The 57,671-nt window shown below is 31.9% G+C and carries 54 protein-coding genes (2 of these 54 cut by a window edge); 37 read left to right on the top strand and 17 right to left on the bottom strand.

From position 1 onward, the window contains the following. Positions 1–414: the 3' portion of a fumarylacetoacetase gene (fahA, locus tag VK164_RS03715; protein WP_324208062.1), read on the top strand. 873 nt of this gene lie to the left of the window's left edge; the window shows 414 of its 1,287 coding nt (coding positions 874–1,287); its start codon lies off the left edge, out of view; it ends in the stop codon at positions 412–414. Positions 415–576: 162 nt separating this feature from the next. Further along, entirely contained in the window at positions 577–1,800 is a 1,224-nt protein-coding gene (locus VK164_RS03710; protein WP_324208061.1) for an NADP-dependent isocitrate dehydrogenase, read from the top strand. Positions 1,801–1,855: 55 nt separating this feature from the next. Here the strand turns inward: VK164_RS03710 and VK164_RS03705 are convergent, their stop codons facing one another. Then, entirely contained in the window at positions 1,856–2,518 is a 663-nt protein-coding gene (locus VK164_RS03705; protein WP_324208060.1) for a hypothetical protein, read from the bottom strand. 127 nt (positions 2,519–2,645) lie between these two features. Here VK164_RS03705 and VK164_RS03700 point away from each other — a divergent pair, with 127 nt between their 5' ends. The 4 genes from VK164_RS03700 to rlmF all read left to right on the top strand — a co-directional run bounded on the left by VK164_RS03700 (position 2,646) and on the right by rlmF (position 7,546). Then, positions 2,646–5,015, top strand: a complete 2,370-nt coding sequence (locus VK164_RS03700; protein WP_324208059.1) for a TonB-dependent receptor — start codon at positions 2,646–2,648, stop codon at positions 5,013–5,015. Positions 5,016–5,019: 4 nt separating this feature from the next. After that, the gene (locus VK164_RS03695) at positions 5,020–5,841 is read left to right on the top strand and encodes a DUF4249 domain-containing protein (RefSeq protein ID WP_324208058.1); all 822 of its coding nucleotides are present in this window, start codon (positions 5,020–5,022) and stop codon (positions 5,839–5,841) included. Between the two features lie 30 nt (positions 5,842–5,871). Next, complete coding sequence (locus VK164_RS03690; RefSeq protein WP_324208057.1) at positions 5,872–6,534, top strand: thiamine diphosphokinase; 663 nt, start codon at positions 5,872–5,874, stop codon at positions 6,532–6,534. Between the two features lie 61 nt (positions 6,535–6,595). Further along, complete coding sequence (rlmF, locus tag VK164_RS03685; protein ID WP_324208056.1) at positions 6,596–7,546, top strand: 23S rRNA (adenine(1618)-N(6))-methyltransferase RlmF; 951 nt, start codon at positions 6,596–6,598, stop codon at positions 7,544–7,546. Between the two features lie 39 nt (positions 7,547–7,585). Here the strand turns inward: rlmF and VK164_RS03680 are convergent, their stop codons facing one another. Then, positions 7,586–8,764: a M28 family peptidase gene (locus VK164_RS03680; RefSeq protein WP_324208055.1), complete on the bottom strand. Its 1,179-nt coding sequence runs from the start codon at positions 8,762–8,764 to the stop codon at positions 7,586–7,588. Between the two features lie 119 nt (positions 8,765–8,883). Here VK164_RS03680 and uvrB point away from each other — a divergent pair, with 119 nt between their 5' ends. Genes uvrB through VK164_RS03660 form a run of 4 tightly spaced genes read left to right on the top strand, consistent with a single transcriptional unit; the run spans position 8,884 to position 12,679 of the window. Beyond that, positions 8,884–10,872, top strand: a complete 1,989-nt coding sequence (uvrB, locus tag VK164_RS03675; protein WP_324208054.1) for an excinuclease ABC subunit UvrB — start codon at positions 8,884–8,886, stop codon at positions 10,870–10,872. 3 nt (positions 10,873–10,875) lie between these two features. Then, a complete protein-coding gene (locus VK164_RS03670) occupies positions 10,876–11,346 on the top strand; it encodes a DMP19 family protein (protein WP_324208053.1) in 471 nt (156 codons plus the stop codon). A 46-nt stretch (positions 11,347–11,392) separates the two neighbouring features. Continuing rightward, positions 11,393–12,241, top strand: a complete 849-nt coding sequence (locus VK164_RS03665; RefSeq protein WP_324208052.1) for an SRPBCC domain-containing protein — start codon at positions 11,393–11,395, stop codon at positions 12,239–12,241. Between the two features lie 3 nt (positions 12,242–12,244). After that, on the top strand, positions 12,245–12,679 hold the full coding sequence (locus VK164_RS03660; RefSeq protein ID WP_324208051.1) for a VOC family protein: 435 nt from the start codon (positions 12,245–12,247) through the stop codon (positions 12,677–12,679). A 38-nt stretch (positions 12,680–12,717) separates the two neighbouring features. On the opposite strand, the gene glmM is transcribed toward VK164_RS03660, so the two are convergent. Then, positions 12,718–14,115: a phosphoglucosamine mutase gene (glmM, locus tag VK164_RS03655; RefSeq protein WP_324208050.1), complete on the bottom strand. Its 1,398-nt coding sequence runs from the start codon at positions 14,113–14,115 to the stop codon at positions 12,718–12,720. A 185-nt stretch (positions 14,116–14,300) separates the two neighbouring features. Between glmM and VK164_RS03650 the strand changes: the two genes are divergently transcribed. The 5 genes from VK164_RS03650 to VK164_RS03630 all read left to right on the top strand — a co-directional run bounded on the left by VK164_RS03650 (position 14,301) and on the right by VK164_RS03630 (position 21,101). After that, positions 14,301–14,897, top strand: a complete 597-nt coding sequence (locus VK164_RS03650) for an acyl carrier protein phosphodiesterase (RefSeq protein ID WP_324208049.1) — start codon at positions 14,301–14,303, stop codon at positions 14,895–14,897. After that, the gene (locus VK164_RS03645) at positions 14,884–15,549 is read left to right on the top strand and encodes a DNA alkylation repair protein (RefSeq protein ID WP_324208048.1); all 666 of its coding nucleotides are present in this window, start codon (positions 14,884–14,886) and stop codon (positions 15,547–15,549) included. The genes VK164_RS03650 and VK164_RS03645 overlap by 14 nt, the downstream gene beginning before the upstream one ends. Positions 15,550–15,605: 56 nt before the next feature. Further along, positions 15,606–17,423 carry a chloride channel protein gene (locus VK164_RS03640; RefSeq protein WP_324208047.1) on the top strand — a complete coding sequence of 606 codons (1,818 nt, stop codon included), beginning with the start codon at positions 15,606–15,608 and terminating at the stop codon, positions 17,421–17,423. Positions 17,424–17,508: 85 nt separating this feature from the next. Continuing rightward, on the top strand, positions 17,509–20,343 hold the full coding sequence (uvrA, locus tag VK164_RS03635; RefSeq protein ID WP_324208046.1) for an excinuclease ABC subunit UvrA: 2,835 nt from the start codon (positions 17,509–17,511) through the stop codon (positions 20,341–20,343). A 32-nt stretch (positions 20,344–20,375) separates the two neighbouring features. Continuing rightward, on the top strand, positions 20,376–21,101 hold the full coding sequence (locus VK164_RS03630; protein WP_324208045.1) for a TIGR00730 family Rossman fold protein: 726 nt from the start codon (positions 20,376–20,378) through the stop codon (positions 21,099–21,101). Positions 21,102–21,136: 35 nt separating this feature from the next. Here VK164_RS03630 and VK164_RS03625 read toward each other — a convergent pair whose 3' ends face one another. After that, a complete protein-coding gene (locus tag VK164_RS03625; RefSeq protein WP_324208044.1) occupies positions 21,137–23,122 on the bottom strand; it encodes an endonuclease in 1,986 nt (661 codons plus the stop codon). 255 nt (positions 23,123–23,377) lie between these two features. On the opposite strand from VK164_RS03625, the gene VK164_RS03620 reads away from it, so the two are divergent. The 3 genes from VK164_RS03620 (at position 23,378) to VK164_RS03610 (ending at position 29,274) form a co-directional block, all read left to right on the top strand. After that, entirely contained in the window at positions 23,378–26,125 is a 2,748-nt protein-coding gene (locus VK164_RS03620) for an aminopeptidase (RefSeq protein ID WP_324208043.1), read from the top strand. Between the two features lie 183 nt (positions 26,126–26,308). Next, positions 26,309–28,711 (top strand): alpha-ketoacid dehydrogenase subunit alpha/beta, encoded by a 2,403-nt coding sequence (locus VK164_RS03615; protein WP_324208042.1) that lies wholly within the window; start codon positions 26,309–26,311, stop codon positions 28,709–28,711. After that, the gene (locus VK164_RS03610) at positions 28,711–29,274 is read left to right on the top strand and encodes an aminodeoxychorismate/anthranilate synthase component II (RefSeq protein WP_324208041.1); all 564 of its coding nucleotides are present in this window, start codon (positions 28,711–28,713) and stop codon (positions 29,272–29,274) included. Before VK164_RS03615 ends, VK164_RS03610 begins: the two co-directional genes overlap by 1 nt. Here the strand turns inward: VK164_RS03610 and yaaA are convergent, their stop codons facing one another. Next, positions 29,275–30,033 (bottom strand): peroxide stress protein YaaA, encoded by a 759-nt coding sequence (gene yaaA, locus VK164_RS03605; RefSeq protein ID WP_324208040.1) that lies wholly within the window; start codon positions 30,031–30,033, stop codon positions 29,275–29,277. Positions 30,034–30,178: 145 nt separating this feature from the next. Beyond that, entirely contained in the window at positions 30,179–31,954 is a 1,776-nt protein-coding gene (rho, locus tag VK164_RS03600; RefSeq protein WP_324208039.1) for a transcription termination factor Rho, read from the bottom strand. Positions 31,955–32,140: 186 nt separating this feature from the next. On the opposite strand from rho, the gene VK164_RS03595 reads away from it, so the two are divergent. Further along, complete coding sequence (locus VK164_RS03595; protein WP_324208038.1) at positions 32,141–32,560, top strand: DUF4293 domain-containing protein; 420 nt, start codon at positions 32,141–32,143, stop codon at positions 32,558–32,560. Between the two features lie 73 nt (positions 32,561–32,633). Here VK164_RS03595 and VK164_RS03590 read toward each other — a convergent pair whose 3' ends face one another. Continuing rightward, entirely contained in the window at positions 32,634–33,128 is a 495-nt protein-coding gene (locus tag VK164_RS03590) for a metallophosphoesterase family protein (protein WP_324208037.1), read from the bottom strand. Positions 33,129–33,238: 110 nt separating this feature from the next. On the opposite strand from VK164_RS03590, the gene truA reads away from it, so the two are divergent. From truA to VK164_RS03540, 10 genes are all read left to right on the top strand, one after another. Then, on the top strand, positions 33,239–33,985 hold the full coding sequence (gene truA, locus VK164_RS03585; protein ID WP_324208036.1) for a tRNA pseudouridine(38-40) synthase TruA: 747 nt from the start codon (positions 33,239–33,241) through the stop codon (positions 33,983–33,985). An 18-nt stretch (positions 33,986–34,003) separates the two neighbouring features. Continuing rightward, positions 34,004–35,755 (top strand): ABC transporter ATP-binding protein, encoded by a 1,752-nt coding sequence (locus VK164_RS03580; RefSeq protein ID WP_324208035.1) that lies wholly within the window; start codon positions 34,004–34,006, stop codon positions 35,753–35,755. Between the two features lie 238 nt (positions 35,756–35,993). Continuing rightward, positions 35,994–37,382 (top strand): dihydrolipoyl dehydrogenase, encoded by a 1,389-nt coding sequence (gene lpdA, locus VK164_RS03575; protein WP_324208034.1) that lies wholly within the window; start codon positions 35,994–35,996, stop codon positions 37,380–37,382. Between the two features lie 256 nt (positions 37,383–37,638). After that, positions 37,639–37,935: a hypothetical protein gene (locus tag VK164_RS03570; protein WP_324208033.1), complete on the top strand. Its 297-nt coding sequence runs from the start codon at positions 37,639–37,641 to the stop codon at positions 37,933–37,935. A gap of 170 nt (positions 37,936–38,105) precedes the next feature. Beyond that, positions 38,106–39,155: a DUF4062 domain-containing protein gene (locus VK164_RS03565; RefSeq protein WP_324208032.1), complete on the top strand. Its 1,050-nt coding sequence runs from the start codon at positions 38,106–38,108 to the stop codon at positions 39,153–39,155. A gap of 84 nt (positions 39,156–39,239) precedes the next feature. Further along, positions 39,240–39,680: a 2-dehydro-3-deoxyphosphooctonate aldolase gene (locus tag VK164_RS03560; protein ID WP_324208031.1), complete on the top strand. Its 441-nt coding sequence runs from the start codon at positions 39,240–39,242 to the stop codon at positions 39,678–39,680. A gap of 318 nt (positions 39,681–39,998) precedes the next feature. Then, positions 39,999–40,733 (top strand): heavy metal-associated domain-containing protein, encoded by a 735-nt coding sequence (locus VK164_RS03555; protein ID WP_324208030.1) that lies wholly within the window; start codon positions 39,999–40,001, stop codon positions 40,731–40,733. 540 nt (positions 40,734–41,273) lie between these two features. Next, a complete protein-coding gene (locus tag VK164_RS03550; protein ID WP_324208029.1) occupies positions 41,274–42,059 on the top strand; it encodes an ABC transporter permease in 786 nt (261 codons plus the stop codon). A gap of 3 nt (positions 42,060–42,062) precedes the next feature. Then, entirely contained in the window at positions 42,063–42,812 is a 750-nt protein-coding gene (locus VK164_RS03545; RefSeq protein WP_324208028.1) for an ABC transporter ATP-binding protein, read from the top strand. 6 nt (positions 42,813–42,818) lie between these two features. After that, the gene (locus tag VK164_RS03540; protein WP_324208027.1) at positions 42,819–43,787 is read left to right on the top strand and encodes an MlaD family protein; all 969 of its coding nucleotides are present in this window, start codon (positions 42,819–42,821) and stop codon (positions 43,785–43,787) included. Positions 43,788–43,802: 15 nt separating this feature from the next. Here VK164_RS03540 and VK164_RS03535 read toward each other — a convergent pair whose 3' ends face one another. Both VK164_RS03535 and VK164_RS03530 read right to left on the bottom strand, forming a co-directional pair. Further along, entirely contained in the window at positions 43,803–44,843 is a 1,041-nt protein-coding gene (locus tag VK164_RS03535) for an RluA family pseudouridine synthase (protein WP_324208026.1), read from the bottom strand. Further along, a complete protein-coding gene (locus VK164_RS03530; RefSeq protein WP_324208025.1) occupies positions 44,830–45,498 on the bottom strand; it encodes a PASTA domain-containing protein in 669 nt (222 codons plus the stop codon). Before VK164_RS03530 ends, VK164_RS03535 begins: the two co-directional genes overlap by 14 nt. Before the next feature lie 182 nt (positions 45,499–45,680). Between VK164_RS03530 and VK164_RS03525 the strand changes: the two genes are divergently transcribed. After that, positions 45,681–46,655: a D-alanine--D-alanine ligase gene (locus VK164_RS03525; protein WP_324208024.1), complete on the top strand. Its 975-nt coding sequence runs from the start codon at positions 45,681–45,683 to the stop codon at positions 46,653–46,655. A 3-nt stretch (positions 46,656–46,658) separates the two neighbouring features. Beyond that, the gene (gene coaD / locus VK164_RS03520) at positions 46,659–47,117 is read left to right on the top strand and encodes a pantetheine-phosphate adenylyltransferase (protein WP_324208023.1); all 459 of its coding nucleotides are present in this window, start codon (positions 46,659–46,661) and stop codon (positions 47,115–47,117) included. Between the two features lies 1 nt (position 47,118). Here the strand turns inward: coaD and VK164_RS03515 are convergent, their stop codons facing one another. The 4 genes from VK164_RS03515 to VK164_RS03500 form a co-directional block, all read right to left on the bottom strand. Continuing rightward, entirely contained in the window at positions 47,119–47,754 is a 636-nt protein-coding gene (locus VK164_RS03515) for a class I SAM-dependent methyltransferase (protein ID WP_324208022.1), read from the bottom strand. 1 nt (position 47,755) lies between these two features. Beyond that, positions 47,756–48,055 (bottom strand): type II toxin-antitoxin system RelE/ParE family toxin, encoded by a 300-nt coding sequence (locus tag VK164_RS03510; protein WP_324208021.1) that lies wholly within the window; start codon positions 48,053–48,055, stop codon positions 47,756–47,758. Next, positions 48,055–48,300: a type II toxin-antitoxin system ParD family antitoxin gene (locus VK164_RS03505; RefSeq protein ID WP_324208020.1), complete on the bottom strand. Its 246-nt coding sequence runs from the start codon at positions 48,298–48,300 to the stop codon at positions 48,055–48,057. Before VK164_RS03505 ends, VK164_RS03510 begins: the two co-directional genes overlap by 1 nt. A gap of 68 nt (positions 48,301–48,368) precedes the next feature. Then, positions 48,369–49,715, bottom strand: coding sequence for a DEAD/DEAH box helicase (locus VK164_RS03500; protein ID WP_324208019.1), 1,347 nt, complete (start codon positions 49,713–49,715; stop codon positions 48,369–48,371). A 95-nt stretch (positions 49,716–49,810) separates the two neighbouring features. On the opposite strand from VK164_RS03500, the gene VK164_RS03495 reads away from it, so the two are divergent. Together VK164_RS03495 and VK164_RS03490 are read left to right on the top strand one after the other, a co-directional pair. Further along, positions 49,811–51,535, top strand: coding sequence for a M14 family zinc carboxypeptidase (locus VK164_RS03495; protein WP_324208018.1), 1,725 nt, complete (start codon positions 49,811–49,813; stop codon positions 51,533–51,535). A 16-nt stretch (positions 51,536–51,551) separates the two neighbouring features. Further along, positions 51,552–52,439, top strand: a complete 888-nt coding sequence (locus VK164_RS03490) for a hypothetical protein (protein ID WP_324208017.1) — start codon at positions 51,552–51,554, stop codon at positions 52,437–52,439. Position 52,440: 1 nt separating this feature from the next. Here the strand turns inward: VK164_RS03490 and VK164_RS03485 are convergent, their stop codons facing one another. Beyond that, on the bottom strand, positions 52,441–53,040 hold the full coding sequence (locus tag VK164_RS03485) for an NUDIX hydrolase (RefSeq protein WP_324208016.1): 600 nt from the start codon (positions 53,038–53,040) through the stop codon (positions 52,441–52,443). Between the two features lie 7 nt (positions 53,041–53,047). Here VK164_RS03485 and pyrE point away from each other — a divergent pair, with 7 nt between their 5' ends. The 3 genes from pyrE to VK164_RS03470 all read left to right on the top strand — a co-directional run bounded on the left by pyrE (position 53,048) and on the right by VK164_RS03470 (position 55,045). After that, positions 53,048–53,695: an orotate phosphoribosyltransferase gene (gene pyrE, locus VK164_RS03480; RefSeq protein WP_324208015.1), complete on the top strand. Its 648-nt coding sequence runs from the start codon at positions 53,048–53,050 to the stop codon at positions 53,693–53,695. Positions 53,696–53,744: 49 nt separating this feature from the next. After that, positions 53,745–54,134: an SRPBCC family protein gene (locus VK164_RS03475; protein WP_324208014.1), complete on the top strand. Its 390-nt coding sequence runs from the start codon at positions 53,745–53,747 to the stop codon at positions 54,132–54,134. 179 nt (positions 54,135–54,313) lie between these two features. Then, a complete protein-coding gene (locus VK164_RS03470) occupies positions 54,314–55,045 on the top strand; it encodes a sulfite exporter TauE/SafE family protein (protein ID WP_324208013.1) in 732 nt (243 codons plus the stop codon). Between the two features lie 2 nt (positions 55,046–55,047). Here VK164_RS03470 and VK164_RS03465 read toward each other — a convergent pair whose 3' ends face one another. Beyond that, a complete protein-coding gene (locus tag VK164_RS03465) occupies positions 55,048–56,169 on the bottom strand; it encodes a cysteine desulfurase family protein (protein WP_324208012.1) in 1,122 nt (373 codons plus the stop codon). Positions 56,170–56,377: 208 nt separating this feature from the next. Here VK164_RS03465 and VK164_RS03460 point away from each other — a divergent pair, with 208 nt between their 5' ends. Beyond that, positions 56,378–56,881, top strand: coding sequence for a hypothetical protein (locus VK164_RS03460; protein ID WP_324208011.1), 504 nt, complete (start codon positions 56,378–56,380; stop codon positions 56,879–56,881). Between the two features lie 98 nt (positions 56,882–56,979). Here the strand turns inward: VK164_RS03460 and VK164_RS03455 are convergent, their stop codons facing one another. Next, complete coding sequence (locus VK164_RS03455) at positions 56,980–57,540, bottom strand: Smr/MutS family protein (protein ID WP_324208010.1); 561 nt, start codon at positions 57,538–57,540, stop codon at positions 56,980–56,982. Next, on the bottom strand, positions 57,524–57,671 hold the 3' portion of the coding sequence (locus tag VK164_RS03450) for a hypothetical protein (RefSeq protein ID WP_324208009.1). 38 nt of this gene lie beyond the right edge of the window; the window shows 148 of its 186 coding nt (coding positions 39–186); its start codon lies beyond the right edge, outside the window; it ends in the stop codon at positions 57,524–57,526. The genes VK164_RS03455 and VK164_RS03450 overlap by 17 nt, the downstream gene beginning before the upstream one ends.

Raw genomic sequence — 57,671 nt, 5'->3', positions numbered from 1 at the left:
CCATTACCATATTTACAACAAAAAGGCGAAAAAGCTTTTGATATCAATTTAGAAGTAGCTATCCAGCCTGAAAATGCGGAAGAAACTATTGTTTCGCGTTCAAATTTCAAATATATGTATTGGTCAATGGCGCAACAATTGGCACATCATACCATAAATGGTTGCAGAGTAAATTCAGGAGATATGATGGGAAGTGGTACAATTTCTGGAGCAACAGAAGATTCTTTCGGTTCTATGTTAGAATTAACTTGGGGCGGGCAAAAACCAATTCAAATGAAAGATGGAAGTGAGCGTAAATTTATTAATGACAATGACACTGTAATTATTAGAGGATTTTGTCAAAAAGACAATATTAGAGTTGGATTTGGTGAAGTATCAAGTAAGTTACTACCAGCCATAAATTTGAAGTTCTAACATTTTAGAACGCTAAAAATTACGTTTTTAGTATTTTTTTGGTTTAAAAATATGAAATTAATAATTCAATCGATTTCGTTTGCAATTACTTAACATTTGATGTGAATTTCTTATCTTTGTGACCGCATTTTTTTAAACAAACAAAACAACAAACCTAGCAATATGGCAAAAATTAAAGTAGCTAATCCTGTAGTAGAATTGGATGGCGATGAAATGACACGAATTATATGGAGCTTTATTAAAGAACAATTAATTCTTCCTTATTTAGATTTAGATATCAAATATTACGATTTAGGAATTGAAAGTAGAGAAGCAACTAAAGACCAAATCACAATTGATTCCGCTGAAGCAATCAAAAAATACAATGTAGGCATCAAGTGTGCTACCATTACTCCAGATGAAGAAAGAGTAAAAGAATTTAACCTTTCTGAAATGTGGAAATCACCAAACGGAACTATTCGTAATATAGTTGGCGGAACAGTTTTTCGTGAGCCAATTATCATGAGCAATGTACCTCGTTATGTACAAGGATGGACTAAGCCAATTGTTATTGGTCGTCACGCTTTTGGTGATCAATATAAAGCTACTGATAAAGTAATCAAAGGAAAAGGAACCTTAACAATGTCATTTACAAACGAAGCTGGTGAAACTACTTCTTGGAATGTTTATGATTTTAAAGGTGATGGTGTAGCAATGTCTATGTATAACACTGATGAAAGTATTTATGGATTTGCGCATTCTTCTTTTCAAATGGCATTAACTAAAAAGTGGCCTTTGTATCTTTCTACAAAAAATACAATTTTAAAAGCATATGATGGAAGATTCAAAGATATTTTTGAAGAAGTATATCAACAATATTACAAAGCTGACTTTGAAGCTAATGGAATGATTTACGAACACAGACTTATTGATGATATGGTTGCTTCTGCAATGAAATGGAACGGAGGATTTGTTTGGGCTTGTAAAAACTATGATGGTGATGTACAATCTGATACAGTTGCACAAGGTTTTGGTTCATTAGGATTAATGACTTCTGTATTAGTAACTCCAGATGGAAAAACTGTTGAGGCTGAAGCTGCTCACGGAACTGTAACACGTCACTATCGTCAACACCAACAAGGAAAGAAAACATCAACAAATCCAATTGCATCTATTTTCGCTTGGACTAGAGGGTTAGAACACAGAGGAAAATTAGACGGAAATCAAGAATTAATTGATTTTTGTAATAAATTAGAACAAGTTTGTATTGAAACTGTTGAAAGTGGAAAAATGACTAAAGATTTAGCAATGTTAGTAAAACCAGAGGGTTTAACAGATGCTGATTATTTAACAACCGAAGATTTCCTTCAAACATTAAAAGTAAATTTAGATAAAAAATTAGCTTAATTTATATAACATAAAAAAAGCGTTCCAAATTGGAACGCTTTTTTATTTACTCTACTTATTTATCCTCTTCTCGAACCACTACTATAGTCGCTTTTATGCCTGTGGTTAAATTCCATTCATTAGAAGTAATTAGATTTCCAGCATCATCATACACACTAAAAGCTGCCGTATTAGGTCCAGAAGTTCCTTGATTTAAAGCTTCAAAATCTAATTTATTAAAACCATTAGTAATATCTACATAATATTCTTTAACACTTGCTTCTAATAAAATTTCTGGAATAATGGTTTTATCATTCAACATTAATTTTACTCGATCACCATCAGGATATTCATGATCTCTACAAACAATTTTTACATATTTCGATTTACTTTTAAACTCTCCTAAAAACTGATTACTTCTATATTCTGGTTTGATGGCTTTGTCTTGATTATTTAACTTGTTTTTTAATTCTTCTCCTGGGTTTTTAAAATCAGTTTTTTCAGCCAAAACACTTTCCTGACCTTTTTCTTTTTTAAGAATCGAATATCTTTTCAAATAAGAGTCGTCTTTATCCAAAATACTTTTATATGGTAAAGTAATTGTATTGGATTTGGTTTCAGCCTTTACTGGTTCATCCCAATTTAATTTTAACTTAGGTGATTTAAAAGGCGTATCATTCTGTGCAGAGACAAACAACGTAGAAAATAGCGTTATGGTTAAAAATATTTTGAAATGCATATTCAAGAATTACTTAAAAATGTAAAATTATAATATAAATTGAGTTTTAAATATAAATTAACATAAGTTTTAAAACATTTGCCAACAATAATCGTCAAATTTGTAATTCAATTTTCATGCCTAAATTATGTACAAATACATACAACTCTTACTTATAATAGCAATAACAACAATTAGTTATTCTCAAGAAAAAGTAACCCTAAGTGGTAATGTTTCTGACGCTAAAAATAACGAAACATTAATTGGTGTTTCTGTAGTGATTCCAATATTAAAAATAGGCACATTCACTAACGAATATGGCTTTTATTCTCTAACAATTCCAAAAGGAACATATGAAATAGAAATTAGTTCAATTGGTTATGAAACGCAAACCATTACTATAAATTTAGAAGAAAATACCAAACAAAATATATCGCTCTCGGAATCTACACAACAATTAGATGAAATTGTTATTAAAGATAACCCCTATAAAACAAACATCCGAAAGCCTGAAATGAGTGTAAACAAAATCGCTATTAGTACAATTAAACAAATGCCAGTTGTTTTAGGTGAAGTTGATATTTTAAAATCAATCACAACCCTTCCTGGAGTTACTAATGCTGGTGAAGGACAGTCTGGTTTTAATGTTAGAGGTGGTGCAGCAGACCAAAATCTAATTCTTTTAGACGAGGCTACTGTTTATAACTCATCTCACTTATTTGGTTTTTTTTCCGTTTTTAATGCAGATGCTATTAAAGATTTAAAATTATACAAAGGTGGTATTCCAGCTCGTTTTGGTGGCCGTGTTGCTTCAGTATTAGATATTTACCAAAAAGAAGGAAATAGTAATAATTTTAATTTATCGGGTGGTATTGGATTAATTTCTAGTAGAATCATGGCTGAAGGCCCTATAATAAAAGAAAAAGGGTCGTTTTTAGTGGCTGGAAGAAGCTCTTATGCTCATTTATTTTTAAAATTATCAAACAATGATAATTCAGCATATTTTTATGATTTGAATACCAAATTAAGTTATAAATTAAGCGAAAACAACAATTTATACCTTTCAGGATATTTTGGAAGAGATGTTTTTAGCTTGAATAATAGTTTTGTAAACACTTATGGTAATACAGTTTTAAATTTACGCTGGAACCACTTATTCAATGATAAGTTATTTTCAAACTTATCATTGATTTATAGCGACTATTATTATGGATTGACATTAGATTTTGTTGGATTTAATTGGGATAGTGGTATCAAAAATTATAATCTGAAATATGATTTTAAACATTATGTAAACAACAAAACAAAGCTATTTTATGGGATTAATGCCATTTACTATGATTTTAATCCGGGTAAAATTGAACCTACTAATAGTTCTTCAGGAATCAATCCTGACCAATTGGATAAAAAATATGCTTTTGAACCAGCCGTCTATTTAGATGTTGAACAACAACTCTCAGATAAATTATCAATTAATTATGGTGTTCGCTACAGCTTATTTTATCGTTTAGGAAATCAAGAAATCAATACTTATGCAAATAACCAAGCTGTTGTTTTCAATGCCGAGCAACAAATCTATGAAAAAGCCACCCCAACAGGAACAATAAATTATGGCAAAAATGAAACTATCGCTAACTTCAATAATTTAGAACCTAGATTTTCGGTAGCTTATCTTTTAGATGATAATCAATCCATAAAAATGAGTTACAATAGAATGACTCAGTATTTACATTTAATTTCAAATACACAATCTCCTACTCCATTAGATGTGTGGGCGCCAAGTGATAACTTTTTGAAACCACAAATATTAGATCAATTAGCAATTGGATACTTTAAAGAATTGAACAATGGGAGATATACTTTAGAAATTGAATCTTTTTACAAAAAAATTAAAAATAGATTAGATTATATTGACGGAGCAGATTTAATTGCAAATAATGCTATTGAACAAGTAGTTTTAAATGGAAAAGCAAGAGCTTATGGATTAGAAGTATTATTCCGCAAAAACGAAGGCCGATTAAATGGTTGGGTTTCCTATACTTTATCACGTTCAGAACAACAAACACCTGGTAGAAATAGTTCCGAATCTGGAATAAATAATGGTGAATGGTACAAAACTGGATGGGATAAACTTCATAATTTATCAGTAACAGGAATGTATAAATTAAATGAAAAATGGAGTTTTAGTAGTATTTTTTCATTACAATCAGGACAACCTGTAACTTATCCAAACGGGCAATATGAATATCAAGGTATCACAATTCCTAGTTATGGATTACGAAACGAAAATAGACTACCAACATACCACCGTTTAGATGTTTCTGCAACGCTAAATCCAACTAAAAACAAAAGTAGAAATTGGCAAGGTGAATGGGTATTTGGTATTTATAATTTGTATAGCAGAAAAAATGCCGCTTCAATAAGTTTTAGACAAAATCAAGATTCTGGAAATAATGAAGCAATTCGTTTATCGATTTTCGGAATTGTACCAAGTGTGACGTATAACTTTAAATTCTAAATACATGAAAACTATATATAAAATACTTGTTTTACTACTTACTCTATCCTTTTTTTCTTGTGAAGATGTGGTGGATATTAATTTAGATACTGCGCCACCAAAATTAGTAATTGACGCTTCAATTAAATGGGAAAAGGGAACTGCTGGAAACGAACAAATTATTAAACTTACCACAACAACAGATTACTATTCAAGTACAATCCCAGTAGTATCTGGAGCAACTGTTTTTGTTACTGATGGAAATGGAATTCAGTATGATTTTACAGAAACTCTTGGAACTGGCAATTATGTTTGTACAAATTTTAATCCAGAAATCAATCAAACTTATGTCTTAACAGTTGTCAATAATGGAGAAATTTATACCGCAACTGAGCAATTAATTGGTGTTCCTACTGTTGATTCTGTAACACAAAATAACAATGGAGGTTTTACTGGTGATGAAATTGAAGTGAAATTTTATTTTCAAGATAATGGATTAATTGATAATTTTTATTTGATTCAATTCAATTCTTCTTTTACTACATTGCCTGAATATGATGTGATTGATGATGAGTTTTTTCAGGGCAATCAAATGTTTGGTTTATACACAAATGAAGACATGAAAGCTGCTGATGAATTACAATTTACCTTACATGGTGTCTCTGAACGTTATTATAATTATATGAATGTAATACTGGGAATTGCAGGTGGCAATGGTGGCAGTCCTTTTCAAACGCCTCCAGCAACTGTAAGAGGAAACATTATTAATCAAACAAATTTTGATAACTTTGCTTTAGGCTACTTCAGATTGTCTGAAACTGATAGCGAAACATACATTGTTCAATAATAAAATTAACTACTAACCTATTCCAATTACATGTCATCACATCACATTGTACGCGACGATCAAGAACCCGCTTTAATTATTGCTAATGGAGCTTCGTGTAGTGAAGAATTAATGGGACAATTATTAGAATGGTCACCTTTAGTGATTGTTTTAGATTCTGCCATTGAGCGAGTTTTTGAATTAGGTATTAAAGTTGATGTTTTATTGGGAGATTTTGATAGAGGTTTTAATCCAGAATATTATTTAGAACAACAATATCCATTAACAATTGTTAGAACTCCAAATCAAGATAAAACCGATTTAGAAAAAGCTTTTGATTACCTCATTGAAAAAGGGCATAAAGCAGTAAATGTCATTTGGGCAACAGGAAAAAGAGCCGATCATACCATAACCAATATAACCAATATCGTTAGCTATCGCGACCAGCTAAAAATTGTCATTTTAGACGATCATTCAAAAGTATTTTTATTACCAAATAAGTATGATAAATGGTACATAGCAAACACAGCTTTATCATTAATTCCAATTGGAAAAGTTAGTGGAATAACCACAAAAAATCTTTTCTATCCCTTAAATAATGAAGAATTAACTATTGGATATAGAACGGGAAGCAGTAATCATGTTATAGAAGATGGAATTGTAAGTATTTCACACGTAACAGGAGATTTATTATTAATGGAATGCTGGGACTAATAGTGAAATAGTTTGCTGAAATAAAGTAAATTCCTTACATTTGATATAGAGCATAGAACAAATGAAGAGCAAACCTATCGAACCTGAAAAAACAAATTTACATCCCAGAAATCCACATCGATTTAGATATAATTTTGAAAAACTTATTATTGAATTTCCAGAATTAAAGTTATTTCTTGTTTCCAATAAAAACAATTCGGAACCAACTATTGATTTTAGTAATTCTGAAGCTGTAAAAGCTTTAAATAAAGCACTCTTAATTTCGGAATATAGCATTCAAAATTGGGATATTCCTAAAAATTATTTATGTCCACCGATTCCTGGCAGAGCAGATTATATTCACTATTTAGCAGATTTATTGGCAGATTCTAATGATGGAATTATTCCTAAAGGAGAACATATTCTAGGATTAGATATAGGCATTGGAGCAAATTGTATTTATCCAATTCTTGGAAATTCAAGTTACGATTGGAGTTTTGTAGGAGCAGATATTGACGAAAATGCAATTCAGAATTGTAAAAAAATCATTGGTCAAAATCCGAAATTAATTGAAACAATTAGCCTACAATTACAAACTGATCCACGTTATATTTTTAAAAATATCATTCTCCCAGAAGATAAATTCACTTTCACGATTTGTAATCCTCCTTTTCATTCTTCAGAAGAAGCCGCTTCAAAAGCTAATACAAGGAAAGTAAACAATCTTGCAACAAAGGAGAAAAAGTTAAACTTTGGCGGGCAAAATGCCGAATTATGGTGTATGGGAGGAGAAATCGGATTCATTACACAAATGATTTATGAAAGCGTAAAATATCCTCTGCAATGTTTTTGGTTTACCACATTGGTTTCAAAAAAAGACAACTTGAAAACAATATATAAAACACTAAATAAAGTAGGTGCAGTTACCATAAAAACGGTTGAAATGGCACAAGGTCAAAAACGAAGTAGATTTGTTGCTTGGACCTTTTTAAGCCAAAAACAGCAAAACGAATGGAACTTAAATAATGATTAAATATTAAAGCCAGAAAAAATGATTTCTGGCTTTAATATTTTATTGAATAACAATTTTCTTTCGGATTATTTTTGTTTTTGTCTCTAAATTTGCTAGATATATGCCTTTAGGTAAAGTATTTACACTTACTTTTTCAATTTGGCTAATTGATGAAATACTTTTTTCTAAGACAACTTTTCCATTAATATCTATTAAATAAAATCTGTAACTTTCGTCTGTCAATGTACCTATATTAATATTTAAAAAATCTTTTGCAGGGTTCGGAAAAAAACTAACTTGAGAATCTTCATTATAACTATTTTCACTCAAGGTTGTTGAAGCTACAGCAAAATGCAGCATGGCTCCTGTAGCTGCTTTAGCAACATTAAACACATAAACTGGGTCCATATTAACTAACAAATCTGTAGCAGAATGACCATGTGTTGTTTCATTCGTTTCATAAAACCCTGTAATTACTTCATTATTATCTTCAAAAGGCATATAATCAGAAGCATATGCATAAGATAAAAGTGTATTTAAAGGAGAATATAATCCAACACAAGTAATCAATTCATTTGTTTTTGTAGTTGAAGCTGCATTATTAGTACTCGGATTTCCTGTATCTCGTTCACAAGTAATTGTATTATTTGTCATTCCTGCCACACCTCCAACTTGATCAATATTAAAAACTAATTTAATATTCAATTTTGGAGTAGTTGAATTTACTACAGAAGTCACATAATGTTGGCTACCTATTAGACCGTCTTCTTCACCACTAAAATTAATAAATTTTACTGAATACTCAGTTGGTACACTTTGCAATAATCTAGCCACTTCTAGAATAGTCGAAACTCCACTTCCATTATCATTAGTACCACTACCATTCAACGAATCATAATGACCACAAATAATTACATAAGTATTTGGATAAACTGTTCCTACTTTAGTAACTATCAAATTTTCACATGTATAAGCTCCATTTGTGAATGGATCTTCAACCATTTGACTTGCTGTGTAACCGTAACTTAAATATTTGTTTTTCAACCAATTTAAGGTGTTATCAAGCGCTACCGTTCCTCTACGCTTAACTCCCAAAGCTTCAAACTCTGTCAAATTAGTAGTAATATTTGTTTGTGATGTTTGTGCAACAATGTTTGCATACGATTGAATAAAAGTTTGTGAATAAGAATAATTCACAAACACAAGAAGTACTAAGACAAAGCCTTTTATTAATTTCATATGTTAAATTTTAATAGTTTTGGGACAACTAGATGGACAAATATATAAATTCTTCGTTTAAAAAGGAACTTCTTATTAACTTTGTAACTTTACAGTTTTCAACTTTGCTCTCTTAATAAATGAAATTCCAAGTCGTATCCGATTATAAACCAACTGGTGACCAACCACAAGCTATTGAAAAACTTTCAAAAGGCATTTTAAATGGTGAAAAATACCAAACCTTATTAGGTGTTACTGGTTCTGGAAAAACATTTACTGTAGCAAATGTGGTACAAGAAGTACAAAAACCAACTTTAGTTTTAGCTCATAACAAAACACTTGCTGCTCAGTTATATTCTGAATTCAAACAGTTTTTTCCAAATAATTCAGTACAATATTTTGTATCTTACTACGATTATTATCAGCCAGAAGCCTTTATTCCTGTTACTGGAACATATATTGAAAAGGATTTATCGATTAATGAAGAACTAGAAAAACTACGGTTAAGTACTACTTCTGCCCTACTTTCGGGCCGCCGTGATATCATAGTAATTTCTTCTGTTTCTTGTTTATACGGAATTGGAAATCCCGTTGAATTCCAAAAAAACGTAATCAATTTAGAAACTGGTCAGGAAATTTCTCGAACCAAATTATTACATCAATTAGTACAAAGTTTATATTCAAGGACTGAAGCCGATTTTAATCCTGGTAATTTCAGAATCAAAGGTGATATTGTCGAGATTTTTCCAAGTTATGGAGATGAACCTTTCCGAATTCACTTTTTTGGCGATGAAATTGAAGAAATTGAAGCCTTTGATGCACGAACTGCTCAGGTTTTAGAACGCTATGAAAAACTAACAATTTATCCTGCAAATATGTTTGTGACTTCGCCTGATGTGTTGCAAAATGCTATATGGGCAATCCAACAAGATTTGGTCAAACAAGTAGATTATTTCAAAGAAATTGGCAAACATTTAGAAGCAAAAAGATTAGAAGAACGAACCAATTTTGATCTAGAAATGATTCGCGAATTAGGCTATTGCTCTGGTATTGAAAACTATTCTCGCTATTTAGATGGAAGAGAACCTGGTACTCGCCCATTCTGCTTATTAGATTATTTTCCAGATGATTTTTTAATGGTTGTTGATGAAAGTCACGTTACAATTTCGCAAGTACATGCTATGTATGGTGGCGATAGAAGTCGTAAAGAAAATTTAGTCGAATATGGTTTTAGATTACCAGCTGCAATGGACAATCGTCCGTTGAAGTTTGAAGAATTTGAAGCGTTGCAAAATCAAGTGGTTTATGTTTCGGCAACTCCTGCTGATTATGAATTACAGAAAACAGAAGGTGTTTATGTAGAACAAGTTATTCGTCCAACAGGTTTATTGGATCCAATTATTGAAGTGCGACCAAGTGCTAATCAAATTGACGATTTAATAGAAGAAATTCAGTTGCGATGCGAAGCCGATGAACGTGTTTTAGTAACCACTTTAACCAAAAGAATGGCAGAAGAATTAGCAAAATATTTAACTAAAGTTTCGATTAGATGCCGATATATTCATTCCGATGTAGATACTTTAGAGCGCGTAGAAATCATGCAAGATTTACGAAAAGGAATTTTTGATGTGTTAATTGGTGTGAACTTACTTCGTGAAGGTTTGGATTTACCCGAAGTTTCTTTAGTTGCGATTTTAGATGCCGATAAAGAAGGTTTCTTAAGAAGTCATCGTTCGTTAACACAAACTGTAGGTCGAGCTGCTAGAAATGTGAATGGAAAAGCAATTATGTATGCGGATAAAATTACCGCTTCGATGCAAAAAACTATAGATGAAACTACTTACAGAAGAGAAAAACAAACACGTTACAACACTGAAAACAAGCTGCAACCAAAAGCATTGAATAAAAGTTTAGGAAGCGCATTAAGCGGGAACTCTGTTTCTACAGGTTATTTTGAAAAAGAAGCACTAAAAGCAGCTGAACCAGAAAGTCTATACTTGAGCAAACCCGAAATCGAGAAAAAAATTAGAGAATTGCGCAAAATAATGGAGAAAGCAGCTAAAGAATTGGACTTTATGCAAGCTGCCAAAATCCGTGACGAAATTAAAACACTACAAGATAAATTATAAATTATGAGTAAAGTTAAAAACATACTAAAACTAGAAGACGAAGTTGCCATTATTGAAGCAATAGGTGAAATTATTTGGCAAAAAAAAGAAGAGACAGAAGAATTTTCAGATTTAACAGATGCTGAAAAGGTATTCGTTTTTATCGATATTTTTGAAGGTGCAATGGGAGAAGGAGGATTTCAATTCTTTTTTAATTCAGAATCTGGAAATTTTGTAGAAGAAATCATTACCTCATATCAAGAAATTAATGCTCCAAAAACTGCAGAACTAATAGCCAATGCAGTAAAAATTTTCCCAAACAAATACAGTATTGATTTGGAAGAAAGACAAATTTTAATTACAAAAGCCGATGAAGAAACACTTTCGGGGTGGGAAGACTTAGATGAAATTTTCTTTACTAACGAAAGCGAGGAAGATGTTGTAAGCTTGATTGTGGAATATATTAAAGCCAACGAATCCCAATTTAATAACTAATTTAATTCATAAAATCATATCTTTAAATTCGTTAATGTTACACAAAATGAAAAAATTAGAATTTAAAATATCAATCAATGCTCCTAAAGAAAAAGTTTGGTATTCACTTTGGGATGATGAAAACTACGAAAACTGGACAAAAGCTTTTTGTAATGGTTCGTATGCTATTTCAAGTTGGGAAGAAGGAAGTAAAATTCACTTTTTATCACCTTCTGGAGGTGGAATGTATTCTAAAATTAATGAGAGCAAACCGTTTGAATCGATGGTTTTTGCACATATTGGCAACATCGATAATTTAAAAGAATTACCTCTTGATGAAGAAACCAAACAATGGACAGGCTGCGAAGAACGCTATACTTTAACTGAAGAAAATGTAGTAACTACTTTAATTCTTTCTGTAGATTCACTAGAACAATATGTTGCTTTTTTTGAAGATTCCTTCCCTAAAGCATTAGAAAATATTAAGGCTATAGCCGAAAACCCAGTTGTAAAATCAATTTCAGTTCGCACCACAATTGATGCTTCGGTTGAAAAGGTATGGGATTTTTTTACCCAACCAGAACATATTACCAAATGGAATTTTGCTTCTGATGATTGGCATTGCCCAACTGCAGAAAACAATTTAAAAATTGGTGGAACTTTCAAATATGCTATGGCTTCAAAAGATGAGCCAATAGCTTTTGACTTTGAGGGAACTTATGAAGCAATTGAAAATTATAAAAAAATAGTTTACAAAATTTCAGATGGACGCAAAGTAATCATAAAATTTGATATTTTAGATGAAAAAGTAATTCTTACAGAAACTTTTGAACCAGAAAATATTCACTCTGTAGAATTACAACGTAATGGATGGCAAGCAATTTTAGATAATTTTAAAAAACACATAAATCAATAAATCATGGCAACAGTAAACGTTTATCTTACCTTTAATGGTAATACAGAAGAAGCATTTAATTTTTATAAATCCGTATTTGGTGGTGAATTCAGCTATATTGGAAGATTCAAAGATATGCCAGCAGATGAAAATTGCCCGCCTCCAAATGAAGCTGAAGCAAATCGTATCATGCACGTAAGTTTACCCATAAGTAAAGAAACGATTTTAATGGCTAGCGATAGTACTTCATTTAGTGGTGATGTCACTTTTGGAAACAACTTTTCGGTGTCAATCAATGCCGATAGTAAAGAAGAAGCAGATAAATTATTCAACGGTCTTTCTGTAGATGGTAACATCATTATGCCAATGGAAAAAACATTTTGGGGCGCTTATTTCGGAATGTTTACCGATAAATTTGGTGTGAATTGGATGGTAAATTTTGATGAAATGCCTAAATAATAAAAGAAGCCTAACAAAAATGTTAGGCTTCTTCTTATCTATATTCCAGCAATTTCTTTTAGTTCCTTAACAAATCGTTCTGCTAAAATATCAGCTTCTGACTGTGTTGGTGCTTCTGTATAAATTCTGATAATTGGTTCTGTATTTGATTTTCTCAAATGCACCCATTCAGTAGGAAAATCAATTTTTACTCCGTCAATAGTTGTGATGTTTTCCGATTTATATTTTTCGGTTAACGTAGCTAAAACATTATCAACATCAATTTGAGGTGTTAACTCAATTTTATTTTTACTCATGTAATATTGCGGATATGAAGCTCTAATTTCGGCAACGGTTTTATCTTGATTTGCTAAATACGTTAAAAATAAAGCTACACCCACCATACTATCTCTTCCATAATGCGATGATGGATAAATGATTCCTCCATTTCCTTCTCCACCAATTATAGCGTTAGTTTTCTTCATTAATTCTACCACATTTACTTCACCAACAGCACTTGCTTGGTAAGTTCCACCATGCTTTTCTGTTATATCACGCAAAGCACGAGAAGATGACATGTTTGAAACGGTATTTCCTGGAGTTTTTGATAAAACGTAATCGGCAACTGCTACTAAAGTGTATTCTTCGCCAAACATTTCTCCATCATTTGAAATGAAAGCTAATCTATCTACATCTGGGTCAACTACGATTCCGAAATCGGCTTTTTCTTCTACAACTAATTTACAAATATCGCCTAAATGTTCTTTCAAAGGCTCTGGATTATGAGGAAAATGACCGTTTGGTTCGCAGTACAATTTTACAACTTCCACACCCATTTGTTCTAACAAATTAGGAATAATAATCCCACCAGACGAATTCACACCATCAACCACTACTTTAAATTTCTTTGTTTTTACCAAGTCAGCATCCACTAAAGGTAACTCTAACACTTCATCAATGTGAATATCCATGTAAGCATTGTTTTCAATGACTTCTCCTAAATTATCAACATCCGAAAAATCAAAAGCTTCGTTCTCGGCAATTTCTAAAATTAATTCACCCTCTTTTCCACTTAAAAATTCACCTTTTTCGTTTAATAATTTTAGTGCATTCCATTGTTTTGGATTGTGTGAAGCGGTCAAAATAATTCCGCCATCAGCTTTTTCAAGCGGAACTGCAATTTCAACTGTTGGCGTAGTTGATAAATCCAAATCAATTACATCGATTCCTAGTCCTACTAATGTATTCATTACTAAATTATGAATCATTGGTCCGGAAATTCGTGCATCTCTTCCAATAACTACTTTTAATCGTTCATTTCCTTTTGAAGCGTGTCTTATTTTTAAAAACGAACCATAAGCAGAAGCAAATTTCACAGCATCAACTGGAGTTAAATTGTCGCCTACTGCCCCACCAATTGTACCGCGAATTCCTGATATAGATTTTATTAATGTCATTTAATTTTGTTTAAAAGTTAATAGGCTTAAAAGTTTTATAATAAACCAAATTATACTACAAATATAAAAAGTTAGAAATTGGAATTAGATAAAACTTGCAAAGATTTTTATATATTTACGAGAGAAATTTCTGAAATAAAAGCCATTTAAACATGTAAACACTTAAACATCTAACCTTTTTCAATATGAACTATCTAGCACATATTTATTTATCTGGAACTAACGATTTACTAAAAATCGGAAATTTCATGGCAGATAGTATCAAAGGTCACGATTATGAAAAGTTTGATTCCGAAATTAAAAAAGGAATTTTATTGCACCGCCACATTGATAGTTTTACCGATATGCATCCTGTTTACAGGCAAAGTAAGCATCGTTTACATGAAAAATATGGCCATTATTCGGGTGTGATTATGGATATTTTATACGATCATTTTTTGGCAAAAAACTGGAGTAAGTATTCTAATGAAAAATTAGAAGATTATGCCAACAATTTCTACCAATTATTACAAGACAATTACGATATTTTAACCGAGAGAATTAAAGGAATGATGCCGTATATGATTGCTAGAAATTGGTTTGTTAGCTATGCAACTATCGCTGGTTTAGAAATGATACTTTTTCAGATGGATTATAAGACTAAGCACAGAGCCAATATGCAAGAAGCGATTGTGGAATTACAAGATTTTTATGCCGAATTTGAATCGGAATTTTTTCTTTTTTTTGAAGAATTAATAATTTCGTGCCAACAAAAAATCGCTGAATTAAATGAAATTTTGTAACGAATTAGAAACACAGTTTCGGAAAGAATCCAATAGAGAATTGGCAGTTCTGATGGAAAATTACATGAAAAATAATTTTTCTTTTTTAGGAATAAAAACTGAGAAAAGGCGAGCAATTTTTAAATCAATTTACGAGCAAAATAAAGTTGAAATTAAATCCAATTTCAGAATTATTGCTTGGGAATTATTTCAAATGAAAGAACGAGAATTTCATCAAGTTGCGATTGATTTATTGGTAAAAGAATTGAAAAAAAACTTTATTTTAGAAGATATTAAACTCATTGAAAAATTGATTATTACTAATTCGTGGTGGGATTCTGTAGATACAATTGCAAAATATATTTTAGGAGGCTATTTATTACAATTTCCATCGGAAACTTTAAAAGTAATAGAGCGTTTTTCAAATTCAAAAAACATTTGGTTGAACCGAAGTGCAATTTTATTTCAGTTGAGTTATAAAGAAAATACAAATTTTGAAATTCTTATATCAGAATGCGAAAAACATAAACATTCTAACGAGTTTTTCATTCAAAAAGCAATTGGTTGGGCTTTGCGCGATTATAGCCGTTTTAATCCATCAAGTGTTACAGCATATGTAAAAAGTACAAATTTGAAACCTCTAAGCAGTAGAGAAGCATTGCGTTTACTATAAAATAGTTTTATATTTAGTCAGAATAAATTACCTTCGTACAATACTACTAAAAACCAATGCCAAGAAAAAAAACTTTATCCTTTAAAAACCTAATTCATAAGAATTTTAGACGATTAGAGCGTTTTGTTTTTCTTTTGAAAGCATTCCTTACGCCAAGACAATTCATTTATTTATCCTGCGTTTTAGTTGGAGTTTCCTCTGCAATGGCAGTAATTATCCTTAAAACATTTGCACATTGGGTTTATAAATCATCACAAAAGTTAGACGATATTTTTCACCTTCCATTTAGTAATAGTACTTTACCCATCATCGGAATTATCATCACAGTAATCATTATCAAAAAAGTGTTGGATGGTTCTATCGAAAAAGGAACTTCGCAAATTATGTATGCTGTTGCCAAAAAACGAGGCATCATGCCCAGAAAGCAAATGTTTGCTCAAATTATAACGAGTTCATTTACCGTAGGTATGGGCGGAAGTGCTGGTTTGGAATCACCCATTACCATTACTGGAGCTGCTTTTGGAAGTAATTATGCACAAAATTATAGACTAAGTTATAAAGATAGAACGCTGTTATTAGCCTGTGGTGTTGCAGCTGGAATTGGAGCTGCTTTCAACGCACCAATTGCAGGAGTTTTATTTGCTATCGAAGTTGTTTTAGCTGAAATTAGTATTACAGCATTTATTCCAATTATGATTAGCGCTGCTACTGGAGCATTAATTTCTACAATCGTTTTAAACGATACTATTTTATTTTCCTTTAAAAAAGTACAGTTTTTCGATTTTCATAATCTACCATATTACATTTTATTAGGTGTTTTAAGCGGATTTGTTTCGATAAATTATGCCCGAACATTCAGAAAAATCGAACATTATTTTGCTAGATTAAAATTTAATTATATCAATAAAGCATTATTTGGAGCTGGAATTTTAGGTATTTTAATTTTCCTTTTTCCTTCATTATTTGGCGAAGGATATGAAAGTATCAAACTATTAGCCGATAGTAATCCTGAACGTTTGGTGCAAAACACAGTTTTTGAACGATTTCATAATTCCAAATGGATTTTATTATTATTTGTTGGAGCAACCATGCTAATCAAAGTCTATGCTACAAGTTTCACATTAGGTGCTGGTGGAAATGGCGGAAATTTTGCTCCATCACTATTTGTAGGTTCCTATTTAGGATTCTGTGTTGCCTATTTTTTCAATATTATGGGTTTTTCCAAATTACCAATTGGAAATTTCACTTTAGTAGGAATGGCGGGCATTTTGAGTGGATTGTTTCATGCACCGTTAACTGCAATTTTCCTTATTGCCGAAATTACAGGTGGTTACAACTTAATGGTTCCTTTAATGATAGTATCTTCAGTAAGTTTTGCCATTTCTAAACGTTTTGAACCATATTCTTTCGATATTAAAAATTTAGCAGATAAAGGTGAAGTTTTTACAGATAATCGCGATACCAATATTCTAAATTCTATTGATGTTTCTAAACTTATTCAAACCGATTTTAAAACTATTTCTTTGAGCAATAGTTTAGAGGAATTGGTTCAGAAAATTCAAGAGTCAGACGAACATATTTTTCCAGTTTTAGACGAAAAAAATAAACTATTGGGACTAATTCATTTGGACGAAATTAGACCTATTATTTTCTCACAATTCAAAGTAAAATATACTGCAGTAGAAGAAATTATGCAACAACCCAAAGAGATTATCTTTTATGATGAAACACTTGAAACCATCATGGATAAATTTGATACTTCAGGTTGTAAAGTGTTACCCGTTTTAAAAGATGGGATTTTCCTTGGATTCATATACAAACAATTGGTTCTAGAAAAATATAGACATCGTTTAAAATCGATGATTATTGAATAATCTAACTTTATTTAACAAATTCTTATTCTTACTTCAAACATTTTTTTAACTCTAAAATCAGTATCTTTGCGTTTTGCCAAAAATTATGCAACACACTACTGAAGAAACTATCGAAATTATTGGTGCAAGAGCCCATAATCTTAAAAATATTGACGTATCTATTCCGCGCGAAAAATTGGTGGTTATTACTGGTTTATCGGGTTCAGGAAAATCATCATTGGCGTTTGATACTATTTATGCCGAAGGACAACGAAGATATATTGAAACGTTTTCTGCTTATGCGCGTCAATTTCTTGGCGGATTAGAGCGTCCTGATGTAGATAAAATTGATGGGCTTTCACCTGTAATCGCTATTGAACAAAAGACTACAAGTAAATCGCCTCGATCAACAGTTGGAACCATAACTGAAATATACGATTTCTTACGTTTGTTGTATGCAAGAGGAGCTGATGCTTTCAGTTATAATTCAGGCGAAAAAATGGTTTCGTATTCAGATGACCAAATAAAACAACTGATTTTAGAAGATTTTAATGGCAAACGAATCAATATTTTAGCGCCAGTTGTTCGTTCTCGTAAAGGACATTATCGGGAATTATTTGAGCAAATTGCCAAGCAAGGTTTCTTAAAAGTTCGTGTGAATGGTCAGATTCGGGATTTAGAATTTGGTATGAAAGTCGATCGTTATAAAACACACGATATCGAAATTGTTATCGATAGAATGGCAATTGATAATGATGAAGATACTGACAAACGTTTATCAGAAAGTATTAAAACCGCAATGTATCATGGTGATGATGTAATGATGGTGATTGAACAAGAAAGTCAGGAAGTGCGTTTTTACAGTCGTAATTTGATGTGTCCAACTTCTGGAATTTCCTATCCAAATCCTGAACCTAATAATTTTTCATTCAATTCTCCAAAAGGTGCTTGCCCGTGTTGTAACGGATTAGGAACTGTAAATGAAATCAATCTTCAAAAAATTATCCCAAATCCGAAATCATCAATTAAAAATGGTGGTTTTGCTCCTTTGGGCGAATATAAAAGTTCATGGATTTTCAAGCAATTGGAAATTATTGCACAGAAATACGATTTTAAAATAACCGATGCCATTGAAACCATTCCGCAAGAAGCAATGGATATGATTTTGTATGGTGGAAACGAGAAATTTTCAGTCGTGTCAAAGGTTATGGGGATTACCAAAGACTATAAAATCGATTTTGAGGGAATTTCGAACTTCATAAAAAATCAATATGATAATTCCGATTCTGCGAGTATCAAACGTTGGGCTAAAGAATTCATGGATGACAACGATTGTCCAGAATGTGAAGGAACGCGTTTGCGAAAAGAATCCTTATATTTCAAATTAAACGGAAAAAACATCGGCGAATTAGTACAAATGGACATTGCCGAGTTATCCGAATGGTTTGCTGATTTAGACAATCATTTATCTGAAAAACAAAAAGTTATTGCAGTTGAAGTCGTAAAAGAAATTACAGCTAGATTGCAATTTTTATTAGATGTTGGTTTGAATTATTTATCATTAAACAGAAGTTCAAAATCGCTTTCTGGTGGTGAGGCGCAACGCATTAGATTAGCAACGCAAATTGGTTCTCAATTGGTTGGTGTTTTATATATTTTAGATGAACCAAGTATCGGTTTGCACCAAAGAGACAACGAACGCTTGATTAAATCGTTAGAAAGTTTACGTGATATCGGAAATTCGGTAATCGTTGTAGAACATGACAAAGATATGATTGAACGTGCCGATTATGTGATTGATATTGGTCCAAAAGCCGGTCGTTTTGGTGGGCAAATCATCAGTAAAGGAACTCCGAAAGAATTATTGCAAGAAGATACCATAACCGCACAATATTTAAACGGTAAAATGAAGATTGAAGTGCCAAAAACACGTAGAGAAGGCAACGGAAAATCCATCAAACTATCAGGTGCATCAGGAAATAATTTAAAAAATGTTTCAATTGAAATTCCGTTGGGAAAACTAGTTTGCGTAACGGGTGTTTCAGGAAGTGGAAAATCGACTTTGATTAATGAAACCTTGTATCCGATATTAAATACACATTTTTTCAATGCGGTAAAAAAACCACAACCTTACAAAAAAATTGAAGGTTTAGAACATATTGATAAAGTAATCGACATCGACCAAAGTCCGATTGGAAGAACACCGCGTTCCAATCCAGCGACTTATACTGATGTTTTCTCTGAAATAAGAACTTTATTTACCCAAGTTCCAGAAGCGATGATTAGAGGGTATAAACCAGGGAGATTTAGCTTTAATGTAAAAGGCGGACGTTGTGAAACCTGTGAAGGTTCGGGCGTTAGAACCATCGAAATGAGCTTTTTACCAGATGTATATGTGGAATGCGAAACTTGTATGGGAAAACGCTTCAATAGAGAAACATTGGAAATTCGCTACAAAGGAAAATCAATTTCAGATGTGTTGAACATGACGGTTGATGAAGCGGTTGAATTCTTTGAAAATATTCCGAAAATCTATCGAAAAGTAAAAACCATTCAAGATGTTGGATTGGGTTATATTACATTAGGGCAACAAAGTACAACACTTTCTGGCGGTGAGGCACAACGAATCAAATTAGCTACCGAATTATCTAAAAAAGATACTGGAAACACTTTCTATATTTTAGACGAACCTACAACTGGCTTACATTTTGAAGATATACGAGTTTTAATGGATGTAATTAATATTTTGGTAGACAAAGGAAACACAGTATTAATTATCGAACATAACTTAGACGTTGTCAAATTAGCCGATTATGTAATTGACATTGGTTATGAAGGAGGAAAAGGTGGCGGAGAAGTTGTTGCAAAAGGTACTCCTGAAGAAATTGCAAAGAATAAAAAGAGTTATACAGCACAATTTTTGAAAAAAGAATTATCTTAGCAGGCTTTTTTAAAAATTAAAACGAAACGAATATGGCAGCAGATCAATACGAAAACGAAGATCACAGAATACAAGAAAAATTCAAGCAAAAAACTTGGAACGAAATACGATCAAACGATTCTTGGGCAATTTTTAAAATCATGTCAGAATTCGTAAATGGTTATGAATCAATGGGAAGAATAGGTCCTTGTGTATCTATTTTTGGTTCGGCTAGAACAAAACCTGAGGATAAAAACTATTTATTAGCTGAAAAAATTGCATTCAAAATTAGTAAAGCGGGTTATGGTGTAATTACGGGTGGTGGTCCTGGTATTATGGAAGCTGGAAACAAAGGAGCACATTATGGAGGTGGAATTTCGGTAGGTTTAAATATCGAATTGCCTTTTGAGCAACATTTTAATCCGTATATTGATAAAGACAAAAACTTAAACTTTGATTACTTCTTCGTGAGAAAAGTAATGTTTGTAAAGTATTCACAAGGTTTCGTGGTAATGCCAGGAGGTTTTGGAACATTAGACGAATTATTCGAAGCAGTAACGTTGATTCAAACTAAAAAAATTGGAAAATTCCCTATTATTTTGGTTGGAACCGAATTTTGGTCAGGTTTATTAGATTGGATTAAAAATGTAATGATTGATAAAATGAAAAATGCTAATCCTGAAGATATGAACCTAATTAAAGTAGTAGATACTGAAGATGAAGTATTAGAAGCATTAGACAACTTCTATAAAAAATACAATTTATCACCTAACTTCTAAAAAAAAGTCCTTCAAATGAAGGACTTTTTTGCTTTTTATTTTATTATGATTTTCTTTGTTGTAGATTGAAATCCATTGGTTACTTTAACCAAATACATTCCTGCATTCAAATCTAAATTTATTTGAACTTCATCATCAAAATCATGGCTTTGTACTAATTGCCCAGTTAAGGTATAAATTGCTACTTTAGAACTTCCTTCTAAACCAGAAACTATCAAATATTCAGATGCTGGATTTGGATATACAGCTACACTGTCTTCAATAGGGTTCTGTGTAGCTAAAGTTGACGACCATGGCTGACCAAAATTAGCTCCAAATATATAATCTGCTAAAAGTGGATAATCAATAAATGGATTGCGATTCATTTGCCATGTATACACATAATTATTACGATTCATCTCAAAATCATCTCTTGGATCAGCATGATTCCATGCTAGTAATGTTGCTAAATCACCTATATTTCCCGAAGCAATGGTTGTACTTGGTAAATACTCGTTGGGATCACCATTAACAACATTTAGTCCATTAAAACGAACTGCCATATAAAATAATGATCTAGCAACATCTCCATGCCAAGAACCTTGAGTACCTACTGGTCCTGCATAAACCGTTGATGAATTTACTATTCCATAATTTTTATTATTCCTAGAAGAATTTTCCTGACCATTCTCTGCTCTTATGTGATGTGCATCAGACACACCATCTACAACAGTTGCAGCGCTTGTTGCATTCCAAATACTTATTCCATCAGCAGTATCTCCATTTGCTACTTCAAAACCGCCTCTTGATTGACAAAAAATATGCTCTCTATTCCACTTTCCTACAATACTACTGGTATTTTGCTGATCCATTTTTGCCATAGGAGCTTCAATATACATACACCAAACCTGATTCGAATTTTCTGGATTTTGATCGGCTGTCCTTATAATATCCCAAATATCAGCATAACTATGCAATCGAACACTAGGTGCTGCAATAATATCTTGTACGGCTTGTTTTAAAGCATTACCAGACAATCCTTCTAACGAATCATAATATCCAATAGGAATTGTTGGAGTTACAATACCATAGGTGGGATTTATAGGTGTTCCATATGTTTGAACAATATAATCATTATCATAAACTCTTAGGATTAAATTGTCATTATTTATTACATAACCTGTTGGAACGGACTGAATATCAATTAATAATTCTTCATCCCCTTCGTCAGTTATGTCATCAAAAAGAGTGCAGGTATTTGATGCTGTGGTTTGTCCTACAGGAATTAAAACAGTTAAGTTAGTATTTGTGTAATCATTAACCATAAAATTACCATTTACTAATGTGAAATTAAATAGTAGGTCTGAACCAGTTACTGGCTGACTAGTAGTGAAGACAAAATCAAAAATATCACCTTCATTATAACTTGTTTGGGAAGTAGATACGGTTATATAATTCAAAACTATTCCACTTCCATCGTTTGGCATTCCTGGAGTTGGTGTTTTAACTTCATAACTTCCATCATTTTTTCGTTGGATAGATTGCGTGGTTCCAAGACTATTCATATTTTCATTAGTAGAAACTGTAAGTCCTAATGCAGTCATTAAATTTGTAGCTGTTGGAGCTGCTGTAGAATATGCTAATGCATTCACCAAATTTGCTGATGTTGCTATTGTTCCATCAGGAAAATCTGAAGCATTTGCTTGGTATAGTGCAATTACATCAGGGCCATTTTGAATTTTTCCATTTGGAAAAACAAGCGCTGGAGCTGGAGAAACAGCCGTATTACCAGCTAAAAAAATTCCGTTAATATCTGTAGTATAACCATCTAAATCAATAGCATAATAACTCAAAGAATTTGTTTCATTATATAAAACAAGCACATAACCATCCAATGTAAAATTTGGTAAAGTAGATTTTAGCTCAATAAATTCATTCACATCCGAACCCGTCATATCTGTATCTAACTCATTAATAACCAATTGAGCTTTTGAAACAAATCCAGAAAGTAAAAAAACAGTAAATAGTATTTTTTGGAGCATAATATTTATTTTTATCAAATATACCAATTTTATGAAGATTGTAAATTAATTTAAGCTATTATTGTGGAAATATTAACCGAATATTAAGTGATTATTACGCTGTTTTGTATATTTTTATAAAAAAATAGAATTTTCTTACGCAACCAATCTATACCTAAAATAATCTTATAATAAAATCATCCATTGAAGCTAAAACATTTATATAAACTATTTTTTTTAATTGCTTTTACAGTATCAGGACAACATTCTTCGCAAATGAATGTCAAAATTGATATTGAAAAAAAATTACTTTATATAAAACATACATTAACATTCAATAATACTTCAAGCGACACTATTGATCAATTGATTTTAAATGATTGGAACAATGCTTTTTCTTCTAAAAATTCAGCTTTAGCAAATCGTTTTTCCGATGAATTTTCTCGAACTTTTCACCTTGCAAATGAAGGAGACAGAGGCTATACAGACATTAAATCTATAGTTGACACGAACTCCAAAAACATCTATTGGGAACGACCAAACAATAAAGTAGATTTAATTAAGATTCAGCTCAACTCTCCTATTTTACCCTGTACAAAACAATCAATTACATTACAATATATTGTCAAAATTCCGAATGCAAAATTCACAAAATATGGATTTGATTCTGACGGAAATATTTCATTAAAACATTGGGTTTTAAATCCGTCACGCTATGAAAATAAGCAGTTTATTCAACAAAGCAATGAAAATTTAGATGACATTCCCAATGCTTTTTCTGATTATGAAATTGATATAGAAATACCTGCTAATTACTCCATTTCTAGCAATTTAACAGAAGTCAAATCAGAAATATTTGATGCAAAAAAGCATCACTTTTTAAAAGATTCTAACAAAAATGAAGTCACTATATACTTGCAACCAAAAAATAGTTTTGTTTCATATAAGAATGAAATTATAGAAGTAAGTTGCGGACTAAATGACCATAAAGTTAATGATATTGAAAAAGCAGTTATTATTGATAAAATTACTCGATTTACTGCTCAAAAATTAGGCAATCCATTAAATTCAAAAATTTTAGTTTCTCAAGAAGATTACCAGCGTCAACCATTTTATGGTTTAAATCAATTGCCAGGCTTTCTGAGTCCTTTTCCCGATGAATTTATGTTTGAATTAAAGTTTCTTAAAACTTATTTAAACAATTATTTAAAAGAAAATTTGCAGCTAAATCCTAGAAAAGAATACTGGATTTATGATGGAATTCAAGTGTTTTTAATGATGCAATATATAGAGGAAAATTACCCAGATATTAAAATGACTGGAAATTTAGCCAATATGAAAATTTTAAAATCATACCATTTTATTAATCTTCCGTTCAATCAACAATACAATTATTTGTATATGTTGATGGCAAGAAAAAACCTAGACCAGCCATTAAATGAACCAAAAAATAGATTAATAAAATTCAATGAACAAATCGCAAGTAAATATAGAGCAGGATTGAGTTTAAATTATTTAGATAAATATCTGGGTAACAATATTGTATTATCAAGTATCCAAGAATTTATTCAAGAAAATCAATACATTACATCAAATGCACGCCAATTTGAAACTATTTTAGAAAAAAATGCCCCTGAAAAAATCGATTGGTTTTTTAGAACAATGATTGAAACACGAGATTTAGTAGATTATAAATTTGGAAAAGTAACCAAAACAAAAGATGAAATTTCTGTAACTGTTATTAATAAAACCAATACAAACGCTCCTATTTCTTTATATCAATTAAAAAATAATGAAATAATTAATAAAATCTGGTTGAGTAACATTACAACTGATTCTACATTTGTAATTCCAAGATTAGGCGCAGATAAAATTGTACTAAATTATAATAATGAGGTTCCTGAATATAATTTGAGAAACAATTGGAAATCATTAAAAGGTTTCTTTTTCAACAACAGACCTCTAAAATTTAATTTCTTTAAAGATTTAGAAGAACCATACTACAATCAGATTTTTTATGTTCCTGAAGTAGAATTTAATGCATATGATGGAATTGCGATAGGTTTAAGAATAAATAATAGATCTATTTTAAATAAACCATTTACATTTAGTGCCACACCTATGTATTCTTCAAACACTGGATCTTTAACAGGAAAATTTGCAGTAATGGTTGATGATAACATAAGAGATGGAGGAAAATTATATAATATTAAATACATTTTTAGAGGAAGTCAATTTCATTATGCACCAGATGCTACTTACACAAATTTTGTACCAACGGTTCAATTTTTATTTAGAGATAGTAATCTAAGATCCAATAAAAATGAGTTCATTCAGCTAAGACAAGTTTACATCAACAGAGAGGCATCTCCCTTTATTACCGAAAACACTGAAAATTATAATGTTTTTAATGCAAAATATGGTAATCATCAATCAGAAGGTACAAAACATTTCTCTTTACTAAATGATTTCCAAATTTCAAATTCATTTGGGAAAATTTCAACCGAAATTCATTACAGAAAACTATTTGAAAATAACAGACAAATAAGTTTTCGATTTTTTGCAGGAGCTTTTATGTACAATAGCACTAAATCAGATTTTTTTAGCTTTGGATTAGACAGACCAAACGATTATATGTTTGATTACAATTTATTAGGAAGAAGTGAAACTACAGGAATTTATAGCCAACAATATGTATATGCCGAAGGTGGATTCAAATCTAAATTAGACACAAGATTTGCAAACCAATGGATGACAACCATAAACGGAACATTTAACCTTTGGAATTGGATTCAAATTTATGGCGATGCCGGAATGCTCAAAAACAAATACAATAGTGCTAAATTTGTCTATGATTCGGGTTTTCATCTAAATTTAGTACCTGACTATTTCGAACTATTCTTACCTGTATATTCTTCAAACGGATTTGAGTTGAATTCAAATAATTATGGAGAAAAAATTCGTTTTGTAGTTACATTAAGTCCAAAAACACTAGTGTCTTTATTCACTAGAAAATGGTTTTAATACAAAAACGTTAAATTTATTACGAAATTCACAATCAAAACTACCTTAATTATAAATTCATTAGTTTTTTTAAACCAAAACCTTTGATAAATTACTAATAATTAAATAAAACAGCACTTCCTTATTGTTTTATAAAACCCTTTTAATTAAATTTGTTGAATTATCAATTTTGATTTGACTTATATGAATACATCAACAACAGCTGAAGTAGTGTCTTTTGAAGATTTTAAAAAAGAAGTAATCAACGATTATAAAATAGCTACAATTAGTAGAGAATGTAGTTTACTTGGAAGACGCGAAGTGCTAACTGGTAAAGCAAAATTCGGAATTTTTGGCGATGGCAAAGAAGTACCTCAATTGGCATTAGCAAAAGCATTTCAAAACGGAGATTTCCGTTCAGGATACTATCGTGACCAAACTTTCATGATGGCAATTGGTGCTATGAATATCGAGCAATTCTTCGCTGGCTTGTATGGTCATACTGATATTAATTTTGATCCAATGAGTGCTGGTCGTCAAATGGGCGGTCACTTCGCTACACATTCGCTTGACGAAAATGGTAATTGGAAAAACTTAACACGACAAAAAAATTCGAGTGCCGACATCTCTCCTACTGCTGGGCAAATGCCTCGACTATTAGGATTAGCTCAGGCTTCAAAAATATATAGAAATGTTTCTGGTATTAACCAAACTAACTTCTCCGAAAACGGAAACGAAGTAGCTTGGGGAACTATCGGAAATGCTTCAACTTCTGAAGGTTTGTTCTTCGAAACCATCAATGCTGCTGGTGTTTTACAAGTACCAATGGTAATGAGCGTTTGGGATGACGAATACGGAATTTCAGTTCACGCACGTCATCAAACTACAAAAGAAAATATCTCTGAAATCTTAAAAGGTTTCCAACGTGATGAAGAAAATAACGGTTACGAAATATTACGCGTTAAAGGGTGGGATTATCCAGCATTAGTTGAAACCTATCAAAAAGCATCACAAATTGCGCGTGAAGAACATGTTCCTGTTTTAGTTCACGTGCAAGAATTAACACAACCGCAAGGTCACTCTACTTCTGGAAGTCATGAACGCTACAAAAACGCAGAACGCTTAGCTTGGGAAGCAGAATTTGACTGTTTAGCTAAAATGAAAACTTGGTTAATTGAAAACAATATCGCTACATCTGAAGAATTAGACGAAATTGATAACCAAGCTAAAAAAGACGTTTTAGAAGGCAAAAAAGTAGCTTGGACTAACTTCACAGCCCCAATAAAAGCAGAACAACAAGAATTAGTTGGTTTATTAAACACAATCGCTTCACAAAGTGAAAATAAAGTATTTATTGAAAAAATAGCTAATGATGTTGCTTCAATAAAAGAACCAATTCGTAAAGATATTTTAGTAGCAGCTCGTAAAGTGTTGCGCATAATTATCAAAGAAAATTCTCGTGCAACTTTAGCTACATGGATAGAAAATTACACAGAAAAAATTCAGCCAAAGTTTAGTTCTCATCTGTTTTCTCAATCCGATAAAACGGTTTTAAAAACGAAAGAAGTGGCTCCAACTTACGATGCAACTGCTGAGGATGTAGATGCTCGTTTGGTTTTAAGAGACAACTTCGATGCTATCTTTTCAAAATATCCTGAAACCTTAATTTTTGGTGAAGATTCAGGAAACATTGGTGACGTAAACCAAGGTTTGGAAGGCATGCAAGAAAAATACGGAGAATTACGTGTTGCAGATGTAGGAATTCGTGAAGCTACAATTCTTGGTCAAGGTATAGGAATGGCGATGCGAGGATTGCGTCCAATTGCTGAAATTCAATATTTAGATTATTTGTTGTATGCTATTCAAATTATGAGTGATGATTTAGCAACATTACAATACAGAACGGCTGGTCGTCAAAAAGCACCGTTAATCATCAGAACTCGTGGTCACCGCTTAGAAGGCGTTTGGCATTCAGGTTCACCAATGGGAATGATTATCAATGCGGTAAGAGGAATTCACGTTTTAGTTCCTAGAAACATGACTAAAGCTGCTGGTTTTTATAACACTTTATTAGAAACAGACGAACCAGCATTGGTTGTAGAATGCTTGAATGGCTACCGCTTAAAAGAAAAAATGCCAACAAATTTAGGCGAATTCAAAACACCAATCGGAGTAGTTGAAACGATTAAACAAGGAACAGATATTACGTTAGTTTCTTACGGTTCAACATTACGTTTGGTAGAACAAGCGGCAAACGAATTAGAATCGATTGGAATTAGCGCTGAAATTATTGATATTCAATCGTTATTACCTTTCGACATCAATCATGATATTGTAAAATCGGTAGCAAAAACAAATCGTTTATTAGTAATTGATGAAGATGTTCCAGGTGGAGCAAGTGCTTATATTTTACAAGAAATTGTAGAAAATCAAAAAGCCTATCAACATTTAGATAGCGCACCGCAAACATTGGCTTCAAAAGCACACCGTCCTGCTTACGGAACCGATGGTGATTACTTCTCAAAACCTTCTGCAGAAGACATTTTTGAAAAAGTATATGCGATTATGAACGAGGCAAATCCAACAAAATATCCAAATTTATATTAATGAAAGTTGCTGTCATAGATAATTACGATAGCTTTACCTACAATTTGGTTCACTATTTAGAGGATTTGGATGTGGAAGTTACTGTATTTAGAAATGACGAATTAGAAGTAGCAGATTTAGAAAAATTTGAAAAAATACTTTTATCGCCAGGACCAGGAATTCCTGATGAAGCTGGCTTGTTAAAAGAAATAATTAGAAAATATGCTCCAACCAAAAGCATTTTAGGAATTTGTCTTGGTTTACAGGCAATTGGAGAAGTTTTTGGAGGAAATTTAATAAATCTTGAAAAAGTGTATCATGGTGTTGCAACCAAAATTTTTATAATTGAAAATGATACACTTTTTCATGATATTCCAAGTGAAATTATTGTAGGAAGATACCATTCATGGGTTGTAAATAAAATAAATTTACCAGAAGATTTAATAATAACCGCTGTTGATACAAATCAACAAATTATGTCTTTAAAACACATTGTTTATGATGTAAAAGCAGTACAATTTCATCCTGAAAGTATCATGACACCTTATGGAAAGCAAATCTTAAAAAACTGGATTTCCAATTAATTATCTTGTAAAAACTAAAGTATTTCCTTTGCTTAAATTGGCATCAAATGCATAACCCTCATAATTAAAACCTTTCAAATCATCAATAGTTTCTGCATTGGTATCTATAATATAGCGAACCATTAGTCCTCTAGCTTTTTTAGCAAAGAAACTTATCATTTTTAGTTTTCCGTCTTTATAATCTTTAAATTCAGGTGTAATTATAGGAACCTTCAACAATTTTGTATCTACAGCACTAAAATACTCATTACTCGCTAAGTTGATAAATAATTCTCCTTTTGAGAGCTCTTTATTTAAAGTATCTGTAATTGTTTTTTTCCAAAACTCATATAAGTTCTTCTTTGTGCCTACTTGGATTTTAGTTCCCATTTCTAAACGATAGGGTTGCATCAAATCTAAAGGTTTTAAAATACCATATAAACCCGATAAAATTCTAAGCTTTTCTTGTAAAATCGCAACTTTCTCAGTTGGTAATGAATAAACACCCAAACCCGTATAAACATCTCCATCAAAAGCATATACCGCTGGACGTGCATTCTCAGAAGAAAAAGGTAAACTCCATTCTTGATTTCGTTGCCAATTTAATTCGGCTAACTTATCTGAAATATCCATAAGCTCCATCAATTGCTTAGGCTTTTTCTTTTTTAAAGTTTTCTGAATAGTTGCTGCTTTAGACAAAAATGCCGATTCAGTAAAAGTAGTAATTGGTAATTGAGTTTCGTAGTTTAATGATTTAGCTGGCGATATAACAATTTTCATAGTCGTTTTCTTTCTGTTTTTCAAAAATACGAAATTATACAGATGTTGGATGATGAGAACAATAAGTTTTTTTTATGCCACAATAAATACCCTTTAAATAAACTTTATCGCATAAAAAACTCCGATTTTCATCGGAGTTTTTTATCTATTGATTCATCGAAATCAAAAATTCTTCATTATTTCTGGTTTTCTTAAATCTATCATGAATAAAGTCCATAGCTTCAACTGGGTTCATATCAGCTAAATATTTACGCATAATCCACATTCTATGAATTGTATTTTCATCTAACAACAAGTCATCACGACGCGTACTTGAAGAAACCAAGTCAATTGCTGGGAATATACGTTTGTTTGCAATTCTTCTATCTAATTGTAACTCCATATTACCAGTTCCTTTGAATTCTTCGAAGATAACTTCATCCATTTTAGAACCTGTTTCTGTTAATGCAGTTGCAATAATACTTAGCGAACCTCCATTTTCAACATTCCGTGCAGCTCCGAAGAAACGTTTTGGTTTTTGCAATGCATTTGCATCCACACCACCGCTCAACACTTTTCCAGAAGCTGGCTGAACTGTGTTATATGCTCTTGCTAAACGTGTAATTGAGTCTAATAAAATTACAACATCATGACCACACTCTACTAAACGCTTTGCCTTTTCTAATACAATATTGGCAATTTTTACGTGCTCTTGAGGCTCTCTATCAAAAGTGGAAGCAATTACTTCTCCTCTTACACTTCTTTGCATATCGGTTACCTCCTCAGGACGCTCATCAATCAATAAAACTATCAGATAAACTTCAGGATGATTTGCAGCAATTGCATTAGCAACATCTTTTAACAACATCGTTTTACCTGTTTTTGGTTGGGCTACGATCATACCACGTTGCCCTTTTCCTATTGGAGAAAATAAGTCAATAATGCGTGTAGAAACAGTACTATTTCTATCAGCTAAATTGAATTTTTCTGTTGGAAAAACTGGTGTTAAATGTTCAAACGAAATTCTATCACGAACTACTTGGGGATCATGACCATTGATTTTCAACACTTTTACTAATGGGAAATATTTTTCGCCTTCTTTTGGCGGACGTACTACTCCTTTAACAGTATCTCCTGTTTTCAATCCAAATAAACGAATTTGAGACGTAGATAAATAAATATCATCAGGAGATGCTAAATAATTATAATCTGACGAACGTAAAAATCCATAGCCATCGGGCATCATTTCTAAAACACCCTCACTTTCAATAATTCCATCGAACTCATAATCAGGTTCTCTAAAATTTTGTTTTTTATTTTGATGTGGATTCTTGTTGGTATTGCCGTTGTTCCCATTATTTCCATTATTCCCTTCATTACCATTGTTTTTCTTGTAATCAGGATGGTTTGGATTGTTTTGATTCGCTTTATAATTAGGATTTTTAGGCGTATTCTTCTCGTTTTGAGTAGTTTCTGTAACTTCAGAAGTTTCTGTGGATTCTGTTACAGTTTTTGGAGCTTCTTCTTTGTTAACTTTATGCGGTAAAGATTTCTTTTCTTTAAATTCTTTACGAGGCAACTTATTATTAGGCTTGGGAGTAAATTCTTTTGGCTCGGTTGCCTTAATTTCTTCTACAACCTCCTTTTTTTCAGATTTTGTTTCTATTGGCAAATCTTTTAAAGGTTGAGAAAACAAATCTTTTTTAATTTGTGGCGACTTGTTTGCTTCTTTTTTTGGTAAAATTCTAGCTCTTTTTTCTTTAGGTTGTTCTGTTGCTGGAATTTCTGATTTAATTACTTCAGGTTTTGCGGCCTGCAAGTCTAAAATTTGATACACCAAGTCGTCTTTTTTTAACGAGCGGTACTTATTAATTTTAGCTACTTTTGCAATTTCTTGCAAATCAGAGAGTTTCATCTCTTTTAATACTTCAATATCAAACATGGATATATTTTGAATAAAATGGTTGGTTGATTAAAACAAAAAATGATAAGATTTTTTTTGTAGTGTAAGGTGTCGCAGAATGAAGTACTTACGACTAATACTATGCAATAGTACGAATAAATTTGGAAATAACAATAGTTTAAATTAAAAAGAAATACTATTTTTGCTTAATCAAAAAAGAAAATAATGTTACAACGTATTCAATCACTTTATATGGCGCTTAGTGCAATTGTCACTGGAGCCTTGCCTTTTGTTTTTGAATTATGGACGCTAAAAACTGATAATCAATCCACTGCGGTTTTTATAACTTCTTCTGCATTGTATTTAATGTTATTTGGTTTGGTTACAATTTTAACTATTATTAGTATATTTAGTTTTAAAAAGAGACAAAATCAATTTGTTTTAAACAGATTGAACATGATATTAAACTTTATTTTACTAGGATTTTTTGTGTATCGCTCGCTAAACTTATCCGGAGGAACCTTGGTTTCAGAGAAGGGTATTGGGATGTTTCTTCCTGCAATTTCTATCGTTTTATTAGTCTTGGCAAACAAGGCAATAAAAAAGGACGAAGATCTCGTAAAATCTGTTGATCGATTACGATAAACCTATCATCTTAGTTTATTAGTGCGTAAAAATCCGATTCGAAAGTTTCGGATTTTTTTATTTAAACTGAACACTATTTCTTCCCCAACTCAATCACTTCTAAATTCTGAATTTTATTGCCTTCAATTTCAAAACGTAACATGGTTCTAACTTGGTGAAATCCATATTTTCCACAAGCGCCTGGATTCATGTGTAGTAAATTCAGTTTCTTATCAAATTGCACTTTTAAAATGTGTGAATGACCACAGACGAACAACTTTGGAGGATTTTTAGTGATTTCTGCACGAATAGTTTGATTGTATTTATCTGGATAACCGCCAATATGCGTAATCCAAACCTCGACACCTTCGCAAAAAAATCTATTGTTCAACGGAAATTCCATACGCACTTTATCATCATCAATATTTCCATAGACACCACGAAGAGGCTTTAACTTTTTAATCGCATCAGTAACTGCTAAATCACCTATATCACCAGCATGCCAAACTTCATCGGCTTGGTTTACATATTTTAAAATAGCATCATCGATATGGCTATGGGTATCTGATAAAAGTAAAATTTTCTTCATAAAGCAAAATTAAGTTTTTATTATCAGAATTTGGAAGGAACTTTACTTTTGAATTTTGTAAATTTGCAAGCACAAAATACGATATTCATTATACAATATACACTTTCAAATTGAGATATTTCATAGAATTTGCCTATAACGGAAAAAACTTCCACGGATTTCAGAGCCAGCCTGACGCTTCGTCGGTACAAGAAACTCTGGAAAAAGCACTTTCTACACTTTTAAGAGAAACTATTGCAATTGTGGGTGCTGGGCGAACCGATTCAGGTGTGCATGCCAAACAAATGTATGCTCATTTTGAAACCGAATTAGAATTGGAATCTGATTATTGGACACACAAATTAAATTCGTTTTTGCCGCCATCAATAGTAATTTATAGAATTATCCCTGTTCACGAAGATGCTCACGCTAGATTTGATGCTACTTCAAGAACCTACGAATATTATATGCACACGTTTAAAGATGCATTTATTACTGACGGCAGTTGGTATCATTCCCATCATTTGGATATAGAAAAAATGAATGATGCCTGTAAAATTTTGTTTGAATACATCGATTTTGAATGCTTTTCAAAAGTACATACTGATGTAAACACCTTTAATTGTAAAATTTCAGAAGCATATTGGAAACAAATGGGAAATCAACTTATCTTTACCATCACTGCCGATAGATTCTTACGCAATATGGTGAGAGCAATTGTGGGAACCATGGTAAATATTGGTTTAGGTAAAATTGAAATAGCCGATTTAAGAACCATTATCGAAAGTAAAAACAGAGGAAAAGCAGGATTTTCAGTCCCGGCACATGGGTTGTATCTAGTGAATGTTGCCTATCCGTACATAAAAAACAAAATATAGAGAAAGAAAAACAAATCAATGAAGTTAATAAAATCCAATTCATTAAAAAAAGTATTACACTATACCAAGCCTTATCAAAAAAGGTTCAATTGGGTAATTGTTTGGGCAATATTACTTTCTATTTTCGCTGCTGCTAGACCTTATTTATTAAAACAAACGGTTGATGAATACATCAAACCAGAAGATAAATATGGCTTATTACTATATGTAATTATTATGGCTGTTGTGCTATTGCTCGAGGTTTTAGCACAATTCTACTTCACCTATTGGGCCAACTGGTTAGGACAAGACATCATTAGAGACTTACGTGATAAACTATTCAAACACATTACTTCTTTTAAGATGAAGTACTTTGACACTGAACCTGTTGGAAAATTAGTTACTCGTTCGGTTTCAGATATTGAATCCATTGCCAGTATTTTTAGTCAAGGCTTATTTATGATTGTAAGTGATGTGCTAAAAATGATTGTTATTTTAGTCATTATGTTTTTCATGAATTGGAAACTATCAATAATTGTGCTACTTGCAATGCCTGTTTTAATCTATGCAACTGATATTTTTCAAAAGAAAATGAAAGTAGCTTTCAATGATGTTAGAAATGAAGTTGCTAATCTAAATACTTTTGTTCAAGAACGATTAACCGGTATGAAAATCGTACAATTGTTCAATAGAGAAAAGATTGAATTAGAAAAATTTAAAGAAATTAATCAAAAACATAATGTCGCTTGGTTAAAAAACATTTTGTACAACTCTATCTTCTTCCCTATTGCTGATATTGTTTCCTCATTAACATTGGGAGCAATTGTTTATTATGCTGGTATTTCGATAATTAATGGAGATACAATGACAACTGTGGGTGACTTATTCGCTTACACTATGTTAATCAATATGTTATTTAATCCATTACGTCAAATTGCAGATAAATTTAATGTAATGCAAATGGGAATTATCGCTGCCGACCGAGTGTTCGAAATTTTAGATACCGAAGATAATGTTCAAGATAACGGTACCATTGTAGCTTCGCATTTTAAAGGAACTATCGAATTAAAAGACGTTCGTTTCAGTTACATCAAAAATGAAGAAGTTTTAAAAGGAATCAATCTTCAAGTACAACCTGGAGAAACCATTGCTATAGTTGGAAGTACCGGTGCTGGAAAATCAACTATCATCAATTTATTGAATCGTTTTTACGAAATCAATTCAGGTGAAATTACTATCGACAACCGCAATATCAACGAATATACTTTAGAAAGCCTTCGCAAACAAATTGCTATTGTTTTACAAGATGTTTTCTTGTTTTCAGATACTATTTACAACAATATTACGCTGCATAACGAAACCATTTCGAGAGAAGAAGTTATTACTGCTGCCAAAAAAATCGGTGTGCACGATTTTATCATGACATTACCCGAAGGCTACGATTATAACGTAAAAGAACGCGGTGTGATGTTATCTTCTGGTCAACGCCAATTGATTGCCTTTTTAAGAGCGTATGTAAGTAATCCGAGTATTTTGATTTTGGATGAAGCAACCTCATCAATCGATACGCATTCTGAAGAATTAATTCAAAAAGCTACAGAAACCATTACAAAAGACAGAACTTCGATTGTGATTGCACATCGCTTAGCAACCATTGTTAATGCAAGTAAAATTATTGTAATGGACAAAGGTCAAATTGTGGAACAAGGCACCCATCAAGAATTGTTGATGAAAACAAATGGATATTACAAGAAATTGTATGATTCGCAATTTGCGGTTGAAGTGGAATAGTTTTCTTAGTCGCAGTCTTCAGTCGCAGTCACAGTTTATCATGCTGTCAAACATAACTTGAACTTACATTTTTTTCTTGAGAACACAGATTTAAAAAATTTTAGTGATTTTTAAAATTTCTTAAATCAATGCCCTGAAATTATAATTTATTTGAATTTTGGAATTTGAATTTTGAAGTTTATTTAATTTTATTTCCTTAAATTCGCAACTTATAAATAAAACTGAAATACTTTTAAAAATGAAATACGATATCATTGTTTTAGGAAGTGGTCCTGGTGGATATGTAACTGCTATTAGAGCATCACAATTAGGCTTCAAAGTAGCCGTTATCGAAAAAGAAAATTTGGGTGGAATTTGTTTGAATTGGGGTTGTATCCCAACAAAAGCATTATTAAAATCAGCTCAAGTTTTTGATTACCTAAAACATGCTTCAGATTATGGATTAACTGTAAAAGAGTTTGATAAAGACTTTAATGCTGTTGTAAAACGTTCAAGAGACGTAGCAGAAGGAATGAGTAAAGGCGTTCAATTCTTAATGAAGAAAAATAAAATCGACGTGATTGATGGTTTTGGTAAAATAAAACCAGGTAAAAAAGTTGACGTTACTGCTGCTGATGGAAAAGTTACTGAATACTCAGCTGATCATATCATTATTGCAACAGGGGCTCGTTCTCGCGAATTACCTAACTTACCACAAGATGGTAAAAAAGTAATTGGATACCGTCAAGCAATGACATTACCTGAGCAACCAAAGAAAATGATTGTAGTAGGTTCTGGTGCGATTGGAGTTGAGTTTGCGCATTTCTATAACGCCATGGGAACAGAAGTTACGATTGTAGAATTCATGCCAAACGTAGTTCCAGTAGAAGACGAAGACATCTCAAAACAATTTGAGCGTTCGTTGAAAAAAGCAGGAATCAACGTAATGACAAACTCTTCTGTGGAAAGAATTGATACTTCTGGAAACGGAGTGAAAGCATTCGTTAAAACAGCAAAAGGAGAAGAAGTTTTAGAAGCAGATATCTTATTATCAGCGGTTGGAATTAAAACCAACATCGAAAACATTGGATTAGAAGAAACAGGTATTGCTACCGATAGAGATAAAATCTTAGTAAACGCCTATTACCAAACAAACGTTCCAGGTTACTACGCAATTGGTGATGTAACGCCAGGACAAGCTTTAGCACACGTTGCTTCAGCGGAAGGTATTTTATGTGTTGAAAAAATTGCAGGTTTACACGTAGAAGCGTTAGATTACGGAAACATTCCAGGTTGTACCTATGCGACTCCAGAAATTGCTTCTGTGGGTATGACCGAAAAACAAGCGAAAGAAAAAGGATACGAATTAAAAATTGGTAAATTCCCATTCTCAGCTTCAGGAAAAGCAAAAGCAGCTGGAACTCCAGACGGATTTGTAAAAGTAATTTTTGATGCAAAATATGGCGAATGGTTAGGTTGCCACATGATTGGTGCCGGCGTTACTGATATGATTGCAGAAGCCGTTGTAGCACGTAAATTAGAAACTACAGGACACGAAATCTTAAAAGCAGTTCACCCTCACCCTACCATGAGTGAAGCGGTAATGGAAGCTGTAGCTGATGCTTATGGTGAAGTGATTCACTTGTAGTCTTTAGAAGATAGAAAATAGATTAAATCCGATTTGTGAAAGCAGGTCGGATTTTTTGTTGATAACTTGGAAAAGGTTTGTAGGAAAAATTGATTATATTTGAGAAACGCAAATGTATTGCGCCAATCTTGCAAAATAGACAAGATTTGTGTTTAAAACATGCGAGTATATACTAGTTATAGCCAATTTTTAGAGAAACCAAGTGCAAGAAAACAATCCCGAGATATTATTCAAAAATCATTTCAAAATTTACGTTTTGCCGAAAGACAAAATAACGTTTGAAAGTGAACTGGAAAAGCAGAAAGTGGAATATTATTGTGACATTGAAAACCAACCAATGTTTGAAAATGGAATTAGATATTTCATTCAAGATGTTGACAGAATAAAGCTTGATAAAATTTTTGTGGAAAATGAAATAATTGCTCACACAGAAACAATTCAGATTTCTGATTATCGCGATGGAAAGAAAGCGCAAAAGTTGTATTTGAAAGTTGCTGGAATTGTGCTTGTAATAATGATTTTGATAGTGATAATTGACAGTTTAGTGAGATAAAAACTGGCTATAACAGCCGTTTCTCGCAATTGCGAATTTTGCTTAAGCCGATTGTTGATTTTCCGCTGGAAAATCTTATTTTAGCAGAAAGTACGCAGTTCCGCAGTTCGCAACTGACGAGAAGCGGCGGAACGTTAGACTCAATAAAATAGAACATAAACAATAAAAAAATGGCTGCACCGAAAGTATTTGTAAGTTCAACGTGTTATGATTTAAAGGAGATAAGAGACAACCTCTACGAATTCATTGATTCGTTGGGTTACATACCAATATTTAGTGACAAAAATGATGTTTTCTATCATCCTGACCTACATACACATGAAGCATGTTTAAAGGAAATTGAAAGTTGTCAATTATTCGTTTTAATAATCGGAGGAAGATTTGGCGGGAAATATAAATATGACACTACTAAATCAATTGTAAATGCTGAATATTCAGCAGCCAAAGAGTTGAATTTGCCAATTATAACTTTTGTCAGTAGAGATGTTTATGGCAATCATTTTATGTATGAGAAGAACAAAGATAAAGAGATTGAGTATACAGCAATATCTGATCAAAAATATGCAAAAAATATTTTTGAATTTATAAATTCAATTAGAAGATCTAATATCAACAATGGTCTCTTCGAATTTGAGTTTGCAAGGGATATAAAGACAATCTTGAAAAAGCAATTCGCAGGCATGTTTTATGATTTTTTGTGGGACAGAAAAAATAAAATTGAATCTGATAAAACAAGGTCATTATTGAGAAACCTTACTGCAATAAGTGAAAAAACTGAAGAAATAATTGAAAATATTTACAGAAAAGTTGAACCTGAAAAATCAGAAGCGGTTTTGCTGAATATTGAAAATCAAACAAAAGCCAAAAAGTTTTGGCTTGCTCTAACACAAAATTTAGGTTTTTCATTACGGAAGAGAGACCAAAAAGAATTAGAGCAATTTGTTGTTATAAAAGAGGATGATGATTGGGTGAAATATTTTCTAAGAACAATTAGTGATATGGAATATACTTCATTAGATCTGAATAACGATGGAAAGTTGCTTTATATAGTTAGAAACAATTCTAACAATTCGGCTGTTCCAATTCGTTGGGTGGAATCGAATGAGCCTTTCGATGAAAATCCAGATCTAGTTGAAATTATCGAAAAAGGATTTGATGCTTATAGACAACTTTCCCAAAATTCTAGAATAGAGATTATAAAAGAAATTACGTTTTATTAATACTGAGTCTAACAGCAAATAAGCGCCAGCTATTGCCGTGCGCCTATTTGCAAAACGTTAGCAAACATTGTAAAAAACTACCTAATGAAAACATATCTTTCCTTAATTTTACTATTCTTTCTTTCTTGCGATAATAAACAAAAGCAGCTGGAAAAAGCGCTTTTAGAAAAAGAAGAACAGGTTGAATTAGACTACTTTCATTTGATTGAACAAAGTTCTGATAAAAGCTATGGTTATACCGAATCAAATCCAATTAAGGTTGGAGGTCGTTCCGAAAGTATAGGACCAAAAAGTGAACGAAGATTTTTGAGCGCTTTAAAAGGTCCAAATGGTGAAACCGTTAGATTTTATAGAGACGGGAGCTGTTGTCTTTTTGAAACTCCAAATGTGGAACCGGGACTCAAAGGCTCGCTTGATATATATAAAGTATATTGGGAAGGCATTAATGATACTTTACAGATTTACATCAATATGTATGATAAAGATAGTTTAATGATTCCAGTAGGTTTGACTTCAAAAAAATAATAAAGATACAACGTCGGCTAACAGCGGTTTGCTTCAATGGCTTCTTCCGGATTTTCCTTCGGAAAACCCGATAGCGCGGATTTACAATCCGTGCCCACAAAGTAAAATATTAACCAAATCCAACGCTACCACAAGTTGCCTTTTTTTTAAGCTGTGAAATATATAAATCAAACCTAAAGTTATATAAGTGTTTCACCTTCATTAAAATTAGCTTTGCTTACTGCTAATTGAAACAATAAAATAATCTAAATCCGTTTTGGTACTTCAAAACGGATTTTTTTACTGTAACTTTATGGCTACTTATTAAATCATATTAAAATGAAACACACCTATAAAATTACGGGTATGACATGCTCAAGTTGCGAAGAAAAAGTAACCAGTTCGTTATTACAAGTTGAAAATATAACTTCTGCTACCGTTTCTAAAGATACCGAATTGGCAATAATTACAATGAAAAAACACGTTCCTCTAAATGATTTAAAGATAGCTTTAGGCACAAAATACAACATTGAAACTATTCTTGAAGATGAAATAAAAGAAGAAGAGAAAAGTTGGTTCAACACCTACAAACCTATTTTGTTAATCTTTTTTTATATCATAATTGTTACTTCAATAATGGCAATTCAAAGTATAAAAATCAATGAAATGGAAATCAACCAAGTTGTCATGAAATGGATGAATCATTTTATGGGTGGTTTCTTTTTGGTTTTTTCATTTTTCAAGTTTCTTGACTTAAATGGTTTTGCTGAAAGTTATAAAATGTATGATATTGTTGCTAAAAAAATTCCTTTTTGGGCATATTTATATCCTTTTATTGAATTTGGTTTGGGACTTTCATTTCTTTCAAATATTTTTCCATTACTTACAAATAGTATCACTTTCATTGTAATGACAATTAGCATCATTGGTGTTTTACAAGCGGTATTGAATAAGAAAAAAATTCAATGTGCTTGTTTAGGAGCTGTATTTAATTTACCCATGAGCACCGTTACCATTATTGAAGATGCGCTAATGATTGTAATGAGTGGTTTTATGATTCTTGCTTTAATGTAAAACAAAAAAATACCTTTTCAATCCGATTTCAAATTTAATTGCTATTTATATATATGTAATCCTATGAGAAGTCTGGTTTTACTCGGTAGTGGGGATTTACAATCCGTGCCGATAAAACAAACAAAACTCAACTCCGACTCTACCACAAGTCGGATTTTTTGTTCTAATATTTTTTATGCTTATTAAAAAGTAAGCTTATGTTCATTTTTCAGTACCTTTTTTTGCTCTGGTCAGTATCTTAATATCAATTCCCCTAGGGGATTCATACAATTGCTGTACAGGAATTAACTAATTCCCCTAGGGAAATCAGTTAATTTCCCTAGGGGAATTTATTTTTTTATCCGTACGAATGCAAAAATCAATACAGAAATGAAGAAAAAACAATTCGCTTCCTCTACTCCATTAGTACAAATTCGCAATCCATACCCATAAGACAAAATCCGACTCCACCACAAGTCGGATTTTTTTACTAGTTCTCTTACACATATCCTATTTTATCTGATTAAAAATCACTATATTTGGTTGTAATTAAGATGCTTCATGAAAAAATATTTCGCAAACATAATTGAAGTGATAAAATCTTTCTTAAAAGAAGTAGGCGAAATATCCTATTTTGCGGGTCGGTTTTTTAAAGAATTCCTGTTTCCTCCCTATGAATTTAAAGAGTTCTTGCGTCAATGCTATTATATAGGTAATCGTTCGCTGTTTTTAGTAGGTGTAACGGGTTTTATCATTGGACTAGTTTTTACCTTGCAATCACGTCCTACCCTACAAGAATTTGGCGCTGTTTCATGGATGGCTTCTATGGTTAGTGTTTCTATAATTAGAGAAATTGGCCCTATCATTACTGCTTTAATTTGCGCCGGAAGAATTGGTTCAGGCATTGGTGCCGAATTAGGTTCCATGAAAGTCACCGAACAAATTGATGCTATGGAAGTTTCGGGCACTAATCCTTTCAAATATTTAGTAATTACACGCATTTTAGCCACTACTTTGATGTTACCTCTTTTGGTGATTTTTGGCGATGTATTGGCTATTTATGGCTCTTACTTAGTAGAAAATGTAAAAGACAATGTTTCGTTTCAATTGTATTTTAATCAAGTTTTCAATATTTTAGAATATAGCGATATAGTACCGGCAACTCTTAAAACCTTTTTCTTTGGTTTTGCTATTGGATTAATAGGTTGCTACAAAGGATATAATTGTAAAAAAGGAACCGCTGGTGTAGGAAAAGCAGCCAATGCAGCCGTTGTGTATACCTCTATGCTCCTATTCATAATTGATTTTATTGCGGTTTTTATAACCAATATTTTTTATAAAGTATAAACCATGACAAACGATTCTTCTAAAACACCCATCATCGTAATCAAAGATTTGCATAAAACCTTTGGTACCAACAAAGTATTGGATGGTTTTAATTTGGTTTTAAATGAAGGGGAAAACCTAGTAGTCATGGGAAAATCGGGTTCGGGGAAATCGGTAATGATTAAATGCTTAATCGGTTTAGAAACTCCTGATAGTGGCACCATTTCGGTGATGAATAAAGAAATAAATACCTTGGAACAAGTTGCTATTGATGAACTTCGTACTGAAATTGGTTTTCTATTTCAAGGAAGTGCTTTGTATGATTCAATGTCAGTAAGAGAAAATTTAGAATTCCCGTTACGAAGACACACCAAAAAATTTGGAAAAATAAAAGATACTACGCCATTAGTTATTGAAGCATTAGAAAGTGTAGGTTTAGCCAATGCTATCAACTTAATGCCAAACGAGCTTTCAGGTGGAATGAAGCGCAGAATTGCTTTAGCAAGAACACTTATTTTAAAACCCAAAATAATTTTATACGACGAACCCACAACAGGTTTAGACCCCATTACTTCAAAAGAAATTATACTTTTGATGAAGTCTATTCAAGAAAAATACAACACATCATCTATTATCATCACTCACGATGTAGATTGCGCCAAAGCAATTGCAAACAGAATGATATTATTAATTGATGGAATAAATTATATAGAAGGAACTTTTGAAGAATTAAACGCTTCAGACGATCCAAAAGTGCAAGCTTTTTTTAAATAATGAATTATGGAAAAAACAGATAATCAAAAAATACGTTTAGGTTTATTTATCATCATTGGTTCTATCTTATTTTTTGCTGCCATTTACTTTATTGGCAATAAGCAAAATTTATTTGGTAATACTTCAAATTTAAAAGCAGTTTTTGCTAACATTAATGGCTTGCAGGTAGGCAATAATGTTAGATATGCCGGAATTGATATTGGAACCGTTAAAGCCATTGAAATGATTAACGATACCACAGTAACCGTTGAAATGTTAATTGATACCAAAATCATGACGCATATCAAAAAAAATGCAATTGCAACTATTAATTCAGATGGATTGGTAGGAAATATGATTGTCAATATCATTCCAGGCAAAGGAGTTTCGCAATTGGTTGCAAATGGAGATACATTAAAATCTTACAGTAGAATTGGTGCAGATGCAATGCTAGAAACACTAAATGTAACCAATGAAAATGCCGCTTTATTGACCGCTGATTTATTAAAAATTACACAAGAGATTACCAAAGGAAATGGTACAGCAGGATTATTAATTAACGATACAATAATGGCTCAAGATTTAAAAGAAACCATTCATTATTTAAAGAAAACCACGAAAGGAACTGCAGAATCGGTTGCCAATTTGAACCAAATTATTTTATCCTTGAATCAAAAAGATAATGTTATTGGAGTAATAAATGATAAAGAAGTTGCTACAAAAATGAAAACAATTATTACTAACTTAGAAAAATCGAGTGTAGAGATTGACAAAGTAGTAACCAACTTAAATGCAACTGTAGTAAATATAAAAGACGGAAAAGGTGCTTTAAATTATTTATCAAACAATCCAGAATTAGTCCAAAAGATTGATTCCACAATGAACAATATCAATAAAGCAAGTATAAAATTGAATGAAGATTTAGAAGCTCTCAAACATAATTTCTTATTTAGAGGGTATTTCAAAAAACTAGAAAAAGAAAAAGCGAAAAAATAATTTTTCGCTTTTTTTCTATTCATCTTCAGAAAAAGTTTGAGCCTTTGAATATACTCGCCACTTCTCAATACAATCCAGTAAATCTTGTGGAATAGGTGAATCAAAACGCAAAAATTCTTTTGTGATGGGATGTTCAAAACCCAAAGTTTTCGCATGAAGCGCTTGTCTTGGTAAGGTTTTAAAACAATTATCAATAAACTGTTTGTATTTTGTAAAAGTTGTTCCTTTCAATATCGCATCACCACCATAACGTTCGTCATTAAAAAGCGTATGTCCAATATGTTTCATATGTACACGAATTTGGTGTGTTCTACCCGTTTCTAATTGACATGAAATCAAGGTTACATAACCAAAACGCTCTAAAACTTTATAATGTGTAACGGCTGGTTTTCCTTTCTCATCACTTTCATGAACTGCCATTTGCATTCTATTGGTATCATCACGTCCTATATTGCCTTCCACCGTTCCTTCATCTTCTTCAATATTTCCCCACACCAAGGCAACGTATTCCCTTTCTGATGTTTTTTCAGCAAACTGTTTGGTCAAATATGCCATTGCATGTTCCGTTTTAGCTACAACCAAAAGTCCTGTCGTATCTTTATCAATACGATGAACCAATCCTGGTCGTTCTGAACTATTCATTGGCAAATTTTCAAAATGATAAGCCAATGCATTGACTAGAGTTCCTGAATAATTTCCATGACCTGGATGCACAACCATTCCTGCTGGTTTGTTTATAACCAACAATTGGTCATCTTCATATACTATATCTAACGGAATATTTTCCGGCGTCAACAATTGCTCATAAGTAGGATGTGCCAATACTAAACGCACCACATCACCTGCTTTTACTTTATAATTGGATTTTACCGCAACATCATTTACTAAAATAGAACCAGACTCTGCCGCTTGCTGTATTTTATTTCGAGTTGTATTTTCAATCATGTTCATCAAAAATTTATCCACACGCAAAGGCGATTGCCCTTTAGCTGCTTCAAAACGATGATGCTCATATAACTCATCTTCTAATTCATTCTCAACCTTATATTCCGCCATTATTCTCTTTAAATTCTTCAGGTTTTACATCTTCAGGATTTGTTTCTTCTGCTGGAGGTAAAGTATCTGATGGTTCTTCTGAACTAAATGTTTCTTCGTTAAATACTTCTTTCCCGTCTCCTAATACAAAATCTAATGTTGAATTCTTTTTAACAATATCACCTGCTCTCAAACGTCTTCCGTTTTGATAGATTTGTAAAACTACATCTTTTGCAATATGCGGTTTGTAAGTAATTTTACCTTCTTTTAAAGTCAATGATTTTATAGTAGCCGAAATTTGTCTAAACGTTTTATCTTTAAATTCAGGAATTTCAATATTTGTGAATTCTCCAGCATTTAATTTTACATAAATTTTTCGACCATCTTTTACTAAACTTCCAGCTTTTGGATCTTGCTCCAAAATAGTAAATGGTGGATAATCGGCGTTGAAATCAACCGTATCTAATAAAAATACTTCTAAATCAATCTCGTTTAATTTCTCTTCCGCAACTTCTAATTTCATTTTAGATAAATCGGGCACTTTGATTTCTTCGCCGTGATTGGTTCTAAAGTCCAAAAACAAAATCAATAAAAAAGTAAAAGCAGCCACAATAGATGCTGCAATTGCTGCTTGAAGAAAAAATGTTCTACTCGTCAAATATTTAAATAAACTCATACAATAAGATATTTCAGCAAAGATATAAAAATTGAAAACATTATAGGTTTCTAAACACTTTGTTTTATATGAAAGTTAAAAACGAAAGTTATTGAAAAATATTTCCTATCGGATTTATTATAAATCTGTAAAAATCTCAATAAATAATGTAATTTTGTTATACTTAAATAAGAAAGCAACACATGAAAAACGTAGCCATCGTAATGGGAGGTTATTCCAGCGAATATAAAATATCATTAACCAGTGGAAATGTTGTATTTAACAACATTAATCGTGCAAAATTTAATCCATATCGCATTCACATTTTCAAAGAAAAATGGGTATATGTAGATGAAAATGACTCCGAATTTCCAGTTGATAAAAATGATTTTTCAGTAACTGTAAATGGAACAAAAATCAACTTTGATGTCGTTTTCAATGCCATTCACGGCACACCTGGAGAAGATGGGTTGCTACAAGCCTATTTTGAATTAATCAATATGCCACAAACATCATGTGATTATTACCAAGCGGCATTAACGTTTAATAAACGTGATATGCTATCTGTTTTAAAACCATACGGAATAAAAACAGCAGAATCATATTATTTGAATTTGGGCGACGAAATTAACGTAGACGCCATTTTGGCTAAAGTTGGTTTACCTTGTTTCGTAAAGCCAAATAAATCAGGTTCAAGTTTCGGAATTTCAAAAGTAAAAACGAAAGAAGAATTTCTTCCAGCTATTGAAAACGCATATAAAGAAGACGACGAAATCATTATTGAAAGTTTCTTGGACGGAACAGAAGTTTCAGTGGGAGTAATTAACTATAAAGGAACTATTACCGTTTTACCAATTACGGAAATCGTATCCGAAAACGACTTTTTTGATTACGAAGCGAAATATTTAGGCAAATCAAAGGAAATTACCCCAGCAAGAATTTCGGAAGAATTGAAAGTAAAAATCGAAACAGTTGCTAAAAGAGCTTACGAAGTATTGAAAATGAAAGGTTTCTCAAGAAGTGAGTTCATTATTGTAAACAACGAACCACACATGTTGGAAATGAATACTATTCCAGGTCTAACCACCGAAAGTATTCTTCCACAACAAGCTCGCGAAGCGGGAATTTCATTACCTGAATTGTTTGAAAACGCTATTGAATTGGCTTTAAAGAAGTAAGATATGAAAAAAGCAATATTTCCAGGATCATTTGACCCAATTACCAACGGACATTACGATATTATCAAAAGAGGCGTTTCATTGTTTGATGAAGTTATTGTAGCTATTGGTGTTAATGCTGAAAAAAAATACATGTTCTCCTTAGAAGATAGAAAACGCTTTATTGAAGAAGCCTTTAAAGACGAACCAAAAGTAAAAGTCATCACCTATTCAGGACTAACCATCGATTTGTGCAAAAAAGAAAACGCAGAATTCATCTTACGCGGATTAAGAAATCCTGCCGACTTTGAATTTGAAAAAGCCATTGCACACACCAATCGTGTGATGTCGAAAATTGAAACGGTTTTCTTATTAACGGCTGCTAGAACTTCATTTATTTCATCCAGTATTGTACGTGATGTGTTAAGAAATGGTGGTGATATCGCACAATTAGTTCCTGAATCGGTTTTAGCTAAGAAATAGATTAATTTTCAAACACAATCAATTTCTCTTTAATTCTTAAATTCGAAAAGTGAAATTCGGTTTTTATCCATTCCAATGTTTTGGGTTGATAAATGAAAACATGTGTAAAATCATCTTTGTAATACCAATTTTCAAAAGGCATTTGATTGTTGTAAATGGCTGTTTTGCAATACAACTTACCTTTTGGAAGTAATAAACTTTTCAGTAATTCAAATTCTTGATACGGATGATGAAAATGTTCCATTACTTCGCAACACGAAACGTAATCGTATTTTTGCTTCAAAAGAGATATATCATTTGCAAAAAATAAATCGTAATTCTGTACTTGATAACCTTTATCGGTTAACATTTTAGCAATCACTGGACCCGTCCCTGAACCGAAATCCAAACCTTTAGCTTCTGGAGAAAAATCGTATAAAACAGCGTCAACTATAGGTGAAACAAACGCTTGATACCGCTCGTCAAAAACATCATTATTGTGTTTTTCGTAATGCTCCTTCTCAGCTTCAGCGGTTAAAAAAGTGTGTGTTGGTCTGAAAATTCCATCGCAAGTATCGCATTTATAAAACAAATGCTTTGGCTTTTCGCAAAAAACCGTTGCTGTGGAATTACACAATGGGCAGATTGGAGAAGTCATTTTATTCGCTTAATCTAATTTCAACATCCATTCTTTCATGTAAAACTCTTACAACTTCAATTTCTTTGGATTTAGTTATTCTAAAAAATATCAAATGTGACTTAACTTTAGAACATCGATAATCTTTCCTAATTGTTCCGAAGTCACGAGCCATTTCAAAATTTGCTACTATATATTCAATTTCATCAAAAATTAAATTATAATAACGGTCTGCTTGCTCAATAGACCAATTTTCTGCGGTGTAAATCCAAATTTTATTAACGTCATCCAGCGCTTGTTCGCTTAGTATATAATTTGACATTATTTTTGAAAGTTTGCTTTAAGTTGTTCTAAATTTTTGTTTCGATCAAAATTTTTAATTTTTGTGCTTTTTTCTCCTATTTTAAGCTCATTAATTAATGACTTTGATTTACTTTCTTCTTGTTCAAACACTCTTAAAGCCGCTCTAACAACCTCACTAACAGAAGTATATTTTCCTGTTGCCATTTGTTCATTAATAAATTTTTCAAAATATTCACCTAATAATATGGAAGTATTTCGTGCCATAACTTTTTTTATCAAATATACCAAGAATTGGTATTTATTGCAAATAATTTTAATTAATTTTAAAAAAACTACTCCTCCTCTTTCTTAATCACCTTTCTCGCTACTTCAATTTTATACTTCTTCCCTTTCATTTTTTCGTCTTTGATGTTTTGCAATAACGATTTCACTTTTGGATATTTCACCGCTACAAACGAAATAAAATCTTTGACTTCGATTAATCCAATATCATCTTTTTCTAGTTTTCCTTTTTGCGAAAAGAAACCTACAATATCAATTTTATTCAACTTGTTTTTCTTTCCTCCGCTGATGTAAAGCGTTTGATATAAAGGTGCTTTGGGCAACGATTTCGAATTGGAAACATCTAATCTACGTTTGCCATAATCAAAATAATCGGATTTCTTTTCCGTTTCATGAATCAGTACATAAGCAGTTCCGGTTGCTAACATACGAGCCGTTCTTCCATTTCTGTGGGTAAATTCGTCTTCTTTTGCGGGTAAATGGTAATGAATTACGTGTTTCATTTCAGGTATATCCAAACCTCTTGCACCTAAATCGGTTGTAATCAAATAGGAAACACTGCCATTTCTGAACTGAATTAAGGCACGTTCTCGTTCGTCTTGATCTAATCCGCCGTGATAGTATGTAGAAATAATGCCTTTTTGAGTTAACATTTCATGAATGCGTTCTACCGCTTCTCTGTGATTACAAAAAATAATGGCAGCATCAGAGTTTAAAGAACAAATCAACTGAAACAACGAATCAATTTTATCCTTCGATTTCGAAAAAACGATGCGAACATCTAAATTATCATTCTGTTTTTGGTTCGGAATAAAATCGATTACTTTTGGATCAATTACTTTGGTATATTTTGGAATTTCCACGCCCGAAGTAGCAGAAACTAAAATTCGCTTGTTGGCTCTGGTTATTTTTCCAATGATATAAGACATTTCTTCATGAAAACCCAATTGCAACGATTTATCAAATTCGTCTAAAACATAAGTTTTAATGTTATCGGTAGCAAAACTTCCTCGGTCTAAATGATCGGCAATTCTTCCTGGTGTTCCAATTAACAACGCTGGTGGATTGCTCAAATTATTGATTTCAATATCAATCGAATGTCCTCCATAACACGTATTGACTTTGTAATGCGTGCCCATTTTTTTCCAAACTTGTTCGATTTGCAAACCTAACTCGCGTGAAGGTACTAAAATTAAGCATTGCACACCTTTTACGTTTTCTTCTAATAATTGAAAAATAGGCAACAAAAACGCTAATGTTTTCCCCGAACCAGTTGGAGAAAGCAATAAAATATTATCTTCATTCAAAATAGCATGTTGTGCTACCTCTTGCATTTTGTTCAAACTTTGAATACCAAGATTCAATAGTACATTGTTGGAATATGGATTTTGACTCATGCGGCAAAGATAAAGCCAATTAATTAAAAATTACGAATTATAAAATTCTACCTCAAAAAGATTCTTTATTTTTGAAAATCAAATTCAATTCTGCTATGCATTTTTTTAAAATAAGTTTGCTTTTCTTCTCGATTTCCGTGTTTTCGCAAAACAATTTCATCACACCTTTTGAACGTGGTAATGGCAATCAATCTACTACTTATGAAGAATGTATTGCGTTTTATGAAAAATTAGACGAAAGTTATGCCAACATTCAAATGATTCACAAAGGCACAACCGATAGCGGAAAACCATTGCATTTAGTACTTTTTTCAAGCGAAGGTAAATTTGATTTTGATGAATATTTTACTAGAAATAAAGCTGTAATTTTAATAAACAACGGCATTCACGCGGGTGAACCTGACGGAATTGACGCTACTATGATGTTAATGCGTGATTTGGCCATGGGAAAAATAAAAACTGCTAAAAATACCTTAATCGCTGCTATTCCTGTTTATAGTGTTGGTGGAATGTTGAATCGAAATTCACATTCAAGAGCCAATCAAAACGGTCCGGAAGAATATGGTTTTAGAGGAAATGCTCGAAATTATGATTTGAATCGCGATTTCATTAAATCAGACACTAAAAACTCAAGAAGTTTTCAAAAACTATTTACCGAATTAAATCCTGATATTTTCTTAGACAACCACGTTTCCAATGGTGCTGATTATCAATATACGTTTACTTGTATTGCAACCCAACAGGAACGTTTGGGAAACAAATTAGGTAATTATTTCATCAACGAATTGTATCCTTCGGTGGTGAAAGACATGAATAAAAAGAAAATCGATGTGGTGCCGTATGTGAATATTCATGGAGATATGCCTGACAAAGGGTTCGAGCAATTTACCGATACTCCAAGATATGCCACAGGTTATTCAACTTTATTCCACACTTTAGGATTTGTTCCAGAAACGCACATGTTGAAAGTATACAAAGAACGCGTGAAAGTGACTTACGAATTTATGGTAAGCACGATTAATTTCGCCGATACGAATTGGCAAAAAATCAAACAAATGCGAAAAGAAGCGTTGAACGAATATCAAGCAGGAATGGAATATCCATTAGATTGGATAATTGATTCGACAAAAGTGTCTTATATTGATTTTAAAGGCTATCAAGGCGGTTATAAACCAAGTGATATTTCAGGAAAAGATCGATTGTTTTACGATAAAAGCAAACCGTTTACCAAGAAAATTCCGTTTTATGGGAATTATAAACCTACGAAATTCGTGAGTATTCCGAAAGCGTATGTTATTCCGCAATCGCAATGGCAAGTGTTGGATATTTTGAAATTGAACAACATCAATGCGCATCGTATTCAAAATGATACGATTATTGAAGTAGAATCGTATAAAATTGAAAGTTATCAAACTTCAAAATCGCCTTACGAAGGGCATTACGGACATTACAATACAAAAGTGACAAAATCCACTCGAAAAATACAGTTTTACTATGGCGATTATGTGTTTTATACAAATCAGCCTGGTGTGAAATATTTAGTAGAAACGTTGGAACCAGAAGCGGTGGACAGTTATTTCAATTGGAACTTCTTCGACCCTATTTTACAACAAAAAGAGTATTTTTCAAGTTATGTTTTTGAAGATTTGGCAAAAGAATTCTTAGACAAAAATCCAAAAATCAAAGCCGAATTAGAACAAAAGAAACAAAACGACAAAGCTTTCGCTGAAAACGGTGCAGCACAATTAGATTGGGTGTACAAACAATCGCCTTATTATGAAAAAGCGCATTTACAGTATCCGGTTTATAGGCTTAATTAAACAATAATGAATGTTTATGGAAATTGAAAATCAAATTGAAAGCAAAATTAAAGATTTTTTCAAATGGATTAACTTGCCAATTGTACAAAAATATTATATTAAACATGGTCAGAATTGGGATGCTATTTGTGCTTCTCTTCATATAATTAATGATTTACAAAGACCAAAATATGAGTACTATTCTATTAAATCAATAAACCATCTTGAAACGATTGGAATAATGCAAACAATTTACATTGAACAAGATAGCGTACAAACACTTCAAAATTCTATTTTAGAAAGAATAAATCAAAAATTTTCTCTTTCAAAGTATGATAAAATAAGAAATATAAGAAATAAAATTTTTGGGCATCCATCTGAAAAAAGCAATGGAAAAATGAAAACTCGACATCTATTCGATATAGAGAATAAAAAAACACAATTGATTAAACACATCTATTGGGGAACTGAAGAAGAAGCTGGAAGTGAAAATATTATAATTACTGACATTGTCAAAGAAAACTCATGTATTACGCTTTTATATTTAAATGAGATTGAAGAAAACTTTAAAAACAAATTCAAAGAAATAATGGATAACTACAACATAAAATTTGAAAACTTATTCAGAAACTCTTTATATACTTTTGAAAAAATTTTAACAAAAAACAATGATACAATAGCTATAAATTCATTTGATGAAACTATCCATCAAGAGATTGAAAACGCTAGGAAAGGCTTAATTGAAAGAGATATTTATGAAAATTTTGAAAAAGAAATTGAAGTTATGCTATTTTTAAGTAATAATCTTAAAAAACTCTTTTACAATCAAACATTTGAAGACATAGAATTTTACACATATGCTTCAGTATTATCAGAAAAAGTTAATTCCTTAAAAGCGGAACTTAAACAAATTGATAAATTTTAATCTAAACCACCTTCTCCGCCTCAAACAACAACTTGATATTTTCATAAGAGTTCTCTAAAAGAAACTTAATATTGTCCGGATGTACCCACTCTACTTTATCAATACCTTCATCGGCTTGACCTTTTGGAGTGCCTTCAAATTTGGTACGCATTTCAAACCATTGGGTAATTTTTAATTTATAGCGACCGTTGCGTTTAAAAATATGATAGGTTTTTTGCAGTTTTTCGGTGATTATTAATCCAGTAACTCCAGTTTCTTCTTCTACTTCTCTAATAGCGGTTTCTTCTATAGTTTCGTTTTTTTCCATACCTCCTTTTGCCAAATCCCATTTGCCATTTCTAAAAATAAAAAGTACGTCGCCATCCTTGTTATAAACTAATCCGCCACCAGCTTTTTCTACAGGCAATTTGGCACGAAGAGTTTTCATGATTAACTTCTCATCAGGATGATACAAAAATGCCTTCTGAATTTTATTCTGAAATATTTTAACAATCAACTTCTTGATATCAACACTTTCTAATAAAAAAAGTTTGAAATCAGTTTCTTTTTGAACCTGATTTGTTAAAAAAAGTGGCTTATCGTTCACAAAAACTTTATACATTTGCAATATGATTTTTAATAACAACACAGCTCAACAAACAGCCGAATTGCTTTTACAAATAAACGCAATTAAATTAAATTCTAAAAATCCTTTTACATGGGCTTCAGGCTGGAAGTCTCCGATTTATTGTGACAACCGCATAATCCTTTCATTTCCAGCGGTTAGAAATTATGTACGCGATGAATTTGCGAAACATATTGAAGAAAAATTTGGTAAACCAGATGTCATTGCAGGTGTTGCAACGGGAGCAATTGGCATTGGAATTCTTGTTGCAGAAGCAATGGGACTACCTTTTGTTTACGTTCGCCCAGAACCCAAAAAACATGGAAGACAAAACCAAGTAGAAGGTTTCTTGCAAAAAGGACAAAACGTAGTTGTCGTAGAAGATTTAATATCAACTGGTGGAAGCAGTTTATTAGCAGTTGAAGCTTTACGAAACGAAGGCGCTAATATCAAAGGAATGGCAGCGATTTTTACCTATGGTTTTCCTGTTTCAAAAGAACGCTTTGAAGCCGCAAATTTAGATGTTTTCACGCTAAGCAATTACGAGAATTTATTGCAAAAAGCAGTTGACAAACAATATGTTTCTGAAAATGAAATGGAAACATTGAGTGCTTGGAATGCCAATCCTGCTGAGTGGAATGTAGAAGTTTAACAACTAATTTTTAAATGCTAAACCCTAATAAACTTATAAATAAAAATATATGAACTTAGAAAGTCCAAAAGTAAACGTTTCAAAATCGGCTGAATATTTATTCAATGCTTTGACAGACGTTAAAAACTTTGAAAAATTAATGCCCGAAAATATTGCGAAATTTGAAGTAATCGATGAAAATTGCTTTGAATTTGGATTAAAAGGAATGCCAGAAATTAAATTGGTAAAAAAAGAAGCCATACCTAACACTAAAGTTGTTTTAGGAGCCGCTTCAAGTAAATTACCTTTTACACTAACTGCAAACTTAACCGAGGTAAATGAAACTACTGATGTTCAATTAATTTTTGAAGGTGATTTTAACCCTATGATGGCGATGATGATCAAAGGACCTATCACAAAATTTATTGAGACATTGGCTCAGAATATGGGGAAATTGTAGTTTCCTGAATAACTTATTGAACACGAATTACTCGAATTAACAAAAATGTTGATTAGTAATTCGTGTTTTTTTATGTTCTAAGTTCTCGATACAATTTTTTAAAAGTAAAAATCACTCGAAGTGACGGTTAGAGTTATTATTGATTATTATTTTTATATTTGGTAATCAAACCATAAAATATGTTATCAAAAACTACTTTAGTTTTCTTATTTCTTTCTCTCTTGTCCGAAATTATTGGTACAATTGGAGGTTTTGGTTCTTCAGTTTTTTTTGTTCCTATAGCTAACTTTTATTTTGATTTTCATACGGTTTTAGGAATCACTGCCCTGTTTCATTTAGCTAGCAATCTGAGTAAAATTGCACTATTTCGAAAAGGATTAGATAAAAAATTATTAGTAAACATTGGTATACCATCGGTAATCTTTGTAATAGTTGGAAGTTACGCATCAAAATATCTACTCACTACTTTTTTAGAAATTACATTAGGAATTTTCTTAATTGTTATGAGTTTATTTTTCCTAATCAAAGAAAATTTAGTCATTAAACCTGAATTAAAAGAATCAATAATTGGCGGATCAATTTCTGGATTTGCTGCAGGTTTATTAGGAACCGGTGGTGCTGTTAGAGGAATAACAATGGCTGCTTATAATCTAGAAAAAAGTAAATTTATCGCCACATCAGCAGCAATTGATTTTCTAATTGATATTACTAGAAGTTTCACCTATTTCCAAAATGGATATATTCACCAACACGATTTATATTTAATTCCCTATTTGTTTTTGATTGGTTTAATAGGGACTTATATTGGAAAACGTATTCTGTATTATATTCCGCAAGAAAAATTTAAAAAAATATCGTTGATATTAATTTTAATAATTGGAATTATAACTGTTGTTGGTGTTTTTTATTAAAATTAAGCCGTTTTCAATGCCTCAACCAACAAATCAATATCTTCATTTGAATTAAAATGACTGAATGAAATGCGTAAACTTGGTTTTCTAGCTTCATCTGGTGATAAAAATGCGGCTAAAACGTGCGATGGTTTGATACTTCCGCTTTGGCAAGCACTACCGCGTGAAACAGCAATTCCTTTCATATCCAAAGTAAATAATAACATCGAAGTCTTTTCTTCCGATAAAGGCAATTGAACATTCAAAAGGTTATAAAACGTGTTCTCTCCGTTGATTTTTACCTCTGGAAATACTTTTTTCAATTCCGAAAAGCAGTAGTTTTTTAAATCAGAAATGTATTTGGTATCATTTTCTAAATTCGCATTAGCTAGTTCTAAGGCTTTTGCCATTCCTACTACCTGATGTACAGCTTCTGTTCCGGCACGCATGCCTTTTTCTTGCTCTCCTCCATAAAGCAAAGGCTGCAACATCGAATTCTTTTTAATAAAAGCAAACCCGATTCCTTTTGGACCGTGAAATTTGTGTGCACTCGCTACTAAAAAATCGATTCCTAAATCTTGTACATCTAAAATAGATTTTCCAACAGATTGTACCGTATCGCAATGAAAAAGTGCTTTAGCATACTTACATAGGTCCGAAACACGTTTGATGTCTAAAATCGTTCCTATTTCGTTATTTACATGCATTAATGACACTAACGTAAACTCATCGGATAGTAATTTAGCAGCTAAATCTTGATAATCAATATCTCCTGTAGGTAAAATGGTAATATATTCTACATTAATTCCAAATTCCTTTGCTAAATGCTCAACAGTGTATAATGTAGCATGATGTTCAATTTTTGAGGTAATAATACGCTTTATCCCCAAATCTTTAACTGCACTTCTCAATACCCAATTGGTAGCTTCTGTAGCACTTGAAGTAAAGATAATTTCTGAAGCTTGCGCATTTAGTAATTTAGCAATCGTTTTTCGGGCTGATTCTAACAACGTTTTTGCGCTTCTACCAAAACTGTGTGTAGAAGATGGATTTCCAAAATCGTTTTGAAGCACATCCATCATTACTGAAATTACTTCTGGATGAATTGCTGTGGTTGCAGCATTGTCTAAATACACTTTTTTCATTTGAGGCTTTTAATTTTTTTTAGTTCAAATAGAATTTGCACAAGAATTTGGAAAAAATAATAAAATTGATTCACTACTTATTTCGCATTGCAAAGATACAAATCATTTTATTTTTGAAGTCTTAATTTCTTTTTGCGTTGAAATTAACAAACTTTAGTAAATTAATAAATTAAAACCTTTATTTTTGCTACATAAATTTGATTAATACATGAAAAAACTTATAGTTTTAGTAGCTTCAGTTTTTATGCTACAAGCTTGTGATGATGGCGATATTACGTTAGAATCATTTAATTTTGATACCGTTTCTGTTCAAAATTGTAGCGACAATAACCTTGTTTTTAAGATTAATGATAATGAGTTATTGCTTTTAAATATTCCGGCAACTAGCTTTGCTAATGAAGAAACACCTGATGGAAGTCCACGAATAGTAACCGTTAGTAGCACCAATCAGATTATTTATAGATTGTATTCAGGAGATGTAAGTTCTAGTACCATTTGCTCTATACTTCCTCCTGCATCTCCTGTTGTTGAAAAAGAATGGAATGCAACTGGAGGAACAATTGAAATTATTACTAATGCACTTTATGCTTCAGATGGAATTACCATAACTGGTTATACACACAATATTAAATTTGTAAATGTAAATTTTTCAAACTCGGAAAACTCGTTTAGTTTTACGGAATATATTTTTGGGAATTACGAAACAAATTAAGAGAATTCATTTTACAAAAGTAAAGGACTATTCAAAATTGAGTAGTCCTTTTTTTTATTATTTGAAATGAACTTAAAGTAAATTTTTAATCTAAAATCTTACTTCACATTTTGCTTAATATAAACTTCTGTTGCTCCCAAACCATATTTTTGATAGTTTGCATCTTGGAATGAAATGTTATCATAACGACCCAATAAAAAATCTAAATCAGCTTTCAAAACACCTTCACCAACGCCATGAATAAACACCACTTTTGGCATCCTATTTTTAATAGCAAAATCGAGTTGCCGTTTTGCAGTTTCTATCTGCAAAGTCAAAATATCATAATTGCTCATACCACGTTTTGATGGTACTAATTTTTCAATATGTAAATCAACTTCTAAGACAAATTCATCCTTACGAGACTTCTTCTCTTTGACAAAACTACGCTTTTTAGCCCCTTCTTTATCTTTCAAAACAGAAGTTAAACTTTGAGTTGAAAAAAAATCACTTAAATCGTTGGAATTATGTATTTTAACTAATTCGTTGACAAAAAATGTCATCGTAAATTTATCCGTAGTTTCTATTAAAATTTCATTGTTTTTTATAGCCACAACTCTTCCTGAAATTGCTTCATCCAAAACTTCAACCTTGTCTCCTATTTCAAATTTCTGTGTCATTTTCTTCGTCTTTTTTTGAAGGTATTTTTTTCATTAATTGGAATAACCCATACATAAAAATTGCCATTGCTCCTATCATTATATATTGATTAGGATTTGGTTTTGACTGCTCAATCATCGCAAAAATTCCA

This window comes from Flavobacterium sp. (assembly GCF_035299005.1).
Lineage (GTDB): Bacteria > Bacteroidota > Bacteroidia > Flavobacteriales > Flavobacteriaceae > Flavobacterium.
The sequence above is the reverse complement of the archived record's forward strand: the minus strand, read 5'-3'. Positions and strand labels throughout refer to the sequence as shown.

Coding starts and splice junctions, on each gene's coding strand:
- VK164_RS03710 (WP_324208061.1), top strand. CDS start 577: ATGGCAAAAATTAAAGTAGCTAATCCTGTAGTAGAATTGGATGGCGAT.
- VK164_RS03705 (WP_324208060.1), bottom strand. CDS start 2,518: ATGCATTTCAAAATATTTTTAACCATAACGCTATTTTCTACGTTGTTT.
- VK164_RS03700 (WP_324208059.1), top strand. CDS start 2,646: ATGTACAAATACATACAACTCTTACTTATAATAGCAATAACAACAATT.
- VK164_RS03695 (WP_324208058.1), top strand. CDS start 5,020: ATGAAAACTATATATAAAATACTTGTTTTACTACTTACTCTATCCTTT.
- VK164_RS03690 (WP_324208057.1), top strand. CDS start 5,872: ATGTCATCACATCACATTGTACGCGACGATCAAGAACCCGCTTTAATT.
- rlmF (WP_324208056.1), top strand. CDS start 6,596: ATGAAGAGCAAACCTATCGAACCTGAAAAAACAAATTTACATCCCAGA.
- VK164_RS03680 (WP_324208055.1), bottom strand. CDS start 8,764: ATGAAATTAATAAAAGGCTTTGTCTTAGTACTTCTTGTGTTTGTGAAT.
- uvrB (WP_324208054.1), top strand. CDS start 8,884: ATGAAATTCCAAGTCGTATCCGATTATAAACCAACTGGTGACCAACCA.
- VK164_RS03670 (WP_324208053.1), top strand. CDS start 10,876: ATGAGTAAAGTTAAAAACATACTAAAACTAGAAGACGAAGTTGCCATT.
- VK164_RS03665 (WP_324208052.1), top strand. CDS start 11,393: ATGAAAAAATTAGAATTTAAAATATCAATCAATGCTCCTAAAGAAAAA.
- VK164_RS03660 (WP_324208051.1), top strand. CDS start 12,245: ATGGCAACAGTAAACGTTTATCTTACCTTTAATGGTAATACAGAAGAA.
- glmM (WP_324208050.1), bottom strand. CDS start 14,115: ATGACATTAATAAAATCTATATCAGGAATTCGCGGTACAATTGGTGGG.
- VK164_RS03650 (WP_324208049.1), top strand. CDS start 14,301: ATGAACTATCTAGCACATATTTATTTATCTGGAACTAACGATTTACTA.
- VK164_RS03645 (WP_324208048.1), top strand. CDS start 14,884: ATGAAATTTTGTAACGAATTAGAAACACAGTTTCGGAAAGAATCCAAT.
- VK164_RS03640 (WP_324208047.1), top strand. CDS start 15,606: ATGCCAAGAAAAAAAACTTTATCCTTTAAAAACCTAATTCATAAGAAT.
- uvrA (WP_324208046.1), top strand. CDS start 17,509: ATGCAACACACTACTGAAGAAACTATCGAAATTATTGGTGCAAGAGCC.
- VK164_RS03630 (WP_324208045.1), top strand. CDS start 20,376: ATGGCAGCAGATCAATACGAAAACGAAGATCACAGAATACAAGAAAAA.
- VK164_RS03625 (WP_324208044.1), bottom strand. CDS start 23,122: ATGCTCCAAAAAATACTATTTACTGTTTTTTTACTTTCTGGATTTGTT.
- VK164_RS03620 (WP_324208043.1), top strand. CDS start 23,378: ATGAATGTCAAAATTGATATTGAAAAAAAATTACTTTATATAAAACAT.
- VK164_RS03615 (WP_324208042.1), top strand. CDS start 26,309: ATGAATACATCAACAACAGCTGAAGTAGTGTCTTTTGAAGATTTTAAA.
- VK164_RS03610 (WP_324208041.1), top strand. CDS start 28,711: ATGAAAGTTGCTGTCATAGATAATTACGATAGCTTTACCTACAATTTG.
- yaaA (WP_324208040.1), bottom strand. CDS start 30,033: ATGAAAATTGTTATATCGCCAGCTAAATCATTAAACTACGAAACTCAA.
- rho (WP_324208039.1), bottom strand. CDS start 31,954: ATGTTTGATATTGAAGTATTAAAAGAGATGAAACTCTCTGATTTGCAA.
- VK164_RS03595 (WP_324208038.1), top strand. CDS start 32,141: ATGTTACAACGTATTCAATCACTTTATATGGCGCTTAGTGCAATTGTC.
- VK164_RS03590 (WP_324208037.1), bottom strand. CDS start 33,128: ATGAAGAAAATTTTACTTTTATCAGATACCCATAGCCATATCGATGAT.
- VK164_RS03580 (WP_324208035.1), top strand. CDS start 34,004: ATGAAGTTAATAAAATCCAATTCATTAAAAAAAGTATTACACTATACC.
- lpdA (WP_324208034.1), top strand. CDS start 35,994: ATGAAATACGATATCATTGTTTTAGGAAGTGGTCCTGGTGGATATGTA.
- VK164_RS03565 (WP_324208032.1), top strand. CDS start 38,106: ATGGCTGCACCGAAAGTATTTGTAAGTTCAACGTGTTATGATTTAAAG.
- VK164_RS03560 (WP_324208031.1), top strand. CDS start 39,240: ATGAAAACATATCTTTCCTTAATTTTACTATTCTTTCTTTCTTGCGAT.
- VK164_RS03555 (WP_324208030.1), top strand. CDS start 39,999: ATGAAACACACCTATAAAATTACGGGTATGACATGCTCAAGTTGCGAA.
- VK164_RS03550 (WP_324208029.1), top strand. CDS start 41,274: ATGAAAAAATATTTCGCAAACATAATTGAAGTGATAAAATCTTTCTTA.
- VK164_RS03545 (WP_324208028.1), top strand. CDS start 42,063: ATGACAAACGATTCTTCTAAAACACCCATCATCGTAATCAAAGATTTG.
- VK164_RS03540 (WP_324208027.1), top strand. CDS start 42,819: ATGGAAAAAACAGATAATCAAAAAATACGTTTAGGTTTATTTATCATC.
- VK164_RS03535 (WP_324208026.1), bottom strand. CDS start 44,843: ATGGCGGAATATAAGGTTGAGAATGAATTAGAAGATGAGTTATATGAG.
- VK164_RS03530 (WP_324208025.1), bottom strand. CDS start 45,498: ATGAGTTTATTTAAATATTTGACGAGTAGAACATTTTTTCTTCAAGCA.
- VK164_RS03525 (WP_324208024.1), top strand. CDS start 45,681: ATGAAAAACGTAGCCATCGTAATGGGAGGTTATTCCAGCGAATATAAA.
- coaD (WP_324208023.1), top strand. CDS start 46,659: ATGAAAAAAGCAATATTTCCAGGATCATTTGACCCAATTACCAACGGA.
- VK164_RS03515 (WP_324208022.1), bottom strand. CDS start 47,754: ATGACTTCTCCAATCTGCCCATTGTGTAATTCCACAGCAACGGTTTTT.
- VK164_RS03510 (WP_324208021.1), bottom strand. CDS start 48,055: ATGTCAAATTATATACTAAGCGAACAAGCGCTGGATGACGTTAATAAA.
- VK164_RS03505 (WP_324208020.1), bottom strand. CDS start 48,300: ATGGCACGAAATACTTCCATATTATTAGGTGAATATTTTGAAAAATTT.
- VK164_RS03500 (WP_324208019.1), bottom strand. CDS start 49,715: ATGAGTCAAAATCCATATTCCAACAATGTACTATTGAATCTTGGTATT.
- VK164_RS03495 (WP_324208018.1), top strand. CDS start 49,811: ATGCATTTTTTTAAAATAAGTTTGCTTTTCTTCTCGATTTCCGTGTTT.
- VK164_RS03490 (WP_324208017.1), top strand. CDS start 51,552: ATGGAAATTGAAAATCAAATTGAAAGCAAAATTAAAGATTTTTTCAAA.
- VK164_RS03485 (WP_324208016.1), bottom strand. CDS start 53,040: ATGTATAAAGTTTTTGTGAACGATAAGCCACTTTTTTTAACAAATCAG.
- pyrE (WP_324208015.1), top strand. CDS start 53,048: ATGATTTTTAATAACAACACAGCTCAACAAACAGCCGAATTGCTTTTA.
- VK164_RS03475 (WP_324208014.1), top strand. CDS start 53,745: ATGAACTTAGAAAGTCCAAAAGTAAACGTTTCAAAATCGGCTGAATAT.
- VK164_RS03470 (WP_324208013.1), top strand. CDS start 54,314: ATGTTATCAAAAACTACTTTAGTTTTCTTATTTCTTTCTCTCTTGTCC.
- VK164_RS03465 (WP_324208012.1), bottom strand. CDS start 56,169: ATGAAAAAAGTGTATTTAGACAATGCTGCAACCACAGCAATTCATCCA.
- VK164_RS03460 (WP_324208011.1), top strand. CDS start 56,378: ATGAAAAAACTTATAGTTTTAGTAGCTTCAGTTTTTATGCTACAAGCT.
- VK164_RS03455 (WP_324208010.1), bottom strand. CDS start 57,540: ATGACACAGAAATTTGAAATAGGAGACAAGGTTGAAGTTTTGGATGAA.